The sequence below is a fragment of the Bacillus sp. FSL K6-6540 genome, from assembly GCF_038007545.1.
Map to the genome: position 1 here is coordinate 3,669,902 of NZ_JBBOXH010000001.1, position 57,671 is coordinate 3,727,572.

Annotated in this window: 42 protein-coding genes and 4 pseudogenes (2 of these 46 running past the window's edge); 6 read left to right on the forward strand and 40 right to left on the reverse strand. The window is 46.9% G+C overall.

Annotated elements, in window-relative coordinates; all coding sequences use genetic code 11:
* The 13 genes from MHH82_RS16140 to MHH82_RS16200 form a co-directional block, all read right to left on the reverse strand.
* Window positions 1-1,134 carry the 5' portion of a glucoamylase family protein gene (locus MHH82_RS16140; protein WP_015735401.1) on the reverse strand. The gene continues 129 nt to the left of window position 1, outside the view, so only the first 1,134 of its 1,263 coding nucleotides appear in the window; the start codon lies at window positions 1,132-1,134; its stop codon lies beyond the left edge, outside the window.
* 26 nt (window positions 1,135-1,160) lie between these two features.
* Window positions 1,161-2,099, reverse strand: a complete 939-nt coding sequence (locus MHH82_RS16145) for a carbohydrate ABC transporter permease (protein WP_015735402.1) — start codon at window positions 2,097-2,099, stop codon at window positions 1,161-1,163.
* Between the two features lie 13 nt (window positions 2,100-2,112).
* A complete protein-coding gene (locus MHH82_RS16150) occupies window positions 2,113-2,970 on the reverse strand; it encodes a carbohydrate ABC transporter permease (RefSeq protein ID WP_028406627.1) in 858 nt (285 codons plus the stop codon).
* Entirely contained in the window at window positions 2,967-5,171 is a 2,205-nt protein-coding gene (locus MHH82_RS16155; protein ID WP_340966770.1) for a DUF5696 domain-containing protein, read from the reverse strand. Before MHH82_RS16155 ends, MHH82_RS16150 begins: the two co-directional genes overlap by 4 nt.
* Window positions 5,164-7,194 (reverse strand): YIP1 family protein, encoded by a 2,031-nt coding sequence (locus MHH82_RS16160; RefSeq protein WP_036660450.1) that lies wholly within the window; start codon window positions 7,192-7,194, stop codon window positions 5,164-5,166. Before MHH82_RS16160 ends, MHH82_RS16155 begins: the two co-directional genes overlap by 8 nt.
* Before the next feature lie 11 nt (window positions 7,195-7,205).
* Window positions 7,206-8,078, reverse strand: coding sequence for a carbohydrate ABC transporter permease (locus MHH82_RS16165; RefSeq protein ID WP_340966772.1), 873 nt, complete (start codon window positions 8,076-8,078; stop codon window positions 7,206-7,208).
* A gap of 12 nt (window positions 8,079-8,090) precedes the next feature.
* Window positions 8,091-9,050 carry a carbohydrate ABC transporter permease gene (locus MHH82_RS16170; protein ID WP_015735407.1) on the reverse strand — a complete coding sequence of 320 codons (960 nt, stop codon included), beginning with the start codon at window positions 9,048-9,050 and terminating at the stop codon, window positions 8,091-8,093.
* On the reverse strand, window positions 9,040-11,997 hold the full coding sequence (locus MHH82_RS16175; RefSeq protein ID WP_340966775.1) for an extracellular solute-binding protein: 2,958 nt from the start codon (window positions 11,995-11,997) through the stop codon (window positions 9,040-9,042). Before MHH82_RS16175 ends, MHH82_RS16170 begins: the two co-directional genes overlap by 11 nt.
* Before the next feature lie 32 nt (window positions 11,998-12,029).
* Window positions 12,030-13,454, reverse strand: coding sequence for an extracellular solute-binding protein (locus tag MHH82_RS16180; protein ID WP_251495904.1), 1,425 nt, complete (start codon window positions 13,452-13,454; stop codon window positions 12,030-12,032).
* Between the two features lie 118 nt (window positions 13,455-13,572).
* Entirely contained in the window at window positions 13,573-14,565 is a 993-nt protein-coding gene (locus MHH82_RS16185; RefSeq protein WP_007132617.1) for a LacI family DNA-binding transcriptional regulator, read from the reverse strand.
* Between the two features lie 668 nt (window positions 14,566-15,233).
* Complete coding sequence (locus MHH82_RS16190; RefSeq protein WP_340966779.1) at window positions 15,234-15,665, reverse strand: universal stress protein; 432 nt, start codon at window positions 15,663-15,665, stop codon at window positions 15,234-15,236.
* 5 nt (window positions 15,666-15,670) lie between these two features.
* Entirely contained in the window at window positions 15,671-16,897 is a 1,227-nt protein-coding gene (locus MHH82_RS16195; RefSeq protein ID WP_036660486.1) for a CynX/NimT family MFS transporter, read from the reverse strand.
* A gap of 221 nt (window positions 16,898-17,118) precedes the next feature.
* Window positions 17,119-17,679: a helix-turn-helix domain-containing protein gene (locus MHH82_RS16200; RefSeq protein ID WP_015735413.1), complete on the reverse strand. Its 561-nt coding sequence runs from the start codon at window positions 17,677-17,679 to the stop codon at window positions 17,119-17,121.
* 157 nt (window positions 17,680-17,836) lie between these two features.
* Here MHH82_RS16200 and MHH82_RS41660 point away from each other — a divergent pair, with 157 nt between their 5' ends.
* A complete protein-coding gene (locus MHH82_RS41660; RefSeq protein ID WP_353057753.1) occupies window positions 17,837-18,037 on the forward strand; it encodes an S-Ena type endospore appendage in 201 nt (66 codons plus the stop codon).
* A gap of 113 nt (window positions 18,038-18,150) precedes the next feature.
* On the opposite strand, the gene MHH82_RS16205 is transcribed toward MHH82_RS41660, so the two are convergent.
* Window positions 18,151-18,813 carry a TetR/AcrR family transcriptional regulator gene (locus MHH82_RS16205; RefSeq protein ID WP_015735414.1) on the reverse strand — a complete coding sequence of 221 codons (663 nt, stop codon included), beginning with the start codon at window positions 18,811-18,813 and terminating at the stop codon, window positions 18,151-18,153.
* 121 nt (window positions 18,814-18,934) lie between these two features.
* Between MHH82_RS16205 and MHH82_RS16210 the strand changes: the two genes are divergently transcribed.
* The 3 genes from MHH82_RS16210 to MHH82_RS16220 are packed head-to-tail and all read left to right on the forward strand — an operon-like array spanning window position 18,935 to window position 22,227.
* A complete protein-coding gene (locus MHH82_RS16210; RefSeq protein WP_036660490.1) occupies window positions 18,935-20,497 on the forward strand; it encodes an FAD-dependent monooxygenase in 1,563 nt (520 codons plus the stop codon).
* A gap of 7 nt (window positions 20,498-20,504) precedes the next feature.
* Entirely contained in the window at window positions 20,505-21,542 is a 1,038-nt protein-coding gene (locus MHH82_RS16215; RefSeq protein ID WP_340966784.1) for an ABC transporter ATP-binding protein, read from the forward strand.
* Window positions 21,517-22,227, forward strand: a complete 711-nt coding sequence (locus MHH82_RS16220; RefSeq protein ID WP_015735417.1) for an ABC transporter permease — start codon at window positions 21,517-21,519, stop codon at window positions 22,225-22,227. The genes MHH82_RS16215 and MHH82_RS16220 overlap by 26 nt, the downstream gene beginning before the upstream one ends.
* 703 nt (window positions 22,228-22,930) lie before the next feature.
* Here MHH82_RS16220 and MHH82_RS16225 read toward each other — a convergent pair.
* The 7 genes and pseudogenes from MHH82_RS16225 to MHH82_RS16255 form a co-directional block, all read right to left on the reverse strand.
* On the reverse strand, window positions 22,931-24,157 hold the full coding sequence (locus tag MHH82_RS16225; RefSeq protein WP_015735418.1) for a copper amine oxidase N-terminal domain-containing protein: 1,227 nt from the start codon (window positions 24,155-24,157) through the stop codon (window positions 22,931-22,933).
* Between the two features lie 1,090 nt (window positions 24,158-25,247).
* Window positions 25,248-25,316: pseudogene (locus tag MHH82_RS16230) on the reverse strand (hypothetical protein); the annotation flags it as partial.
* Window positions 25,313-25,573: pseudogene (locus MHH82_RS16235) on the reverse strand (spore coat protein); the annotation flags it as partial. The pseudogenes MHH82_RS16230 and MHH82_RS16235, both read right to left, overlap by 4 nt.
* Before the next feature lie 138 nt (window positions 25,574-25,711).
* Window positions 25,712-26,098: pseudogene (locus MHH82_RS16240) on the reverse strand (AraC family ligand binding domain-containing protein); the annotation flags it as partial.
* 828 nt (window positions 26,099-26,926) lie between these two features.
* Complete coding sequence (locus MHH82_RS16245) at window positions 26,927-27,199, reverse strand: DUF2277 domain-containing protein (RefSeq protein ID WP_015735421.1); 273 nt, start codon at window positions 27,197-27,199, stop codon at window positions 26,927-26,929.
* A gap of 190 nt (window positions 27,200-27,389) precedes the next feature.
* Window positions 27,390-31,568, reverse strand: a complete 4,179-nt coding sequence (locus tag MHH82_RS16250; protein ID WP_340966789.1) for a DUF4855 domain-containing protein — start codon at window positions 31,566-31,568, stop codon at window positions 27,390-27,392.
* Window positions 31,569-31,597: 29 nt separating this feature from the next.
* Window positions 31,598-35,926 carry a discoidin domain-containing protein gene (locus MHH82_RS16255; protein ID WP_340966791.1) on the reverse strand — a complete coding sequence of 1,443 codons (4,329 nt, stop codon included), beginning with the start codon at window positions 35,924-35,926 and terminating at the stop codon, window positions 31,598-31,600.
* 1,063 nt (window positions 35,927-36,989) lie between these two features.
* Between MHH82_RS16255 and MHH82_RS16260 the strand changes: the two genes are divergently transcribed.
* On the forward strand, window positions 36,990-37,385 hold the full coding sequence (locus tag MHH82_RS16260; protein WP_081746258.1) for a YmaF family protein: 396 nt from the start codon (window positions 36,990-36,992) through the stop codon (window positions 37,383-37,385).
* Window positions 37,386-37,792: 407 nt separating this feature from the next.
* On the opposite strand, the gene MHH82_RS16265 is transcribed toward MHH82_RS16260, so the two are convergent.
* The 5 genes from MHH82_RS16265 to MHH82_RS16285 all read right to left on the reverse strand — a co-directional run bounded on the left by MHH82_RS16265 (window position 37,793) and on the right by MHH82_RS16285 (window position 41,266).
* Window positions 37,793-38,263 (reverse strand): serine hydrolase domain-containing protein, encoded by a 471-nt coding sequence (locus MHH82_RS16265; RefSeq protein ID WP_340966792.1) that lies wholly within the window; start codon window positions 38,261-38,263, stop codon window positions 37,793-37,795.
* 308 nt (window positions 38,264-38,571) lie between these two features.
* Complete coding sequence (locus MHH82_RS16270; RefSeq protein WP_340966793.1) at window positions 38,572-39,063, reverse strand: hypothetical protein; 492 nt, start codon at window positions 39,061-39,063, stop codon at window positions 38,572-38,574.
* A 555-nt stretch (window positions 39,064-39,618) separates the two neighbouring features.
* Window positions 39,619-40,446: a copper amine oxidase N-terminal domain-containing protein gene (locus tag MHH82_RS16275; RefSeq protein WP_340966794.1), complete on the reverse strand. Its 828-nt coding sequence runs from the start codon at window positions 40,444-40,446 to the stop codon at window positions 39,619-39,621.
* Window positions 40,447-40,502: 56 nt separating this feature from the next.
* Window positions 40,503-40,820: a DUF2264 domain-containing protein gene (locus tag MHH82_RS16280; protein WP_445661970.1), complete on the reverse strand. Its 318-nt coding sequence runs from the start codon at window positions 40,818-40,820 to the stop codon at window positions 40,503-40,505.
* A gap of 2 nt (window positions 40,821-40,822) precedes the next feature.
* The gene (locus MHH82_RS16285) at window positions 40,823-41,266 is read right to left on the reverse strand and encodes a MerR family transcriptional regulator (protein WP_015735427.1); all 444 of its coding nucleotides are present in this window, start codon (window positions 41,264-41,266) and stop codon (window positions 40,823-40,825) included.
* A gap of 172 nt (window positions 41,267-41,438) precedes the next feature.
* Between MHH82_RS16285 and MHH82_RS16290 the strand changes: the two genes are divergently transcribed.
* Window positions 41,439-42,290: an aldo/keto reductase gene (locus MHH82_RS16290; RefSeq protein WP_251495933.1), complete on the forward strand. Its 852-nt coding sequence runs from the start codon at window positions 41,439-41,441 to the stop codon at window positions 42,288-42,290.
* A gap of 499 nt (window positions 42,291-42,789) precedes the next feature.
* On the opposite strand, the gene MHH82_RS16295 is transcribed toward MHH82_RS16290, so the two are convergent.
* The 14 genes and pseudogenes from MHH82_RS16295 to MHH82_RS16355 all read right to left on the reverse strand — a co-directional run.
* Entirely contained in the window at window positions 42,790-43,326 is a 537-nt protein-coding gene (locus tag MHH82_RS16295; RefSeq protein WP_251495935.1) for an SMI1/KNR4 family protein, read from the reverse strand.
* 197 nt (window positions 43,327-43,523) lie between these two features.
* Complete coding sequence (locus MHH82_RS16300; RefSeq protein ID WP_015735432.1) at window positions 43,524-44,189, reverse strand: carboxylesterase family protein; 666 nt, start codon at window positions 44,187-44,189, stop codon at window positions 43,524-43,526.
* 261 nt (window positions 44,190-44,450) lie between these two features.
* The gene (locus tag MHH82_RS16305) at window positions 44,451-45,206 is read right to left on the reverse strand and encodes a hypothetical protein (RefSeq protein ID WP_145036524.1); all 756 of its coding nucleotides are present in this window, start codon (window positions 45,204-45,206) and stop codon (window positions 44,451-44,453) included.
* Window positions 45,207-45,959: 753 nt separating this feature from the next.
* Complete coding sequence (locus MHH82_RS16310; RefSeq protein WP_251495940.1) at window positions 45,960-46,976, reverse strand: phosphotransferase enzyme family protein; 1,017 nt, start codon at window positions 46,974-46,976, stop codon at window positions 45,960-45,962.
* Window positions 46,977-47,353: 377 nt separating this feature from the next.
* A complete protein-coding gene (locus tag MHH82_RS16315; RefSeq protein WP_145036526.1) occupies window positions 47,354-47,533 on the reverse strand; it encodes a hypothetical protein in 180 nt (59 codons plus the stop codon).
* Window positions 47,534-47,793: 260 nt separating this feature from the next.
* Window positions 47,794-48,210: a YjdF family protein gene (locus tag MHH82_RS16320; RefSeq protein WP_015735436.1), complete on the reverse strand. Its 417-nt coding sequence runs from the start codon at window positions 48,208-48,210 to the stop codon at window positions 47,794-47,796.
* A gap of 477 nt (window positions 48,211-48,687) precedes the next feature.
* On the reverse strand, window positions 48,688-49,614 hold the full coding sequence (locus MHH82_RS16325) for a copper amine oxidase N-terminal domain-containing protein (protein WP_340966798.1): 927 nt from the start codon (window positions 49,612-49,614) through the stop codon (window positions 48,688-48,690).
* Between the two features lie 531 nt (window positions 49,615-50,145).
* Complete coding sequence (locus tag MHH82_RS16330) at window positions 50,146-51,936, reverse strand: hybrid sensor histidine kinase/response regulator transcription factor (RefSeq protein ID WP_340970003.1); 1,791 nt, start codon at window positions 51,934-51,936, stop codon at window positions 50,146-50,148.
* A gap of 120 nt (window positions 51,937-52,056) precedes the next feature.
* Window positions 52,057-52,644: a sensor domain-containing protein gene (locus MHH82_RS16335; RefSeq protein ID WP_340966800.1), complete on the reverse strand. Its 588-nt coding sequence runs from the start codon at window positions 52,642-52,644 to the stop codon at window positions 52,057-52,059.
* 8 nt (window positions 52,645-52,652) lie between these two features.
* Window positions 52,653-52,907, reverse strand: a pseudogene (locus tag MHH82_RS41665) (hypothetical protein); the annotation flags it as partial.
* Window positions 52,908-53,068: 161 nt separating this feature from the next.
* The gene (locus MHH82_RS16340; RefSeq protein WP_340966802.1) at window positions 53,069-54,409 is read right to left on the reverse strand and encodes an erythromycin esterase family protein; all 1,341 of its coding nucleotides are present in this window, start codon (window positions 54,407-54,409) and stop codon (window positions 53,069-53,071) included.
* Between the two features lie 306 nt (window positions 54,410-54,715).
* Window positions 54,716-56,707, reverse strand: a complete 1,992-nt coding sequence (locus MHH82_RS16345; protein WP_340966804.1) for a DUF2207 domain-containing protein — start codon at window positions 56,705-56,707, stop codon at window positions 54,716-54,718.
* 88 nt (window positions 56,708-56,795) lie between these two features.
* Entirely contained in the window at window positions 56,796-57,200 is a 405-nt protein-coding gene (locus MHH82_RS16350; RefSeq protein ID WP_340966806.1) for a hypothetical protein, read from the reverse strand.
* A gap of 22 nt (window positions 57,201-57,222) precedes the next feature.
* Window positions 57,223-57,671 carry the 3' portion of a hypothetical protein gene (locus tag MHH82_RS16355; RefSeq protein ID WP_009593856.1) on the reverse strand. Its footprint extends 157 nt past the window's final position, so only the last 449 of its 606 coding nucleotides appear in the window; the start codon falls outside the window, past its right edge; it ends in the stop codon at window positions 57,223-57,225.

Sequence of the window (57,671 nt, forward strand, 5' to 3'; positions counted from 1 at the left end):
ATAATCGGGACCGACCCAGTCGGCATTCAGATTGAACGCATCCTTCAGCCCATATTCGCCGCTTAGATCCGGAACCGTTAGGTAATACTTCAATGCCTCTATGGATTCTTCCGGTGTAAACACAACCGAGCCCAGCGCCCCGGCCGGCGGAACGGTGCCGTCCGCTTGATGGGCCGCATTGTCATAGCCGGAAGGCGGCGAACCGAGCAATCCGTTATAGCCGGCGGGCGAATCGGATGCGGTAAAGCCCCACGACTGCTCGCCCACGCCTTTAAACTTCTCGCTTAGATCGATGGCGAACTGCCGGCTCGCCTGGGAGGCGACGACCGAGTTGTTGAACCAATCAACCCCGTCACGGTCTACCAAGCCGCGAAAGTCGACCCAGGCATGCGAGAACTGATGGGTGAACAGGGAACCGAACCAGGAATGGATGAACGGCTCGGAATTCTTATACGAAGCTTTGTGGCGTGTAAAGCCGTCGTAGACGTCAATCGGATGCGTCGGCGAACCGGCGGCCAGCACGTAAAGGGACAGCTGCTCGGCATAGAAGTCCCAATGGCCTTGAAACCCTTTCTCCGGGGAATATGCCATATAGAACTGATTTTTGCCTTTGTCTACGAACCAGGGCCACTCGACGCGCTCATATAACTGCTCGCTCTTCTTCTGAACATCGCCGCCGAAATATTGCCCCGCCGTCAAGACGCCGTTCATTAGGAGCCCGGTGTCGATGCTCGAAATTTCGCTGTTCCACTCCCGCTTGCCGGTATCGATGTTCACGAAGTGGTAAAAAAATCCGTGCTCATGCTCCATCCGCAGAAGCGTATCGAGCGTGCGGTCCGCTCTGTCATAGCCTTCCTCGCGGCTGATCCAGCCGTTCTCCACGCCGATCGGAATCGCCGTGAGCGCGAATCCGGTGGCTGCCGTGCTGGCGATCTTCGGATTGCCCGGGTATCGGTCCCTCGTCAAGCCGTAGCCTTCGGAGCCTTCCTCGCGGTTCGTCTGCTCCCATAGATAGTCGAACGACGCCTTGGCCTCAAGGTCCAATTCGTCCGGCTGCTTCTGCGAGCATCCTACCGCTGCTGTCAGCAGCATCATCGCACCGGCTAAACATGCGATCCATCTTCTGCGCCGCAAATCCGTGCCTCCCTTCTCAAGCGATCTTATTCGCCTGTGATGCCTGATCGTTCAATGCTCTCTACGAACCAGCGCTGCGTAAAGAAGTAAACGATCAGCAGCGGGATGATATTCAAAAACGTTCCGGCCATATTGATCGCTTCGTTCAAGCTGCGTCCGGTCTGCGCATTCGGATCGGCCGGGAATACCTTCTGGTACGTTACGGCGAAGTTTTGCAGCTCCAGCGGCAGCGTCGTCAGCTTATCGCCCAAGTACAGCGCCGCGAGCAGCGTTTCGTTCCAATACCAAACCATCGAGAACAAGAAGGAAATGATGAAGGCCGGCACGGCCATCGGCACGCAAATAACGGCAAATATTTTGTAAGCGCCGGCTCCGTCGATTTGTGCGGCCTCCTCGAGCGATTTCGGAATCGACCGAAAAAACTGATAGAAAATCAGAATGAACAGACCGCTTTTAATTCCCTGTCCGAACGCCGCCGGAATGATATAAGAAAATATGCTTCCGATTAATCCGAGATCTTTAAACATCAGGAACTGCGGAATCATCGTAATTTGCGGCGGTATGATGAACGTTGCCAGCACGAGCGCAAACAAGACGGATTTCCCCGGAATTCGGAAACGGGCAAAGCCGTATCCGATAACGGCTGCCGAAACGGTCTGGACGATGGCAGGAACGAAGGAAGCAAGAACGTTCTGCCACAAGGTATTAAGAAAGTCCATGACCTCGGCTGCCTTGACGAAATTGTCCATATAAAATCCCGACGGAATATAGGTGATCAACGGATTGATCAGGTCTTCCGTATTCATGAAGCTGTAGGTGATCATATAAAACAACGGGTACAAATAGACGAAGCCGATCAGAGACAGCAAGAAGTATACGGCTATTTTGTAGACAATGCCTTCTCCCGTAAACCCCCACAGGATCCGCTTCGTCTTGTCGATCGTTCTGCGGTCAATCCCTTTCATACCATCCCACCTCCTAACGGTTCGTTTCCCGCTGCCTTGTAACGAGCACCAGCACGCCTAGCAGTACCAGCATGACAAGGAAATAGATCCACGCCATTGCAGCGGAATATCCCATTCCGTATTTCGCATCATACATCGCGCTCTGGATCTGAGTAATGACCGGATTCAGCGAAAAGACGGACTGCATGATGACGGTATACACCATATTGACGATAATCATCGGGTTCAGCGCCGGCAGCGTCAGCTTCCAGAACGATTCCCACCTGGAGGCGCCGTCGATGCTCGCCGCTTCGTACATCGAGGAATCCAGCTTCTGCAGGCCTGCCAGGAAGATCAGCATCTGCACGCCGGAGAACCAAAGAATCGTAATAAACGACGTCAGTAGAAACACGATCAGATCGGCGAGCAGCTCCGGCATGCTTTCATGAAGCTTGCTCATTTCGATAATCGTCTGAATGCCCGGGAGCGTAGTGGCTCCTTGATCCATCAGCTGCTTGATGACAGGTCCGCTTGTAATAATGACCGGAAGAAAGTAAATCGTCCGGAAGATGCCTTTGCCGCGGATTTTCACGTTCAGCAGAAGGGAGACGATTAACGCGAACACGACGATGATCGGCACGATCACAAGCGTCTCAACAAAATAGGTAGCCAAGGTATCGCCGAACTCGACGTTCAGGAACAGCGCGTTCCGGTAATTTTCCCAGCCGATGAACGTTGTCTTGACTCCGTCTGCAGTAATCTTTACTTGGCTGAAGCTGAACAGCAAGGTGCGGATCAACGGATAGCAGGTGAAGACCAAAAAACCTACGATCCAAATCCAGATAAACGATAGGCCGATAAGCGCCTCTCTGAGCCGGTAACGAATTTTCATGAACGGCCTCCTTCCCGGACCAAGAACCCTTGCGCCGGAATCTTGTTCCCGTCCGCCGTAAATTCATTCATAGTGTAATTGACATAGATGACGGTACCGTTCGAGTAAGTGTTTCTAAATACGCCTTCCCGCACTTTTTCACGTTTGTCAAAGGTCGCATCCGCAACAGGCTTCAGGGCTTCCGCAACCGTCCGATATTCTTGAACGGCCTGATCCTTCCAAACCGAATACTGGGATGTGAAAAGCCACCATGACGCCTCCGTATTGGCCAGCTTGATCGGATCCTCGTCGGTCAGGATGAAGGACGGGTAGCTGCCGTAATCGATCATTTTCAGTTGCTCCTTCTGCGGGTTCGCGTTGAAATTGGAGGCCTGGGCGTAATAATCGACATGTCCTTTCAGCACAAGCTGCAGGAACGGCACCTCTTCGCTCTCCAGCAGGAAGCTTGAAGTGCTCATCGGCAGATCCATGATCCGGTCGGCAAACCTCCACAGGTAATAATTCGGCTTGTAAAATGCGTAGCTGTTGATGGAATCACGTGGCAGCATCGACGTATACGTCTCGATCGACCCGCTGCGCGTAGACGTGGACTTCCCATAAGCGGAAAAAAGATTGCTGCCTATCGAGTCCATCGCGATATGGTCGATGCCGTGCTTCTGGAATGATGAAATTTCATTCCCAAACAGCTTCGCGGACGCTGCCGGCTGCAGGTAGTACGACGTGTCATAGAACGAAAGCAGCTGCTTGGAAACGGACTGGGCGATGTCCCCCTTGCCGTATCCGTCCGCCGTCGCACCGGCCATCACGTAGTCGGTATAAAAGTACACGGGAATGCCTAACGCTTTATACTTTTCCACGAATGCGTTCCAATCGTCCCCGCTGCCTACCTTTTCTTCAAACGGAAAATGAGTAGGAGATGCTCCGGTAGCGCCGCCCTCCGTGTAGCCGCGGACAACAACCATCATGCGGTCCACTTCATTTGCCCGCAGATCGGTCAGTATATCGTCCATTTGGTCCACGTTGGTCATGGGGATTACTTCGCTCCCAATCAATTGCTTTTGGTTGTCCGCGGCGAAAAATTCGATGCGGAGCGGGAGCGGATCCGCGCCGTCCTTCTTGGCGGGCAGCTCCCCCCGCTGCACAAGCTCGCTCTGCACCCGGTTTGCCATTCCGGAATAATCGGCCTGCTTGCCGGAAAGAAGCATGACTTTCATGGAAGCGTCGAATTTGTTCTTCTCTTCCTGGTTTAAGGTGATGCCTTTGCCCTCTTTGTCCAAGGACTGGAAGTAGTTTTCTCTGTATATCCATTTGGCCGTGGTCCAATTGTAAGCCGTGGTCACATTGCCAGGATAAGAGCGAATTTCCGCGTAAGGGGCGCCGCCCGTGATCATGGAAACGAAAGCGTTGCCGCCTTCCTTATGGGCGATGCCGAACACCGGCAGATACACTTGCTCTATGGGAGTTGCCATTCCTTCTGATAGCTGCGTGCTGCCCTTCATCCCGAGATCGTCGCCGAACACTCTCCCGATATAGGGCTGCGTCGCCAGCGTCTGCTCGTTCAAGCTGATGAGCGCTCCCGAGCCGTCAGGAATGAGCATATATCCTTTATCCTGCTGAACTCCCTTGGTTGCCCCAAAGAACGGATACACGTAGAGCGACTGCAGCCGGTTGTCCTTATTCGTCTCCTGAATCGAATTCTCCGGAACCTTGAATTCGATCGCGTCTTCCGTCAACCTAACTTCCAGCTTCAGCGAGATTCCCAGCCTCTCGTAATTCACGTTCGCCGAGAAGCCGTCCTCCATGGGCTCAACCGCAATCTTTGCTTGCTCTCCGGTTACCGGCGCGGTGCTGATTTTGCGTTTGGCATCCATGTATTCCACGCTCAAGCCCGACTCGAAGAGCGATTGCCACGATTTGTTCAGCTTGTCATCCTTCTCATCCAGCGTGCCGTCCCACACATAACCGTTCTGTTTGTCTTGGACTTTGATGCCGAGCGTGTTCTTATTTACATAAAGCGCCAAGCGGGCGTTTTCCGCAGCTTTCTCGTATGATGCGAGTCGATCGCCCGATGCGTCCGCACCGGCGACTGGAGCTTCCGGTTGGTTCACTCCCTGCTGCGCGAGCGCCGCGATCGAGATCAAACCGGCCAACAGCAGGAACGTTAACGATAGAGCAGCTATTCGTTTCACTTTGTTAAGCACGGTTTCTCATCTCCTGAATGATCGTTTGAATGAATTCCACTTCTTGATTAAATAAGAGCACTAACAAGAAAATAACCAGGGCAGCCAATACGATGCCGAACACCGTTAGGAACAAATTCCGCACCGTCTGCCTGAACGTATAGTCATGCAGCTCCTTCACCATGATGCAAACGAGAAGCAGCGACCAGCCTTGGATCAACATCATCGAATAGTCGTAGACGAATTTTTCGTTATACGTCAGCACGTTGCTGATCAATGCGATCGGGAGCGCGAATATCAAATAAGGCGACAGCGCGTAAACCGTGCCGATATAAACCTCCGACAGCTTTCCCTCTCCGTCGCTGATCGTGCTGACCATGTAGTTCATAACGACCCAGAATAATAGCGGAACGGCCGACGTTAGCATGATCGGCAATAAGTCCATTTGGTCGGGATCTCCGCTTGCGAACAAATATCCTTTGGCATAGACCAGAATGACTTGAAGCAGCAGCATCCAGACATACAGAACCGTCGCCGAGCGGACGGTCGCCCTTTTGTGTTCCTTCAGCTCCTGGACCGCATCGATCGGATGCTTGAGGAAGTAGAACATGAACCCGATTTCTTTCACCAGCTTGATGTCCGCCACGCGGTTTCTCAATCGTACGAGCGGCTGCAGCACGCGATACCGCCGATGCAGAATTCGGATGACGTAACCCGCAACGATGATGGCAAATACGGTATATACGACGACATTAATGTTTTGTTGAAGCCAATCATTGCGGATTTTCCAGAATGCGTCGGAATAGCCCTCTTTGTCTTCCGCCATCCGGAAACTCTCCAGAGCCTTGCCATTCTGGTTTTGCTTGAAATACGATTCAGCCAACGATTTATATGACAAAATAAAATAGCTGTTCATCTTGAGGATCTCTTTCCAGATGTCCTCGCTCTGCACGTATAACCCTTGCTTGTACTGGTCGACGCCTTCATACACCTTCGTTCCGAACGGGGTGATCGAATAGCGGTTAATGACGTTCCGCTCTTTGTCGGCCACGTACAGCGTACGCCCGGAGTCGGTGACGTCAATGGCCGAGGCGCTTTTAAAGAGCCCCTGGCGCTCATACTTGTCGTCCCCTCCGCCAAACATGAACAGCAAATTGCCGAAGCTGTCGTAAACGCAGATGAGCCCATTGACGTCTACCGTATAGATATTTCCGCCCGCATCCACGTCGATATCGACCATCGAATCGCTGGTCCAAGAGCTCGAGGACAATATGTTATCACCTACAATATTCAGCTTCTTGATGCCGTCACCGCTAATTCCATTGGTTACTGTGTACAGCAGCCCTTGATAATCAAGCACAATGCTGGTCGGGGATGGCGGCGTCGATTTGAACAGCTGCGCCTTCTGTCCTTCGGTAAAAATGAAGCGTTGAATGAGCATTTTCATCGACAGGCTCGTTCGGTTCGCGCCGACGTAACCCAGGAAATGCCCCTCGTTGTTCAACTGAACGACACCGTTGATGGAGCCTTCGCTGATGACGTAGATGTTGCCGCGTTTATCCACCGCAACCTTCTTCGGCGCAAAATCATTCTTTTTGCCGTAAATCGGTTCCTCCGGACGGCCGAACTGTTTCACGAGCTTTCCCTGCTCGTCGAACACGACAATTTGCTTCAACCCGTAATCCGCGACGTAAACGAGTCGATCGGCGGCCACATATACGCCGGAAGGATTCGATAAGACGTCTTCTCCGATCGTTTGCGGTGCGTTGTTCTCTTCATAAACGACAATTCTTGCATTCCCGGGATCCGCGATATACAACTTTCCGGTCGGCTCATCATAGAACAGATCCGCCGGCTGGTTTATGTCGAGCCGAATCATTCCGTCCGGTTCATATGCGGTTTGCGTCCCGACGATCATGCCTCCCGGGCCTTCGGTCCCTGTTTGGTACGGCGCAGCGGCCATAGCCGGAGCCGGGATTTGAACGAGCAGAAAGCATGCAATTACGACGAGCAACACCCATCTGCCTACCGTCTTCTTTTTCATCTGCTTCACACCTATTTCAGACCGGAATGAGCCATCGTATTCATAACCCGGCTTTGCATAAAGATAAAAATCAGCAAATTCGGGATAAACATGATGAGCGCGGCGGCCGCGGATATCCCTTGACCGGCCACTTCATTGTTGGTCGCCGTAAAGGTCGACATATAATAAGCAAAGTTCTTCATTTCCTCGTCATTGACGTACAGCGTCGCCGGCTCTTTGCTGTTCCAGCTGAGCTGGAACGCCAGGATCGCAATCGTGGCGATCGCCGGCATCGTCATCGGAATGATGATTTTCCGGAAGATCGTAAAGTCGTTTGCTCCGTCAATCTGGGCAGCCTCTATCAGCTCATTCGGGATTTGGTCAATGAACTGTTTCAATAGAAACAAGCCGACAGGCATCGCCAAGAGCGGAAGAATATTAACCGAGAAGTCGTTTATCAATCCGAGCTTGACGACGAGGAAGTACCTCGGAATGGAGACGGCGACCGGAACAAACATAAGCGCGAGCGTATTGATCGAAAAGAGCGTGTTCTTCAGCTTGAAGTTTTTCTTCGAAAAGGCGTACCCGGCTGCTGCGCTGATATAAATGGTCGCGAACACCGTCACGACCGTAATCACGACGCTGTTGAATATATAGCGGCTGACCGGAATGCCGGAAACCGTAAACGTCGACAATAGGAACCGAAAGTTATCCATCGTCGGATTTTGAACGAAAAACCTTGGGGGAAAAGCAAACAGTTCGTCCATCGGTTTAAGCGAATGAGAAAATATAAAAATGATCGGCATCACCATGAAAACCGAGAGGGGAGCCAGAATCAGGTAGAACTTCAACTGACTGATATGAAATCGGCTCGGATTCATCTTTGTTCCTTGAAAAGAAGCCATACTTGTTCCCTCCTACTCTTTCTCGGCGAACATTTTCCATACGATCTTCGAGCAAAGCCAAATCACCAGGAGAAGAACGGTGGAAATGGCCGAAGCATAACCCATCTCGTAGCGGATAAAGCCATAATCCTCAATGTGATTGACGATCAACTGTCCGGCATACGACGGCGTCGGGTTCGTACCCGACAGCTGAACCCCGATGAGCCCTGCTTGAAATGTGTTAACGACCGCCATGACGGCACCGAACAGCATTTGCGGCTTCATGGACGGAATCGTAATATGAACGATTTCTTGAAAGCGGTTCGATATCCCGTCGATATATCCCGCCTCATACATCTCCGAATTGATGTTCAAGACGCCTGCGAGCATCGCCAAAAACCCGATGCCCATACTGCTCCAAATCGTGACGACCATCATGATCGGCAGTAAATATTCGGGCGATTGAAGCCATTGGATCGGCTGCGTGATGAAGCCGTTGCGGAGCAGCAAGCTGTTAATATAGCCCGTCGGGTCTCCGCTGAATATCGTCTTCCATACGACCGCCATCGCGACGCCCATCGTAAGGGACGGCGAATAGATGAGCAAGGCGAGCACCGTTCTCGGACCGCGCTGAATTTGCGCCAGCATCCAAGCAAGGAGGAACGATAAAATATACGAGATCGGGCCCACGATGAGCGAAAACTTCAATGTGTTCGGCAGTACGTACTGCATAAACACGCTATCTCTCATAAATAGATCGATATAATTTTTGAGACCCATAAATTTCGGCATTTGAATGGCGTTAAAGCTCGTGAAGGAGAGCCCGACCGCAAATATAACGGGAAGCACGATAAAGACAAAGAAAAGCAATAAATAGGGAGCGAGGAAAAGGTAGGCAGAGCCTTCCTTTTCTCTCCATTTCTTAAATTTGCTGCGGGTTTGTGGCATCCCGTCGATTCGGGGCAGCGCTGCTGTATCGGACTTAGTTTCCATCTCTTCCTCTCACCCAACTTTCTACATCCTCGATGGTTGCGATACGGTAAGGAGCGACAACCTTGCCCTGTTTCATATAACCGAACTCTTCCATCTTTCTTGCAGTTTCCTTGTCGATCTCGTTCACTGCGTCTTCCACGGCTGAACGGATATTTTCCCCGTCGAAAACAACCTTGGTCCAAATGTTGCTCAATTCGCGTTCGATTAAATAGGCGCTCGGCGACTTAGGCACTTCCTTGAGCCATTTCCATTGCTCAAGAACGACCTGTTTGTCTTCTTCCGGCCAATACAGTTGTGAGAAGGCTTCATTATTTGCGGTATTCCACAGATACTCTTTGCCGTACAACGTTTGCAGCTGGTTTGCAAAGTGCACCTGCGTCTCCGTTGAAATCCACCATTTTAAAAATTGCCAGGCTTCGTCAGGATACTTGGTGCTCTTGAAGATCATCGACACTTGCGCCGAACCCGGCTCCCATCGTTCCGTCACCCCGTTGCGCTTAATCCCTGGCGCGGGAGCGATTTTCCACGAGCCTTTCAGTTCAGGGGCCGCCACTTGCATTTGAATATACGTAGCGAAATTACTGACGCCCAGAGGCATTTTTCCGGAACGGAAGTGCTCATAAAATACGGGAACCTGCATCTGCAAACCATACAGCTTGAACAAATTCGTCATCAGCTCTATGCCTTTCAGCGACTCCTTGCTGTCGATTCCCGTCTCAAAGGCGTCCTTCCCGAATATATCCCCGCCCGCTTGATAAATGAAAGGCGCGGTAGCCATGAACGGTTTCATTCCCGTCGCGCCGGCGATCGGCGAATAGAAATTCATGCCATACCGCTGCAGCTCCGGCATGATTTCGATGACGTCGTCCCATGTATCCGGCACAGGAATGTTGAGCGAATCCAATATATCCTTCCGATAGAACAGTACGTAAAAATCTTGCGTTTCAGGAACACCGTATAATTCGTCATTGACGATGAGCGGCAGCAGCGCCCCGGGCGAGAACGGCTCGATCACTTGGCCGAAGTCGTCAAATTGCTTTAGATCGAGCGCTGCGCCCCGGAAGCCCAAATCGAATGGAATATTGTTACTGATTCCGAGAGCCAAGTCGGGGGCAATTCCGGATGAGGCGGCAAGCGTAAGCCGCTGCTCGTTAGGCAATGTCGAGAAATTCACCTTGATGCCCGTCTTCGGCGTAAACTGTTCATCCACCATTCGCTGCAGGAGCTCCATATAGTTTCTAGGCCGGTTCATCCAGACGTTCAACGTTACTCCATCGTCGTTGTCCTGCCGTTTCGGCGACCGGAACGTATGGAAGAACTGTTTTGTGCTTTCATATACGGAGCTAGCCCAAGAGGCTTTATGCTCCGGGTAAGAAGCGTCTTTGTTCGAAATGTACAATTGGTCTACCGTTAGGGGCTGCATTTCGAAATCGGTGATCGCATTCGACAAATTCTGCGTCACGGAACCGGCCCCGCCGTTCAGCTCATTCAGCTTACGCGGAATTTGGTTCGGCTCGGCCGCCAGCTTCTCCAGGCTGCCCACCGCCATCTTCATTGCAGTCAGGCCCTTGGAGCTGTCTACGCCGCCGTTCAGCATGACCACCTTCTCATACTCTTGACTAAGAGCTTTCGCTATATCTAGTAAATCTCCCTGAATAGTCGGGAAGTGCTCCGTAATCTCCCACTCCCGATTCTGATCCACGTCGTTGCCCACTAATTTGCGGATATCCAATGTCAGATCATTGGTCTGTTTAATGGAATGCTGCAGCAATTGCATCACATCGAAATAGGGGCTCGCATCCGCCATAATCCCGATTCGATGCTTTCCTTTGTTTAAGTAAAACAGATAAGGGCCTTCAGCTCCTTGCAGCACTTCGGTCTTCCATGAAGTCGAATACTCGAAAGGATACTGCTTCGCTTCCGCGAAGGGAATTTGCCCGTCGATCGTAAAGGTTCGGAACACTCGGGAATTCGGTTTGTCCTCTTGCTTATATTTAACACCGATTTGGTACAGGCCGTCGTGTTCCACATGGATGTCGTAATAAACCGTTTGGCCCGATATATCCCACGTTTTTCCGCCAAGCGTGTTGAGCAGCAGCAGGTTCGTCGCATAAGGGCTTACTCCCAAGTTTCTGCTTGGCAGCGGGTTGATCGTCGTATCGTTTTTGAAATCGGGTTTTTCCGCTTCCTTCACAATCATCGCCGACTTCGCTTCTGTCTTATCGATGTGCTGTGCGGCATATTGCGAATACGACGGCAATGCAGCCGGAACTGCAACGGTAATGCTGCCGTTTAACAATTCTCCGTTCATTAATGTAAATTTAATGATGTTTTTCCCTTTGTTCAGCTTGATCTTGATCGGCTCCGGATTCATCCGGTTCGGATCTGCGAATTCAATCGTCTGCCACTCGTCCGCCCGCACCTGCGTCGGCATCACTTCGTTGCCATAGCGGTCCTTCGGAAACGTGTCCGTGTTGCTTTTCCACAGCGGCGGGAGAACAAATCGATTGGCTTCCAGAGCAGGGGATTTTCCGTTTACTTGAATGCTGTATTCCGTAGATTGCAATCCTTCGGCAAGAATAAAATAATCGAATGACAGGGTATACTCGCCTTCCTTCGGAACTTCAATTTCGGCTGCGAAGGAGTCGCCCTTCTTCAGGTGAATCGCGCCGTCATCGTAACCGTAGGCAGCCTCTCTGGCAAGAATCGGTAAGTTGGAATCGGCTATAAAACGGGATGGGGCGATCCTGAAGGATCCCCCGTCGGCCGGAATCATTCCTTCTTTCTCCCTTTGATCCAGAGAGGCAGAACTGCGGTTATTGACCATATTGGAATTGGAATCGGCATCACCATTCCCTCTGCTAATGAAGCCGCTGATGCCTGAGATCATGATGATTCCAATCAAGATCAAGCTGAAGGTGATCTTGGCTCCTCTACGCCTTAACATGGATTCTACCTCCTCTGGCCACCGGTCGTAGGTTACTGCGTCAAAGCGGAGATTGCGTCGGCTGCTGCCTTGTATTCATCGTTCGCAAGCTTATTGATTTGCTCCGCGTAATCTTCGATCTTCGTACCTCCCTTAATGCTGTCAAGAATCAAATCGCCGAGGTTGGCGTTTTCCTTGTCGCCGACTTTGACGCCGGTTGGCGCTTCCCATCTAGATCTTACAACGCCCGGAATGAACTTGACGCCCTCCAAAATCGCGTTGTCGATGTTATCGTAAGCCTCCTTCAATCCCTCATAGCCGCCGTTAGCGAAATATTGATCAAGGATGCTTTGGTCCGTCGTCATCGGCAGAGATGTATAGGATCCGTCCGTGTTCAGCTCCATGCGCTTCAAAATGCCGTCTTTGCCGAACGTCATATATTTAGCGAATTCGTATGCTTCTTGTTGGTGCTCGGTGCTCTTCGAAATACCGATGAAATCGCCGATCAAAATAAATTTGCCGCCAGGGATGCCGATAAACTTGGATTTGAAATTCAGGTTGCTGAAATCCTTCGTTGCCCATGTGCCTTCCCACCGGACTGCGACCTTTCCTTGATTCCACACATCGCCGTGCCAGGTGGCATTGTACTTCGCTTTTTCGTCTTCGGTCAGGCTGTCGAACGTGTATTTGCCTTGCATAATTTCCTTCGCCTTGTTCACGCCTTCGATAAACACCGGGTCGTTCAAGTGATACTGCTGTCCGTCCCATGTGAACCAGCCGAGCTGCGAATTCACGGAGGCCGGGTACCAGTCCGGAATTTGAACCGCTTCGGACAATCCGAGAACGTCTTCCGAAGGATTGTTCAGCGTTTTTACCGCGTTCAGGAATTCATCCCAAGTCGGAGAATAGTTCAGCTCCGGCAGGTTTGCTTGCTCAAACAAGTCTTGATTGATGAAGTAACCCTGGAAGAACATTCCCGCAGGAACTGCGTAGATTCCGCTGCCGTAATGCGTGGCGTTCTCGAGCGCCTTCGGAATGTTTGCCCACTCCGGATCGGATGCAGCGATTGTCTCAAGGTTGAGCAGCCATTCGTTCGTCAGGCCGAACGGAATGTTCGGAAGCATCATGACGTCGGGCAATTTGCCCGCAGCTGCTGCAGCCGCCAGGGAATCGCCGTATTTCGAATAGTCGAACGATTCGTCCAGCTGGATATCGATGTTCGGATGAGCTTCTTCGAACGCCGCGATCATTTTTCTTTCAATGTTGTTTTCGGCTTCGGTGCCGAGGTTCCAGTTCACATAATTGATCACAATCTTCTCGCCCGAGCCGACATTTGCATCATCGCCAGGCTTATTCGTTTGTTCCTGGTTCTGCCCTTGGTTCGGCTCCGTTGCGTTGTCGGTCTTGCTCGACGAACAACCGCTTAACAGTGCGACCAGCAGCGTAAGAATAAGAGCGAATACAACGGTTTTCTTCATACTGATCCCTCTCTTTTGATTATTGTTGTTTATTTTCCATCGCCTTCCGTGAAAAGCGTACGGCGCTCAAACCGGGTCTTGGATAATGGCAACGCTTTCACTTTAACTTTGCGAAGGCCTAGTAGCGAAGCTTGCAGGATCTTCGCACGACCAGCTCCGTCGACAGTACATACTCATGCTCAAGCTCGAGGCCGTCCAATAGCTGCACAATCAGGTGGGCAGCTAGCGAGCCGATCTCGTACTTGGGCTGACGGATTGTCGTGAGCGGCGGGTTCATGTGCTCGGCGAGGAAAATATCGTCGAAGCCGACGATCGAAATATCGTCGGGAACCCGGATACCGGCCTCTTGGAAAGCTTTAATGCCGCCTGCCGCCATCTCGTCGTTCGCATAAAAAATCGCATCCGGGAGCTGGCGCTGGCCGATCAGCAATTTCGTTGCCATATAGCCGCCATCGATCGTAAATCTTCCGTTGATATTCAAGTTGGATGTGCATTCGAGATTGTAATCGCTTAAAGCTTGCAAATACCCTTTGTAACGCAGCTTGTGATCATAGGAATTGCTTGAACTGCTGATGTACGCGATTTGCTTGCAGCCGTTCTTGATCAGCAGCTCCGTCGCCATATAGCCGCCTTTCTCGTTATCGACAAGAACATTGTAGATATAATCGCCCTTGAGGTACCGGTCAAGCACGACGATCGGGAAGCCTTTGCGTGCGGATTGCAAAATCGCTTCGTCATGGAGATTGTGTTCCGAGATGATGACGCCGTCTACTCGCTTCTCTCTCAGAAATTTAATCGCGGTCGATTCGTTGCCGCCGAACGAACTGCAGGCAATAAGGTCGTAACCGTTCTCGAGCGCGACTTCCTGCACCCCTCGGATCAACTCCGAATAATACGGACCGGACATGTCGCTTAAAATCAGCGCAATCGTCTTCGTGCTGCTCCGCTTCAGGTCAGTCGCCAAACCGTTCTTTTGATAATTCAACTGTTTGGCCGCTTCTATGACCTTCGCTCTTGTCGCTTCGCTGATCTTGCTGCTGCCGTTGATTGCGTATGATGCGGTCGACAAGGATACCCCCGCCGCTTTGGCTACATCCTTCATAGTTGCCATTCACGTGACTCCTTCTTCTCTCATACTTATATAAATCAATTGAAACGTTTCACTTAACGCTATCATAATGGAGAAAAATGACATCGTCAAGATTTTTTTGTAACCGCTTTAATATATTTTTGAACATGCTCGTATTCTTGCATAAACGCTTGTATACCAAGGGTTATTCGAATTCAGCCAGACAATTCCTCGAATTTTTATTTTGGTGAACAAGAGGTGAAATTTAAGTGAAACGAATCGTATGTTAACCTATATCTCCGACAACCTGCCTCGGAGTTTTGGCGCAGTCATCGACCCCCAATACAAAAAAAGAGGAAACTGCCGTGACGACAGTTTCCCAAAGGTTAAGTTTTATGATTCGTTACACTTCAACTTTACGATCAAGCGTTGCGCATGCCAAGAACAAGGATGACGCAATGTTCCATACCGAGAGAACGGGAAGTAGTCAACTGTGGTATGCTTTAATGTTGCTAGCGAAGTTCTTGCAGGTCACCACGAGGAGCAGCACGCTTGCGGAGTCATAGGCGAGCAAACTCAGGATCATCCCAAAGGGGTGATTTAGTGTCATTAACTCCGACCAAAATGGTAAACTTTGTGTCATATTTATCCATATTATTAATAGCATTTCGCATTTCTTCGAGCGCGCATCTCAGCAGTTCCCAAAGGAGTTAATGTACAATGAGGACTGGGCAACTTGATAGCTGTGAAACCTTGTGGCTGACACTTCCAAGCATCATTTCTTTTACGCCCCTTAGCCCACGGCTTCCGATAATAATAAGTTGCTGCTCGGTATCCCTTGCATAATTCAATATTTCATGCCCAGGATCTCCCTTTAGATGAATTGTTTCCGGGTTAATCCCCGCAGACTTTAATTTAGATTTGGCTTGGTGCAACAGTTTCCAACTCGCTTTTTCCATTTCGTTCAGTATGTCTTCCAAAAAATTCTCTGGTACATATGTCATGCCATTTGCCACATAATCCTGGCTGACATGAACCAAGGTAACTTGAGTTTGTTTATTTTGGGCTATTTCAACGGTTGCATCAAGGAGTTTGTCCGTTATTTCAGATTTATCAATGGCCACCATAATTTTGTCAAACATAGTTATCATCCTTTCCGTGGCAGTTCGTAACCATCTCGACTACCTACAACACGATTACTCGCTGCTCCTATACCAACTAAAAAGAGTAAGACCGAAGCCCCAAGAAGAATGAAAAGTGGCAGGTTCCAACTATTTGTTGCATCGTGCAGATATCCTATAAGGGCTGGACCGATTGCGGCAAGAAGATATCCGACCGATTGGGCCATGCCAGACAGTTCCGCTGCTTGATGCGCATTTTCAGTGCGTAACCCGAAAAACATCATGGCCAAACTAAAAGCGAAGCCTCCACCAATTCCGAGTATGATGATCCACAACAGAATGACATTGGAGCTTCCGTAAAGAAGTCCGAGCGTCCCCGTCAAAAGCAAAACGGTTGTGATGACCACTAACAATCGTTGGCTAGACATACGCCCGGCAATAACAGGGACAATAAAGGTAAATGGAAGCATCGCTAACTGCATGATCGAGAGGAACCATCCAGATTGGTTGGAGTCAATTCCTTGCTGCTTTAAAATTTCAGGCAACCATGCGATCAATACATAGAAAACCATAGACTGTATACCCATAAACAAGGTTACTTGCCAAGCAAGCGGGGATCGCCAAACATTCACATCGTTGCTGACCATCTTTTGACTTGTCTTGGCTGTTTGATTCGCTTGATTTCTTAATTGGGGTAACCAACAGAGGATCGATACAAAGCTTAGAATCCCCCATATTCCCAATGCTCCCTGCCATTTTAGCCCTGCGTTCACGGCTAGCGGTACACTGATTCCCGATGCGATTGCTCCACATAAATTCATTGAAATGGAGTAAACTCCTGTCATGGAGCCAATTTTATTTGGGAAATCCCGTTTGATTATACTTGGCAATAATACATTACATATGGCAATGGCGAATCCAAGAACTGCTGTTCCAATAAACAGATTAACTGCGCCAGATAAAGATCGTATTACAATACCAACAGTCAGAAAGATTAGGGCAATCAAAATGATACGCTCAACCCCATATCTTCGTCCTAACTTAGGTACTAGAGGCGATAATAAAGCAAAGGCAAGCAAGGGTACCGTTGTGATCAGGCCTGCTAATGTATTTGAAATATGAACGTCATCCCTTATAAAACTCACTAAAGGACCGACTGAGGTTAAGGGAGTACGTAAATTAGCTGCGATAACAATAATGCCGAGAATAATCAGCCCTATAGAGGACGGTACGTTTTTTGGTTTGTTCGGCATTCTTCACTTCTCCTTCCTGAATTCTTACGTATTATTTGCTACCTGCTGATTGAAAAAATTTTGCTATAACATTCGCGCGAACAACAAAAGTATATTATAATATATTAAATTTAACAATAAATATTTTGAAATATACCAAATCTCATCTGACAATAAAAAAACAACTCTGAATTCCCGCCATGAATTCGGAGTTGTATTTAATAAGTAGAATTTATAGACTTTTAGAAACCATATTTTAAGGATATATGGAGCACTGTTTCGCTATTCGTATGATTGGTATAAGAATGAGGACAATCTGCACGAAAACTGATCGTATCATATTGATTCAATGTATAAATCTCTTCATTGACTTGAATTTCAATGGAGCCAGTCATTACTGTCGCGATTTCAGTTGTATTCACATGATGACCTTCAGGGTAATACGAGCTATTTGGCTGTAGGTATGCCCGACACATTTCCATATCGTTGCTTTTAAAGACTGGTTCAATGATCCAATTTTTTTCATCATTAGAAAACCGTAGTCCTTCGCCTGCTCGATACAAACTAACAGGGTTCTCTGATTTGAACAAAGCAAATAGCGGTAAAGATATGCCTTTTGAAATTTTCCAAATAATCGCTAAAGTTGGATTTGTTTCGCCACGTTCGATATTCCCCAGAGTAAGTTTGCTTACGCCCGTTATTTCCGCTAAATCGTCTAAGCTCATATTTTTTTCTTTTCTGTACTTTTTCAAGGCACCGCCCATTTGTAATACAATTTGTTTTGATTCATTGACTTCATCCATTTAATATTCACCTCAACAATAAACTGTTATAGCTAGTATATTGTTAATCTAGATTCTTTTCCATACGATACCACTTGTAAGTCCAGTGGATTTCCATACTTCCCTTACGTACTTAAATTGTTCACAAGTTCAATATAAAATAAAATCTCGATAAAAGTTGAAGGTTGACCCCGGTTCGAGCTTGAGCTTTACCAAAACTAACTTTAACTCCATACAAATTACAGCTGCAGGGGCCACAGCCGACACCGGCGACAGGCGAGATCTGTATCACCTCACGCTTTCGGACATAAAAAACAGAGCGATCCCTCCAAATGGGACTTCGCTCTGTTTTTATATTGGATCCGCCAACATTCTCTGAACATTAGCGGTCATTTACTTGGAAATCAGTTTTGAAATGCCCACACGTCCTTAATGTATATTTACGTTAAATTGGTGGCCCTACCAATCTTTTATCGTTTAGCAAAATTCCAATCAGTATGATGGTTGATTTTCGTTTTGAACGGTGCGTTTTCCATAAGCGCAAAGAAAGACGCGTACGCCTTCAGTGATGATACGTTTGGTTAGTTGTTCCTCCTCTAATGTCCCGGTTTTTCTCGGTTGATCAAATACCAATAAAAACGTTAAGGCAGCGAAGTGCTTTGTAGCCATTACAGGATCTGGCACATCGAGCAGTCCGGTTTGTCCAAACTCGGTAAACCTCCTGATAATCCCCTCTTCCGTTGCGCTATCCAGCTTTTCTAAAAACGAGGCTGGCAGGTTGGCGGCTTCCATTGTAACCAGACGGATCAAAGCACTGTAATCGGACGAACCGTTCGCCGAAGCTACGAATTGTTCGCAGAATAAGATGAGCGCCTCCTCCAGATCCTCGAATTCCCAGAGGTAGTCTGATATCCCTTGCTTGATCATGTCCAGAACCGCCCGACTGGTTTCTTCCACAACAGCAAGCAGCAAGTTCTGTTTGTCGCCATAATAATCATAAACGGTCCTCTTGGAAACCCCCGCTTTAGCTGCGACCGCATCGACGCTGGAGCGATCAAACCCATCTGAAAGAAACAGATCCCGTGCCGCTGCAATAATTTTAGCTCGTTTGTCTGAAGAGCCTTTGCGGATTTTTTTGTTTTCCGTATTATCCATGCTTACGTTTCCCCCCTACAGGTATACTATCAAAAATGAGTTCCACTTTACAAACTACACTGCACGGTGTAGTATAATCAATGCAACATATCACAATCAATGATCAAGGAGGATTTTATCCATGACAACCGTGCAGTCTTTTGTTGATGTTCTCATTGTCGGTGCCGGACCAACAGGGCTTACACTTGCCTGCGACCTTGCCCGTCGAAACGTCGACCATCGTATTATAGAACGAAGCGCCTTATATAACGCAGCGTCTCGCGCCAAAGCAATCCAGCCCCGCTCGCTTGAGGTCGTCGATGATTTGGAGGCCGTTCATTACATTATGGACACAGGTGTTGTGGATTTGCCTGTTCGTTACTATACCGCAGATGGCAGGAGTGTCGACAAGCCTGCTATTACCGTTGCAGCCAGCGCCGAACTGGAGACACCCTATCGTGATCCGGTCTGGATTGCTCAGTATGATGTGGAAAAAGCATTGCGCGGCCGCTATGCGGCGCTTGGCGGTCAAGTCGAGTTGGGCGTGGAAGCTGTAGGGCTTGAACAGGATTTGGATGGTGTGACGGTAACCATGAATACACCTCAAGGAGAAGAGCAAATTCGCGCTTGTTATGTCGTCGGCGCTGACGGGGGCAAAAGCAATATCCGCAAGTTTATTCACTTACCGCTGGTTGGGAAAACACACGATCAGGAGCGATGGTATCTTGGCGATGTACGATTGGAAGGGTTGGATCGCGATCATATTCATATCTGGACATCTTCGGAGGGGATGGTCGGGGTGACACCACTGCCGAAATCCGATATTTGGCAGCTGCAGGCTACAATTCCGGCAGATATCGAAGAACCTGAGCAGCCATCACTAGAGGCGTATCAAGCCATGTTTGACCGCCGGGCCGGGGCAGGACTTGTTCGGATCACGGATGCTTCCTGGCTTTCCATCTACCGGGTGAACGTCCGTATGGTTGAATGCTACCGCAACGGCCGGGTCTTCCTTGCCGGCGATGCTGCTCATGTTCATTCGCCGGCCGGCGGTCAAGGCATGAATACGGGGATGCAGGACGCGTACAACCTCGGCTGGAAGCTGGAGACTGTCATACACGGAGCGGACACCGCCTTGCTCGACACATACGATGAGGAGCGCCGCCCAGTGGCTCAAGCCGTGCTTGAGGACAGCACGAAGAAGATGCACGATGTAATAGGAAAGGCGACTGAACGCGGAGCGTTATCCCAATCCTTGAGCACCATATCCGACGATCTGACGAGCGGGCTTCTCATTTCCTATCGGTCAAGTTCGCTTACCCAACCGTCTGCTCGAACGAATGCTATCCGTTCATTGCCCGGGGATCGTGCTCCTAATGCCGAGGGTCTGCAAGGTACAGGGTTTGCAGGAAGTGTATTTGACCTGTTGCGCGGCCCACACTGGACGCTTTTGGCTTTTGTAAACCGCACAGATCATCTTTCTTTGGAGAACTTCACCTACGACGAACTCCATGTGCATTCCATCCTGCCATCGCATGTGGAGGGAGCGGAAGGCATAATCGACACAGCAGGGAATGCCTATCGAATTTACGATGTGGCAAGCGAAGAACTCGTATTGATTCGTCCCGACGGTTACATCGCACTGCGTACCTCCATTGATGATACCGCATCGATCTTGAATTACTTGAATTTCATTTATCGCTAAAACTGATTTGGACAAGGCCGGCGGAATTCTTTTACAACATCTCATATCGCTGCCAGTCTTATATTCGTTTAATTTAGGTTATGGAAGGACTGTTACTATGGAAGAAATTATTCGAACCGTTAACCTGACAAAGCAATACGGAAATAAAGTCATTGTAGATCGCGTTTCGATTTCTGTTAAAAAAGGAGAAATTTATGGATTCCTGGGGTTGAATGGCGCAGGAAAAACGACAACCATCCGAGCTCTTCTCGGAATGAGTAAGCCTTCTTCCGGAGAAGTGTATTTGTTTGGTCAGCGCTGGGCGAATGGGAATCCCGATTTGTCGAAACGAGTAGGTTACATGGTGGAAGTTCCTTATGCCTACCCTAACTTTACGGTTAGGGAAAACTTGAGTTTGATGGCCAGGTTGCGAGGATTACCGGTTCCGAGGGCAGTTGACGAAATTATGGAGCAATTGAATTTGACCCAATATGCGGATAGTAAGGCAAGAGATTTGTCACTCGGTAACGGGCAGAAACTTGGATTGGCCAAAGCGTTAATTCATAAGCCGGACGTTCTGATTCTTGATGAGCCAACTAATGCACTTGACCCAGCCGGAATTGTCGAGATAAGGGAGATGCTGAAAGCTCTAGCTTCTCAACAAGGGGTTACCGTGTTTATATCGAGCCATATCCTTGAGGAAATGTCCAAAATGGCTTCTCGAATCGGCATTATTCACAAAGGCGTATTGCTTGAAGAACTGACAACAAAAGACTTTGAAACCATCCGCCGAAAGCAGTTGATGATCGATACGAAGGATGCTCGGAAGGCTCAAGCTATTCTTTCAGACTCCGGGTATGCGGTACATTCGACTTCAAATAACTGCCTTGCACTACCGGATGATCATGCCGTGAAGCATCCCGAACATATTGCGAAATTGCTTGCTCAGCATGAAGTGCCGCTCACGATGCTTAACATTGAAGAAGAGAATTTGGAACATTATTTTCTCAAAGTGATCGGAGCCCAGGAGGGAAAACGGAATGAGACCATTGCTGACAGCCTGTAGCGTTGAAGTTTACAAATTGCGTCGATCCTTTGTTTTATGGGGCACGCTTCTGTTTATATTGTTTGTCATCACGTTGTTCTTGGGACAGCCCGATTGGCCTTCTTTTTTTGAACGAACTGCGTTTTTGTATGCATCCGTGTTTGGGCTGCTGGGGTTTGGATTGGTGACAAGCTGGACATTTGGCCGCGAGTATTCTGATCGGACGCTCAAGGATTTGCTCGTTTTGCCTATATCGCGCGGTAAAATAGCGATTGCCAAATATGTCGCAATTATATTCTGGTGTTTGGTAATGATGTTGATCAGCTTTGCTTATGCCTTAATACTTGGTTTTGCTATTGGACTTCCCGGCTTTTCGTTTGCGATTGTACAACATTATTTGTTTCTGATACTTATCATTGGTGCTCTCCACCTATTATTAAGTGCGCCTCTTGCCCTACTGGCCTGTATATCGCGCGGTTATCTGGTGCCGATCGGCTTTGCTTTTACAACTTTAATGCTGGCATTGGTATTCGGTCCCACTGCCATTGGCAAGTATCTCCCCTGGTCTGTACCTGCTTTGCATTTGCAGGAAAACGGCATCGCATCATTTCCCTTGGCAGAAACCAGTTATTTTCTAGTATTTTTAATAGGACTGGCAGGCTTCATTGGGACGTTTAAATGGTTGCAAAACAGGGAGCAACGATGATTAACTAGAAAATACTTCTGAATAGAAATACATTTGGAAGGAGACTATTGTAGGAAAATCGGAAGCCGAGACAAGGTAGCTTGCAAGCAGGGCACGTCACCGGGTTCGAGGGGTGAAAGCAAAGGAAGTCTTAAATTTACGAGTAGTCACGTGAGGATTGCCGAAGTCGACCTGATCTCCGATCCTGCTTGAACTGGCGGTGTTGAGTAATTGAGCCTTAAACTCAGCGTCTTCGACGGTGTTAAAGACATAATCCCCCGGATAAAATATAACAGTTATTAAAACCATAACACGCTCAAGCGGCACCCAAAGGGTGCCATTTTCTTTTTAATGTCCTTTTGTATCGCCTATTACATAATTACGTACGTATTTCTCGTAAAGACCTTACCTTGGAAATGGACTGCATCTCTTATCCTTTGTACAGTGAAATATGACAGGAGATGGTAGTTCGTCTATGGGGAAAAATCTAATTTCATCAACTTCTCCTTCTTCATTTAAAATTGTAAAACTTATACCGATAATACAAAAAAGCCGCTATTATAGCGACTTTCTATGGGATCCTGTTCTTGTCCCTCGACACCGTTAGCTTAATTATTTGGGAGTGCTCTGAGCTATGGCATATGCGGTAAAGTTCTCCCCGATCTGCAAGCCGTATTGATGCCCTTCAACTTAAACGTCTGACAATTAGATAAACACCAGCTGCTTATTTCATGTCCTGCCAGCTTTTAAAATCGTGAACGGCAAAGCCGGCATAGCTTGCGTAGCGAGCCAATTGATTATGGGCAGTTTGAAGCTCCTTTTCCATCACTTCATTGCTCATGGAATAGAATGAGACCCGCGGACCCTCTGTGCTTTTGACCGTTTCTACAGCAACAACAACTTTCTTCTTCAGAGTGGATGCTTCTCTCAGCATGGCCTGCGCATTTCCCACAATTCCATTGCTGCCTAATGCATGATTCCGATAATTCATTATGACGAGGCAATCGAACTTCTCGAGCATCCATGCGCTCATACTGTAATCCTTCCCCGGAACATTAATCGTATTCAGCCAATACGGAACATCGATAGCAATTTTCAAGCCGCTCCCTCTGGTTTCTTTCTCGATCAGTCTCAAATTGTCCATCCAGCTTTCAATAATCGCCTTGTTGTCCTTTGTCCATTCGCTTAGCGCATAAGGTTCAATATCGAAATGCAGTCCTGTAAAACTTGCTTCCGGGCCAACAAAGGAATTATAGGTTTTAACCCACGTGATGAATTTTCGAATATCCTCCTGCTTAGACTTATAGACCCATTCGGGACGCCCCTCAAGTGCTTCCACTTGAATTCCTTCGCTTTTGGCTTTTCGTATAAAACCTTCATATATCGCTGGATCGATATCTCTATTCACCTGAAGGTAAATAGATGTCACACCCTTCATTTTTGCGAAGCTTATAATTTTCTCTTGATCCTGTTTGATGATGTGACTGTCCCATATCCATGTTCCTTTCGGAACATTGGCCACGGAGGTCATAATGCTCACCAGATTGCGCGTGGGCTGCCACTCCACATTAGCATGCAGGGCTTCACTTATAAAACGCAACGGAACCATCGTGCGGCCGTTTTTGAGCACTGCCGACCCTTCAAAGTCTACTCTTTTACCGTTCACCAGTGCATGATGATCGCCAATCACCAAAATAACAGTGTCACGGTTAAGCGAGATCGTGATTTGTTTTAATTTTGAGTCCCATTTCGTAGCAGCTCCAAGCTTGTCGGATAAAAAAGCAAGTGGAACCATCGTAAGGTTGGATCTCTGATCGACATATGGGTGCTCATCCGGGAATTGTACATCACGCCCATCCACGGATACTTGGACTTCAGAAGCGTAAATAGCGGGGGTAAACGCAGCTAAACTTAGCATGATAGCTAACGTGCATACTAGCAATTTTCTCATGGGTGATTTCCTATCTTTTTGAATTTGTTCTTTTTCTTACTGTGCACGCATTGTCACATAATGAGATTATAAGGTATGTAATAATTGGTAACAAGATCAACAGGCTCGATCGATTTGCAGAATTTGAAATAAAGGATGGCTTATACATAAATCTCGCTTATCGTAATTGATAAATTTTCCCAGGCCCAAAGGCGTAAGCCCGCCCCATTACCAACGAAATACTAAGGGCTACAACTGGGAAAGAGAATAACTTTTATTATTCACTACTATTACCTCAAAGAGTAGTGTGAATGCCAATATAAATGATACTTTAAAATCACCGTGATCCCAAAGCTTCATGCTCGGAAAGGTACCTGAGGGCCGCACTCCCGGATGGTCCGTCTTACGAACGTTCGCAGCTTCAAGCAGACTCCTACCTTCGGCAAGCGCTCCATAAACACGCTGTCCCCATTCCCCACGGTAAATGTGATTGGCGACACGGTTACTGGGTAGACGGATCAGCTTGGGACACATCGGCACATGTTCTTGTCCTTTTCTTTTTTATCCATGAAAAAATCCCCTTCATTCGTTAGGCAAGATTAAGTCCATCTTAACAGATGTCTTTTTTCTCTTGTCTACTGAAAGGGGATTTTTCCCAAAAAAGTGATCAATGTCTGGCAAATTGTATAAATTGAGCTCCACTGCTTAATCATATCCGGTTTCGATAAAGTTTTTTGAAAATGTCTGAGACAGCTCAAAAAACAAAAAGCTTCGTCAAAAGCCGAAGCCTTTTGACGGAAACTCACCGTGTCTAAGGCAAATACGTTCCTCTGAGCATCTACGCAGGTCATTTGCCCATGCGGAAAGTATCGGCGTAAGTTCGGAAAATCTCATCGGGATATACTGGATATAGACAGACGACCATACCTCGACATTAGTAAGCCTGACTCTACTGTATCCGAAAAAGAAGACTCTATGCCAAGCCTATCTGTGCCAAAACCGTTTTATCGTTGGTCAGGCAGACGTAATGCATTTGCTGAAGTTTGCGCTTGATCTAAAAATTCCTCTGCTTGGGTCAATTGCTGCCGGGCCCTCTCCAAAGCTTGTGAATTTCAATCTTCGGATCCGGCACCTCTTTGACCACGACATTTTTAATCCCTTGATAGGTTACCGCCTTCATGCTTTATGTCCTCCAATATGTTCATCTGGGGTCCGATCAAACATCCCTTTACGCGACGTATCATCCGGGAACAAATTCATCTGTCCGATCATCACTGTATTTTTCGCTGAAAGCTGGTCGAGTTGGTACTGTTCGTTCAGTTCGTAAGGATGGAACCATTTTTTGCGAATCATGAGCTCCGTGATTTCTTGGTGCATTGCAATCCCCTGCTTAAGATGATTGTGCAGCAGGGCTCTTACATCCGGTGAAGCCGCCTTATAGATTCGTGCTATGGAGACAAGCAATTGGATAAACAATCCTTGTACCATCGGTTTACTTAAAAAGATTTTCATGCGCAGTTCTTCAAAAATGTTATCGAATATGCTTTTTATGAGACCATTTTCGTCCTTCTCCACCCGATTAAAACCGATTTTGTAATATTCCACTTCCAAGCTTCTCATCTGCTCGAGATTAAAGCCAAGGTAATACAACCTAAACGGCAAGCCTCCAGCGGCAGCTCCCTGATGACTTTCGCCTGGTTTCGTTATAAAAAGATCTCCCTGACTAACCGTGTAGTAAGATCCGTCTATCGTAAACCACCCTTGCCCACTTTCCACATAACACAGTTCAAAATGTTCATGATGGTGACCGGGCACATGCCATGTTTCGTATAAAACGACTCCGATATAAGATAAATTTTCAAATTCGGTCTCGTAAGGAAGCTCAAAACGAATTTCTTTGTCTGATTCAAGCAAACGTGAATCCTTTGGTGTGTTATATTTGGTGGAACGTTTCTTCTCCATCTGGCCACCTCCTTTCTTCAAGAATATACTTAAGATTCAAGTACAACAAGGATTTTCAAGACTCCAAAGCGAATGGTCGTTACACCTTGAGCCCGGTCAATACTACCCCATCGATAAGAGTCATAGGCGAGTAACGCAGGCCGATTCCATCCATCAGACTTCTTATTTGTCCGGTCTTCTCTCCACACCCTTGGCATATTAATCATACTCACCAGTTTCTGCGCGGCAGCCACTTTTCAGGACCATTCCAACTGGTCGTCCGTAGGCTTCCGGGCGATGGGATCACTGAGAGAATCGCCGCTGATCCTAAACATTTCATGCACTTCCTCCAACTTATTTGGGGTGGCTTAAACTGATTGTTCCCAGCAGCTCTGTGATAATGTGCGACAACGATATCAAAAAACACGTATAATACAAAATCATGTTTAGAATAACAAGCTGATTAGATAGTCATCATATCGGTAATCGGACCAATTTCATGTCCATTACGGTAATAGGTACAAGTTCTTGTCCTCGACTCGGGACAAGAACTTGTACCTATAAAACAAAGGAAGTCGCTAAATAAGCGACTTCCTTTGGGACCTTGATCTTGTCTCTCGACAGAACTTGATAACATTCTCCCACCCATACAATACTTGAGAGAGATCTCGAATGGTAACAATTAACCCCCGTCTGGCATTTCATGTTAAACGTCCTCTTTTGTCGGTGGAAACAATGAAGATTTAGGCGGAGTTTCAATACTTCCGACAGCGTTTTACGTTCAGGAGTCAAAACGATCGAGTTTCCAAAAAAGCTAGGTACCTTTAATGCAATTCCGTCTATACCCGATTATGATTCCCCGAATCGCTTAGCGGCTCGTTCCCGGGCCCGAGCGATCTCGACCTCTCGATTGCGGGGTTCGGCTTGAGTCACCAGAGAATCCAGCAGTTGCCGTGCAACGACGGTAAACTCTTGCACCGCTTGGTTAAACGCCGCTTCGTTCGCTTTGGAAGGACGGTTAAACCCCGAGAGCTTCCTTGCGAATTGCAGCGCTGCAGCCTGAATTTCTTCATCCGTCGCAGGCGGGTCGAAATTGAATAAGGTCTTGATATTTCGGCACATGGCATTTTAAACCCCTTTCTTGAAATGAACGCACTTAGTTGTATCCAGCATAACATAGTTTGTTCATTCAAGTAGTTCTTCAACCTCTCATCCCTCCGTTTACGAAGTTTTATTCTGTATCGTCGAAGAAGCACACCCCGGGCGCGTTGCTGCGCTAATCGGAATGTGCTTAAATCAATTGTTCCCGCTTCTACTGTTGCTGCCCCTCGATTAATTGAAGAACGCGATACAAGAACGTCGCCGCTTCAGCCCTGCTGGTCGTACTCTTTGGCTTCATGTAGCCGTTAGAGCCCGTAACCAGCCCATACTCGAACATCGTTGCCACGCTGTCCGCAGCATATGGCGCAATCTGGCTCGCATCACGGAAGCCCTCAAGCGCCCCACCGGATGCGGACGGCTTTATTGCCCCCGTCGTTTGCAGCGCTCGGGTCAGCATAACCATAGCATCCTGGCGGCTGATTGAATCACGAGGAGCGAAGTTAACTTCGTTCACTCCCGAAGCGATTCCCAATTGCTTGGCGATGGACACCGCATCGTAGTAATAATCATTCGGCTTCACATCGGCGAACGTCGAGGCGATTTCGGCACGGAGGTCAAGCATGTTCACCAGCATCAAGATAAAATCAGCTCGCGTTACCTGATTTGCGGGGCTGAACGTACCTTTTTCGATCGAGGTGCCTTTGACGATGCCTCTTTCCGCCAGCTTCTCGATCGCCTCGCGCGCCCATTCATGCTTGCCAAGGTCGGTAAATGCAGCCGGTTTCTTGCCGCCGATAGCATAGACGCCGACATGGTCGATGGAGAATCGCAGCATATCCTTGTCTTTGTCATAAGACGCGCCATTAATTGCCGCCGCGCTGTCGCCCATCAACTCGAAAGCTTGCAGATCAGCAGCTTGCTCTCCCGCTTGAAGCGAATACGGAATGGCAATCGAAATCGGTGCCTTCGCATTTTTCCAAGACAGAGCTTCACCGTCCAGTTGCAATGCAACTTCTAGGATTGGCCTGTTGCCGATCCGCCCGGCCGCTTCGTTACTGCGATACTCGCCCGCATAATCGTTTACGATTACGAGCAGCTTTCCAGCATTCTCCTTGACTCCTGCCAGCATGTCACCAGTCAAAACAAGCTGAGCGTACGGCGTGGAGATATGCAGAATCAGATTAGACTGGTTTGTCAGATTAGCCGCCGGAAGCTCCAAAGCATAGCTCCCAGCCGCGTTCGACGACTTCAATTCAACATGAACATGTTTATTACCTTTGCTGTCGGCCACTGCCCTCTGAATGGCGGCATTCAGATCCGACGCCCCGACCGCAGCGGCAGCCTGCTGGCCGTTCATCGTCGGGACAAGCACGGCTTTAACTGAACCGTCCGCTTGTAAGGTATACGGATCTTGCGCCTGACCGCCTCCGCCGCTGCCTCCACTGCTGCCACCACCGCTGCCACCACCACTGCCTCCACCGCCGCCTCCATTGCCTCCACCACTCGTAGGCGCCTTGCGGTATTCGAAGGTTACCAGCTCGGGAATCGTCATGTCATCCGATTCAAGCTCGACCGTATACTTCCCTTGCTCTTCTCCGGTCAACGTAAAGGCGATGCGGAAGCTTCCGTCATCCTCAGTGCCCGTCTGACCGGTATATTGAATGTTGCCTTTTGGGTCAAGCACTTTCACATACAAATGTTCTTTCTTGCCGTTCATGACCAGACCGTCAATCGTGACTTTCTTCGTGGAAGCGTCAACAGCGGCTTGTATGCCGTCCAACGTCTTTAGTTCTTGCTGCGGAGCAAGATCGTACACGCCGAATTCATAGAAGGAATAACCGTAAAACGTTGCCCGATTCAATCCCTCGAACTTGATGTATCTTGCCGTCGTTACCGGGAATACCAGGGTGTTCTTGCCGTCGGCAGCTTTAACCACGCCATTGTTGCCGACTTTCAAGGGCTCCCACGTTTGCTTATCATTAGAGACGCTCAGGCGGTATTGGTCCGCGCGCGCATATTCCCAATCGATGCGGATCGTATCGAATGTTTGCTGGCTGTCCAGATCAACCTGGAACCAAGCCGTATCGCGCACTTCGCTTGCCCAACGCGTGGCCGGGGCGCCGTCCAACGCCTTCGCAGGCTCCAGACCTGCGGTTTCCGTCGAGGATGCCTCTGCTTCTTTATCTTGTGCGATGCTGCCAGCCTCGTAATACACGCCTTCCTTCAGCGCCGTATAAGCGCCTTCCGTTACAAACTCAAGGCCTTTAGCTTCTTCCAGCTTCGCATTGAATGCCAGCAAATAGTCCCTGGCTTGTTCAGGGTCGCTCTCTTGCGTACGCTCCATCATGATCAAGGCGTTGCGCATAGCGCGTACCGTATCGGCATTGCTAAGCTGCTTGTTGTCCGCGTACTTATCAACAAGCGCCAATAGGCCTTCAGCGCCTAAACGAGCTTCTATTACGAATTTAACCGTCTTGGATTTGGCAGCCGCCACGGTCAGCTCCAGCACATGTTTGCCCGGCTTACCCGTCAGATCTACAACAGTTCCTTCCGTATAAGGCTTGCCGTCATACTTGGCCGTAACTTTAACGATCCCGCTCCCGTCATCTCCCGGAATGGTCCAGGTGAATGCGGCCTGTGTCGTATCAGGCACGATCGTATGCTCCGAGATCGGCTGCCCGTTCATGAGCGCTACAACATCAGGCGGAGCAGCGTCTTGCTTCTGATAAGTGCCTTTAGCGAATTGGTATAGCCAATCGTAAAGCACGCGGGTAGCAGGGTCTGTGCTTTTCGCCGCGTTGTATACAGCGTTGTTGCCTTGATAGTAAGCTTTATATCCATGCTGCATCAGACCGGTATCCACGCCGCTGTTCAAGTACTCGATGAACCGCTCGCGGAAGACGGCGTCGTTGATCATCCGGTCGTCGAATTCCAGCTCCAGCGACATGCCGTACCGCTTCGCCATATCCGCTGTATCCTCCAGACGCGAAGGGTCCAAGCTCTCGAAGAAATAGTTCGGCTGCAGAGATACGGCATCAATGCCGACATCCTTCCACATGAATGCCTTATAGGCCATAAAATGAGGAATCCAGAACAGCTTCAGGCCTGCGTTATGAACGATGTCGCTCGCTCTCTTGACCATCTCCGGCCCGGTCGTATGCGTGCTGATTTGTTCCTCCAGCCAATACATGCCGACGAGCTCCAGGTTCGAGTAGCCCGCAGCCGTCCATCTGGCTTGCACTTCATCGACCCACCACTGAATCGCTTTGGCCCTGTTATCCAGCGATGCGGCATCGCCGACCGCACCTACATCGAAGTTCAGATCCTCGCCGTCAATGCTGCCGAAGTCGGACTGATACTCGCCCGGTTCTGGAATCATCAGAACAACTTTCGTCTTATGGTTGGGCTCGCCAAGCTTCACGCCTGCCTCGACCGTCGCCTCGTTCAACGCGCTCATATCGCCGCCAGCGTTAAACGTTTTATCCAAATACCATTCCCATTCCTGTTTTCTGGCTTTGCCGGCCGCTTCTGCCGCTCCGAAGCCTCTGCCGTTATCCGATGTCAAGCCCAGATACAGCACGCCGTCGAACAGCCAATCGACAGGCTCTCCCTGCTCGTTCACATAACTGATATTAGGGATAGCCCGTTCCTTCGTCCAATTTCCTGTGCCGTCCGCGTAGTGTCCGTTATACAGCAAGCCCAGGTTTTGAATCCCGCCAGTAGCATCTCCAGGCTGCAGGAGGGCGTAAGGCTCAGGCTGTACCGGCTGCGCTCCGGCGATCAAGCCATCCGCACCGGTAATCGTCACCTCGTCGATCATGCTCCATGCCCTCGGATGCATGGAGAACACTACTTTCACATACCGAGCGTATACGAGTCCTTCGGTATAATCGCCACGCTTGACCACTCCAGTTTCAGGGCTGCCGTCCCATGCAAATGTCTCGATGTTGGTCTGGTCTCCCCATAACAACTGAGTTGCATTATGAGACAATACGCCCCAGCTCACCCCATCGTCCGACGCGTAGAACGAAACGGTGAGCGGCACAAGCGTTTCGTTGTTCGGCCAATCGTGCAGGAAACGCGCGCTCACCTCCTGAACCGTCTTTTGCTCGCCTAGATCAAACACAACCGAACGGGATTTCTTGTTGCGGTGGCCTACCCAGTTGCCGCTGTCACGCGAGGGGTCGGCGGCATTGCCGTCCGTCAGCTTCGTCCCGTCATCCGGAAAAGCGCCTTCCGGCTGTTCCGACCATGTGTACGTTTTCCCTTGGGACAGATTATAAAAGCCGGCGCTTTCTCCGCCCGCCTCCTCCGCATACACGGAGGAGATTAACGATAACAGCATGACCGGAACAAGCAGCATAGCAGTCAAACTTCGTCTAGTTTTCACCTAATCTCACGCTCTCTTTCTATGCATAATTAGTTCTGCTCCTGTTCCTTCAACTCCCCAAGTGCATCAAGCATATTCAGAATAACGGTCACGGCTTCAGCTCTCGTCGCCGAGGCGGCCGGTGCGAAACGGTTGACCCCGCGACCGTTCATCACTCTCGCCTCCTGGGCTGCTGCCACGTACGGCTTCGCCCAAGCCGGGATTTGATCCGCGTCCGCGTAAGAGAGCTCATGCCCTTCCGCAGTCTTCAGACCCAAGCCGCGAACAATCATTGCTGCCAGTTCTGCTCGACTAATCGAAACCTTCGGTCGGAATGTCCCGTCCGCATAACCGCTGATCAGGCCGGATGCCAAGGCCTGCGCAATATAAGGCTTCGCCCAGGTTTGAATCGAACCTGCGTCCGCGAAGTCCAGCGAACTGTTCGCACCCTGCAGCTTCAACGCTTTGACCAGCATGACGACGAATTCGTCTCTGCTGACCGTCTTATTCGGCTTGAACGTCTTGTCGGTGTAGCCCGTTACGAATCCAAGCTCAACCGCCCGTTTGATGGACGCTTCTGCCCAATGGCTCGCAATATCGTTCAGCCGAACCGTTGTCGATCCGCCGGACTCCCCGCCGTTGCCGTTGCCGTTCTCGTTCCCGCTGCCGTTCTCATTGCCATTGCCTGGATCTTCACCTCCCGGATTCGAACCGCCGTTTTGGCCTTCTTCCGGATCAGGAGTTACTGGAGTCGGAACCCATCCTCCGCCGCCGGAGCCAGGCAGCGCTTTGATTTTGATCTTGAACGTTTTCTCCGCGGATGCAGCTCCCTTGCTGATCGTCGCGGTCAGCACGACCTCCATGTCGCCTGACCCGCTTGACGGACGTTTCAACAACTGTCCATTCGCATTCAGGTAGTCGGGTTTTGAGCTGCTCCAGACGATTCGCGTACCGAGCTGCCCTTTCTGGGGGAGGTAAAGGTTGGATGCGATACTTCCGTTTACATTAAGCACGATCAGATCCATTACGTCTTCGATGGTTAGACGATCACGCGCAACGCTCAGCCCTGCATACGCCTGTTCGGCCTCAGGACGAGACAGCTGGGCGGTTTGAATAGCCGCAGTCGCTTGCCCAATCGCTTGCTGAAGCTGTGCCCAGCCCTCAGGAGAGTAATGGTCCTCCACAAGCTTGTCGGCCTCGATAGCCGTCAACAGGTCGATGATCGGCCGTAGATTGCCGAGTTTATATTCCTCGCCGTACACTTCAAATTCCTCAAAGGAATAGCCGAACATAGTAGCTCTGGACACGCCTTCGAACTTCACGTATCTGGCTGGCGTGCTCTGGAAGGTAGTCACGACTCGTCCCGGCTTTCCGTTAATCTCCCCGTTGTTGTCTTCCACAACGTTCGTCCAGTTCTCCTTGTCCTCGGACACGAGAATGCGGTACTTCGAACCATATGCCGTTTGCCACAAAATAGATACAGCATCAATGTTCTTCACTTCACCTAGATCCACCATGAACCAGGTATCGTCCACCCAATCGCTGGACCATCTGGTATCCCCTCTGCCGTCCACCGCTTTATCCGCCGTGTAGGACGAGGATTCCGGCTGCGATGATTCAGCTTGCTTATGCAAAGCCAGATTTCCATGCAGGTCCAAGTAGGTGTTCCTTACGATGAGTTCGTCAATCAAGCCTTTAAAGGCATTCGTCTCGCTGCCGATTTTGGCTACCGGCAGAACGAATGTTTCCAACTTGGAGCCGTCTTTGAGAGTAGCCGTATATTCACTGCCGTTAATGAAGATGGAGGTCCCCGTGTCGTCGCCGATCATACTGACATGGGTCCAGCGATCGGTCGGCAGCTTATAATTGAATTCGCTGACGTAATTTTCTTTTGTGATGGCGATTTTGCCGCTGCCCCCAATGTTGTATTTCAGCTGTCCGTCCGGAGATTCCAGCAGCACAACTCCTTGCGGGTTGTCAGCGTCCGGTTTGATCCACATGGACATCGTCCAGCCGAAACCAAGCGTGCGAAGCGGCGTTTCCACGTAGCTGGCCCCGCCGTTTAGCCTCACGGCTTGCCCGAAGATTCCCTTCTCTGTGCCTGCATTCACCGCGTTGCCGTCAAAGCCGTTCCCCGAACGGTCCGTGAAGCCTTCGTCGAAGGTATAATCCAGCACGAGTTGCTGCTCATTGTCGATTTGAAGCTTGTGTGACTGATGAACACCCGGCGGGTCCACGTACCTTGCGGCATCCGCCTGGAAGCTTGCGAAGTTCCGATCGATGCGGTTGCCTCTCCACAGCTTTTCCGCCAGCACTTGCATGGAAGGCAAGATCCGCTGATGAGAGTCCGCCATGGATACGCCCTTCTCTACGGACACATCGTTCCAGAGCGCGAACATGCCGCCTTTGACCTGCGGATGCGCATAAGGAAGCTTCGTCTCCAGCCAATCGTTGGGCTCCCACTCGTTGTAAATAAAATCGTAATTCAAATAGCTGCGGTACAGCTGCGGAACGATGTAGAGCAAATTCGTATTGGTATTGATAATATCGTAGCCGAGCTCCACGGCCTGCTGAGCGCTTCCGTACGGCTCATACCAGATGTCCATCGTCGCATTGTTGCTGACCGGCGTCGTGCCGTCGTATGCTGACAGACTGCCCCATAGACGGGCGCGTTTGCCTTTGCTGTTAATGTGGTTAAGGAGCATATCCGCGTACCTGCGGAACGCCTCCTTGTCGTCGCCGAAATATTCATCCGTGCCGACGTGCACATCCGGGCCGACAAAGGTCGGATTGCTGCCATCGAGATACTCGTCAAACAGTGCTTTAATGAAGTCGAGCGTCTCTGGACGATGGATATCCAGTTGATTGTTGCTGCCCAATCGAGAATCGTAGGCGATGAACGCGCCGGAGTGGCCCGGCGTATCAATTTCCGGCACGACGTTTACGCCGTATTCCATCCCAAGCAGCTGCAGGTCTCTGAATTGCTGCTTCGTATAATAGCCGTCCTTGCTCGTCACTCCCGGAAATTTCTCGCTCTCCAGACGGAAGTAACCGACATCGCCGACATCATCGTTCAGGTGAATCTGGAACCGGTTCATTTTATAGTAGGACATCAGCTTGACATAGTCCTGCAAAAACTCGATCGTATAAAACTTGCGGCCCACATCGAGCATAAAGCCTCGATCTGGGTATTTCGGATAATCGCGCGATTGCCCCTTAGGCATCGCCTTATGATCGGCAGCGTGGCCGAGCAGCTGCAAGATCGTTCTCGTGCCGAACATGACACCCGTCTGCTCGGACGCAGCAACAGAAGCATACTCGCCGATATTCAGCTCATATCCCTCTTTCCCCAATCCCATATGCGCGGCATCCAGCATCAAATAGATATCTCCCTCTTGAGGAGAACCAACCTCAACGGTCAGTGACAACTTCGTTAAATCCAATAAGTCCTGCTGCAAAATGTCAGCCGTCCCCCGCAGAGCCGCTTCATCATCTGCGCGGATGACGATTTTGGATTTGTCCGACAAGCGGAACTCGCCGGTTGCGCCCAGCCACTCACGCAAAGAAGGAATGACGCGCGGCTCCGGGTTCCGATCGCTCGTCTGCTCGTAGAGACCGGGTACGGTGACTAGCGCATTATCCGTTAAGAGATATGTCGGATCGCTGTCGCTCTGGATTTGCAGCAGCAGCTGAACCTGAGTATCGACAAGCGGCGCATGAATATTGCCCTGCACGTCGATCACCGGCAAGCTGTCCGTGTTCACCAGCGTCAGCGTATAACCTTCCGGTACAGCGGGCAGATTCAGCAGGGTATCCCCTTCGGAGACGACGATGCTGTTTTTCACCGCGTCCATGATTGGCTGCAGTTGCGGTCTGCCTTTGTATACCTCGAATTCCCAGAAGGAGTATCCGTAATAAACGCCCTCAATAGGACGTCGCGTCTCCCCTTGAAACTTGACGTATTGCGCCACTGTCGGCTCGAAATCGATCGTATCTTCACCCGGCCCGGACGCGACGAGCACGCGGTTGTCCGCGAATACGTTCCGCCAGGATACCGCATCGTCGGATACGAGAATTTGATATTGCTCCGCCGGAGTCTGCCAGTTGATGATTACTCTTCCGATTTCTACAGGCTCACCCAGATCAACGTAAAACCACTGATCGTCCGTTCTGTCCGAAGACCAGCGGCTTGCATGTTCGGTGCCCCCATCGACCGCTTTCTCAGGTCCGAAAAAATCCACTTCGTTCGACGACGAATAAGCCGTCTTCCCTAGAGCCATATTCCCTGTTGCGGCATTGGACCTCTCCGAAGGGGTGGTCACCATTATGAAAGCGGTAACAAATATGACTAAAAAAATAACCCTCTGCCGTAAACCCACGAATATCCCTCCCTTTGTCATTTGCACGAATTACCACAAGCAACTCGCATGACCTTCCATGCTATTTGCTGCGGCAACTTCATTATAAGTAGAGGGCAATGAAGCATCGATATACATGTGTTTACCTTCCATATACAAATATGGACATTTGGCCTTCTACGATGAATCATGGCTATGGATGCCAGCATTTCGATCATATCTGGTGCCACTATCAAGGCGCTTTCCACTAATTTCGGACACAGTATTATTCGAATCTCGTTAAATAGAAGTGAATTTTCTTCATGTTATCGAATATCGAATCCTTCTATAGGTTCGGTCAGTTTGAAATATTCTTTTATATAATTCGGGTTATCAGAAGCATTTTGATGGTTGGGACTAAGTTCGTCCCCAGTAGTTATCCAGCAGCCCGTCGGACGACATAATAAGTCGGATTAGAATTGTGTCTCATCGCATATAGACAGCTTGATATGCACTTCAAATAGCTTTTTCTCCAAAATCAATTAACGGATTGTAAAGTCAGATGCGACAACTCCTCTGAAAGGGATTCGTGTTCCCAACTTTTACGATCCTCCTATAATGTCTTGCTGCGACCAAAATGGTTTCATCCGAAACATTTTCTTTATGCATCGCTACGCCTGCGAAATAGCGCGGTCTGCTTAACGCAACATAAGCCAGTTTTAATGTATCTTTCACAAGCGATTCTTCAATCAATTCAGACTGGTGAGTAATCCTGCCCGTTACCTTAATGAAATTGCACGGAAACATAGTTAGATGCTTATCTAATCGGTAATCGGCTCATGTTCTTGTCCTTTTCGGCAATCGGTACAAGTTCTTGTCCTCGACTCGGGACAAGAACTTGTACCGTAAAACAAAAAAAGCCGCTATAATAGCGACTCTCAATGGGACTATGTTCTTGTCCCCCGACAGTCTTATCAGACCATAGCAACCACCTTAGTTAAACGGATATTCAGCGCTTAATGTCACCCATCTTGGTAATCGCCGTTCCCCCACATATGACTTCTTCATAAATTATGATTAATTTTATTTCTGAGGAGATGTGAAGATGAAAAAAGGAAAGCAATCACTCAAGAAAGCACACCTTTCACAAACCACCGATCGTTTTCAGCATCGGATGTCTGGCAACACTTCCATTAATGAGGGACATCGACATCGCTTTCGCAATTTAACAGATCGCTTTATTCCTGGTATTGGCACACATCGACATTCGTTTAATGGGATTACTCAAATAGCTGACGGACATCGACATCGCTATTCGGGTATAACTGGAGCAGCAATCAATGGTCAAGGACCTCGTCACTTCCATCGGTTCCGTCAAATGACTCAATTCGCGGATGGTCATAGACATCTTATTTCTGGCAGAACGACTGTGCCGATTCGAGTAAGCGGTTCTACACTTCATCGTCACGGGATTATTATTGAAAACATTAAGCGCGTGTAATACGAATAAAGGTTCTATCTATGGATTATTTCCATGGGTTGAACCTTTATCTTTCTATTCTTGTTACGCTTCTAACGTCTCGATTCACAACCGCACCAACACAGCCACACATTTTTATACTCTTCGTTATCGCTATTCTCACTCTATACTTATTCGGGCTACAATGATAGTTCTTCACATAAGGGATGCATGGGTGATCTACGAAAAGGCCACCCTTTTCCATCCCCTTTTCTTTAATTAAATACTCCATAATTTCATAGACTGAAGAATTCTTAAGGCTTCGTACTCTACGCTCTTTTCGGCACCGAAAGTCATGATGTAGCTCTTTATTCTTAAAATACTCCTCAATGACTTGTCCGTATTACACTTTGAACTCTTTATAAGGGTGCCGCCAGCAAAACGCAAATTTACAACAAAATCAGCCTCTGCATCTCCTCGGCGAGCGAGCTGCCGGTGACCTTCTCGATCAGCAGCCTGGCCAGTACGTAGTTGGTGTTGGAATAGCTCCAGTCCGTTCCCGGCTCGAATCGCACCGGCTTTGACAATGCCAGCCGTACCAGCTCCTCCGGCAGGTAGGTTTTGAACCGATTGTCTACCCACTCCTGACCCTGCCAGGGGATCCCCGGCATGACCGTCCCGTCTTCGTAGTACTCGCCGGTGAAGTTAAACACCCCGCTGGTGTGTTGCAGCAGCATCCGCACCGTGATCCGCCGGTCCAGCCCGAACTCGGGCAGGTAGTCTACCGCCGGTTCGTCCAGCCCGATCCTGCCCTCGGCAACCAATTGCAGCATCACGGTCGACGTGAAGGTCTTGATGTTGCTGCCGATCCGGAAGTGCCCGTTTGTAGGCGGCTTCGCCTCCTCGCCCAACCTGCTCACCCCGGCGCTGCCGACCCACTCGCTGAACTAATATTTTTAAGCAAAAGGTTCCATCTGAAACGGTAGGACCTTTATCTAAAGTGCCTAAGTGCCAGACATACCACGTTCACGCGTTGAACCACCTGCAATTAATTAGTTTGTTCACCATGAACATTCAATATCATGATATACACTCAAAGATATTTCAATCTAAATTACGAGACAAAACAAAATTCAAACCATAAAAAATCCGCGTAAAACGCGGACTTAAATGGATATGTATGTTCTTTCCTCTAACATGAATACTATGCAAGTGGCAATAAACTTTCCTATCTATTATTGAGCCCGCTATCGTCCTTAGTCGTGCGATTGTAGACGACGGTTTCTTTGGTGCCGTCCGCGTATTCCAGGTCAACTTCGTCGATACGGATTGAATCCAAAGCACCTTGATACGTGAAGAGCTCAAACACACCGAGTTCTAACCCCGGTATGACCGGACCGACATATTGAAGATTGAAAGAGTTCTTTCCGGAGTGCTCGTCATACGAAGGGTCTCCTACGGGATTAAATGTGCTGACCTTCACGGTATAGTAGTTGATCGTTTTGCCGGTCAAATTATCGACGAGCCACGTCAGCGTGATACCGTTCGCTGAATTTACACTATATCTGAACTCTCTTGGGTCGCTAAAACGATTCTCCGCTGTCACTCGGGTAGCTTCGGGTTCGTCGTAGGCCGTTTCGTTACCTCCTTGATTCTGATCCGTGGAAATCGTTGCGCCTTTTTCGCCATCTCCGTTGGAATGTTCGTTTTCGGCATCCACTGTTTGCCCAGCTTTAACTATAGTTGGTTCACTCCGACTATAACCCAAGTCTTCCGAGAAATACACACCGCAGCTGAATGCGATGATAATAGATATTAGAAAAGATAAAAAGATATTCAATTTTTTAGCCATGCTGATGTCCTCGCCTTTTCCGTTATTTGTTTTATAATAACAGATCTAGGTCCAATAGGACAGACAGAAAGTAGTAATATCGAACTATGTTTATATAGTAAGACCTAACTCGCAACTTGATAACATAAATAGAAAAAGCTGCATATTCAGCGGCTGCTAATGTTACTATGTTTTTGTCACCCGACATTAGCCAAGATCTTCCTCCAGGAACATCGCAACAGCCTAGCGCTTGATTTCGATGTCATATGTTTTTCGTATTTCGCCCATGAAAAAAGTCCCCTCCAAGAAGACTTTAATGCGCTTTTACACACTGTCTACTTAAAGGGGATCATATCAAAATTGCGGCTTCTTTAGTTTACATGGATAATGACTAAGCCAGATCCTCTCTATCCATTGAGCTGGGCATGATTTGGTTAGATATCACTACTGAAGATCGGGTTCCAGGCTCATATTAGGGATCTGTCTCAAATGATCGCTTACCTTGTCCACCTTCCATGCTCCATTAGCATAAATAATGTGCGCTTCCCGATCAAAAACATAATGCAGCTCGCCCGTTAATATATTTCCTGGAATGTAGGATTGAATAAGGATCGCGCTAGTATTGCTTGCATAGTTTACCGTTGCCGTATTCATATCAAAATTCATTTCTTTAAAGTGAAGTCCTTCCTGCTCTATGATTTGCTGAATTAGACGATCCGTAAAATAAGGTTTGAAGTAAGTGCGAACCTGTTTCACTTTCGATAGATCAGATGCCTCGTTCAATTTCTCCGATAATTGCGCAATACGAGTGTCACTTAGTCTTTGTTTGGTAGGTACTTGATACTTCGGCTTCATCAACTTAACGACGACTTGCTTGCCATCCAGGATAACGGTGGCTTCTTTGGTTTTCTGATCCCACTTCACATCTGCTCCCATGGTTTGGCTAACGAACCTTAAAGGTACATAAGTTGTGTTTTGGATGAGCTCAACCGGAGCATCAAAATCAACGCGGTCCTGGTTTACTAAGGCCCTTTTGAATTGAACCGCAAGTGTGATTACAGTTTCGCCTTTGGTCAATTGAGCTGTTTTTTGAAATTGGTTCCATTTCACATCGATACCCATGTTCTGAGATACTGCCCGTATAGGGATCAACACTCGATTGTTCTTTAGAATACCATGCTCGATTACTTCATTGCCTGATGCTTGTGTTGGAATGACGTTCGCAAGAAAAAAAATCATGACCGTCGATATGCTAATCAATAACTTTTTCAAATGCCCTCCCCCTCAAATCAGCCCTAGTTTGTTCCAGTCCTATTTATTTAGACGTCCTATTCCATGAAAAAGTTGCCCAAAATGAACGGAATACCTATTTTCGCCTCTCCGCCGTTGAATGCAGCCACATGGCCCGTCTCCTTGTCTCGGCAAACCACTAAATGTGGCTCGGGCTGTACCGAGATGGCGGGGCCTGCCTGAAGCTCCTCCTCCACCGCGGTCCAGAACGGGGAATCTTCAGCAAGTGCCAGCACAAGAAAGGTTTTAAGCGCCCAATACGGCGAACCCGGCGCATTATAATTTTCCGCCATCACCAGATTCGGATAGGCATAACCGAGGGTAAGCACGCCGGTCCTGTCAAAAAGGTATCTCACGCCTAACGAGCAGAGCTCGAGTAAAACACGTCCCCGTGCATATGCTGAATTCTGCCCCAGTGGGCGGGATTCATCGTGTCTGGTGAGCGGTTCTCCAGAATGGCCTGGTACAGTGCCGTCTTCTCTTCCAAATGGGCAACGTGCTGTTTGGCTTCTTCCAGCTTAGCGAGCGCAGCTTCTTTATGCTCCATCATGAGTCTGTAGCGTTGTGGAATGGTAGAATCCCCCTCGAGACATAAATCGATATACATTTTTATGACATCGATCGGCATCCCGGATTGCTTGAGGCATTTGATGCCATGCAGCCAGTTGATCGATTCTTCGTCGAATAATCGAATATTATTCTCATTGCGCTGTACGCTTGGCACTAGAGCTTTATCCGTGTAAAAGCGCACGGCGTGCTCAGTGAGCCCCGTGATTTGAGCGGCTTCTTTGACCGTATACATGTGGAATCCCCCTTGGATAAAAAAGAATAAGAGCCTCTTGCCTTCGTGTAACACGAAGGTACTATGCTTATTGTAATGCAACTGTGTCGTAATCGGAATTCCCGCTGCAGTCCCCGATGTTGGGGTTACGCGCCGGTTGCTGTTATACATTTGAACAATAGGAGGAATCGCAATGCAAACTGTAACTTTGAACAACGGTGTGAAAATGCCGATCCTAGGCTTCGGTGTCTACCAGATTCCCGATACTGATGAGTGCGAGAACGCGGTGTACGAAGCGCTGTCGGTCGGTTACCGCTTGATCGACACCGCCGCCGGTTACCTTAACGAGGAAGCGGTCGGACGCGCGATCAAGCGCAGCGGTGTTCCGCGTGAGGAGCTGTTCATTACGACAAAGATTTGGGTTCAGGATGCCGGCTACGAGAGTGCCAAGCTTGCATTTGCAAAATCCCTGAAGAAGCTGCAGCTTGATTATCTCGATCTGTACCTGATTCACCAGCCATTCGGTGATTACTACGGCACTTGGCGTGCGATGGAAGAACTGTACCATGACGGCAAAATCAAGGCCATCGGGGTCAGCAACTTCATGCCCGATCGTCTGATGGACCTCATTGTGCATAACGAAATTGTGCCCGCCGTCAACCAGATTGAAACGCACCCGTTCTACCAGCAGATAGAGAGCGCTGCTTTCGTAAAAGATCAGGGCGTGCAACACCAGTCGTGGGCGCCGTTCGCTGAAGGACGAAACAATATGTTCGGCAACGAAGTGCTGACCTCGATCGCGGGAAAACACAACAAATCCGTCGCCCAGATCGTATTGCGATGGCTTGTTCAACGAGAAGTTGTTGTCATTCCAAAGTCAGTACGAAAAGAGCGAATCGTCGAAAATTTCAACATTTTTGATTTTGAGTTGGGCGCGGACGATATGGAACACATTTCCACCCTTGATACTCGGGAGAGTTTATTCTTATCGTACCGCGATCCGGGAGTCGCCAAGATGATGGGCAACTGGAGAGTCGAACTGTAAACCTTGGTCCGGTTTCTCCATTTAGAAAGGACAGGGCCGGAACTCCTGTCCTTTCGTGTAGTATCATACTTATGGGCGAAATGGGGCAAACCACTCTGTTAACCCATTTACCATTTCATTCGGTCAGTATATCTGTTTAAACTCGACAATAAGATATCTGGTTAGGGTTTGGAGAACATGCGCGAGATGTAAACTCGCTTGCCCTTTAAACTCATTCACTTATTGTCCTCGACTCGGGACAAGAACTTGTACCGATAAAACAAAAAAGCTGCTAAATTAGCAACTTTCAATGGGACCATGTTTCTCCCCCGACAGGTAATAATTGAGTCGCATATGCGGCTCTTTTATTCTGTCTATAAGCCATGCACTGCTAAGGGTTCGCTCTTGATCTATCGGTTTCCGAATAACGATATATCCACGAACTTCGTTCACACCTTTTCTTAGAGACGCACTCAATTTCCAACGTTTCCTGATTGAAAAATCTCGCTGTAACTAGTATTTATCCCAACCCTAGTTCCGTAGAAATCACATTATCGTCATATAAGGTTCTAATTACTTCCTCTCTATTGTCTATCAAAACCTTTAACCACTCATTGAAATTATCCAAGATTCCATACAATTTTGGGTTGTGACTATCGAAATAAGCAACTTTGTATTCTTCATTCTTCATCTGGTTCGCAATGAAACACCATGCATTCCCATTATGATCTAGAGAAAACGGGATTAAATGGCCTATTTCCACTGATCCACCCTCTCTAATATTAATCATTTTATGAGTCTCAACGCTCGTCATTCTTTGTAAAGAAAGTCTCTGAATCGATAAGATTTGTTTGTTTCCATCTCCTACTGCACTTACTTCTTGAATCATGTACAGAAATGCACCATTGCTAAACTGTGATACAAAATCACAATAGGATTTTGGTAGTTTGTAATTCAAATCATTTTCTGTTTTTTCTATATCTTCTTTCGATGCTACTTCATATGTTTCATGGATCTCTTTTTCTTTAACAAGGGATTTTAATGAGGTATTGTCCATACATTCTAGAACTCTCCTTTTTGCATTTTTGACTTCGCACTATCATTCTATCTACCTTCGTAAATCATTCCATATGTAGAGTATTCACGAAATTATTGAACTACCCTGCCCGTTAGCTTAAAAAAAGGAACAGCTGCCTACAGGCGAACTGCTCCATGCTATTTTAAATTATCGTGTCCCGTTAGTGTAAAACAACTTCATTTCCTTACCATTAAAGAATGACCTAGAAACCAGCTGTATAATTCCGGATTATCGTATGTTTCTGTCCAAGAGTTGTGATTCGACTCAGGATAAATTGTGAAAGAGACATTTCCACCGTTTTCGCGAAGTGCGTCTACCATTTTTTTAGATTCAGCAATGGGCACTATATCATCCTTCGCGCCATGGAATGCCCAGGTGGGTGTTCCTATTAGTTCATGTACCCGGTTGGGGTTACCTCCACCACATATTGGAGCGATAGCTGCGAACCTTCCTGGATATTCTGCTGCTAAGTGCCACGTCCCATAACCACCCATGCTTAGCCCCGTCAAGTATATCCGATCTGGATCTACGTTATAGTTTGCAATGATCTCATCTACTAATGCCATCAATCCGTCTTGTTCAGCATTCCAAAAAGAATCCTCCGGGCATTGAGGGGAGATCGTAATGAATGGAAAAGAAGGATCGCGTTCTGCTATCATAGGAATTCCATGTGCTTTAACCAACTCCAGATCATCTCCACGTTCACCTGCCCCGTGAAGAAATAAGATTAAAGGCCACTTAATTGAGGATTCTTTTTCATGTTGATCTGGCAAATGTAAGAGGTATTTCATCCGCACTCTTTTAGTTATTTCTTTTTCAAATTTATTTGCGGTTTGACTCATCGTATCTCCCTCACTTTACTGATATCTCCCATAGGGGGTAAAAATAGAATTCCCCATATTTCCCAGAATTCCTTCAGTTGCATTAAACTGCCCGTTAGTTGAACAAAAGAGCCGATCTCATTAACGGCTGCCTTCTCGTCTTCTATTGCACTAACGTTTCCCGTTAGTGCAATGGAGTGTCACCTAAATATAATTGTGAATTGTATAGATTGTTTTCTAACGAAAAAAAGGAGCAGCTGTCAACCGGCAACTGTTCGATGTTTAAATGAATAGACGAGAAACTAGTGAGTCAGCCTCGTGGTTATACCCTAATAAACGAAGATCATTGGCAATTCGGTCAATTAAAGTTTTATCACCAGAGCAAGTATGTTGAAGATGGCGAACGAGAGCTAACATTTCTATAGTTTCATTAGACACTGCTGGCATAAATTGTTTGGTGCCTATTGAATCTAGAGTATTTACAGTTACTTGGAATGATCTTTCTATACGAAGATTGTTTATATAGGAAAATGGCTGTTCAATAGGCAAAATGTTGAACCGATTCTTTACTTCATTTAACACCTTTCCTTTTTCGAACTTCCACCGATCATGATCAAACCATTCTGAATTACTTTCCCTACTTTGTTCTTCTTGGAGATGACTTAAATATCGATCTTCATTTTGGAATTCGTTCCATGCTAACGATTCATTGTAAAAGTGAAGTGAAAAAAAATCATTTATATTCTTCGCAACTATACGAACACGTTCATGATCCATAGGAGACACTCTAATAACTAAAGCTTCTTCTAAATCTTTAACTATTCCAAAATCTGTTAGGAGTGCAAAGTGTACACCGTCTCCACCAGTGCTGGCAAATGGAATGCTGTCTACGGGAGTACAGAAGTAACCATCTTGACTATAATCTAATCCGAGGAAAAGTCCTGATGGTTTTTCTAGATATGCAACCTCATGTGCAAAAGAACCTTCCCATTCCACAAGTTGTTGCAGCAATTTAGGTGCCTTGCAATTGGAGTTCATATTACACCTCACTATGTAATTGATAATTAACTATTTACCAGTAAAATCTTTGTAGTACTAATATTTAGGAGATATATTTTATACATTCGCCAATTGGCCTATAATTTCCCTTTTACCAGACAGCAAAATTATTGTTTTTAAACTAACCTGCCCGTTAGCTTAAAAAATTCCATGGAAACATAGTTAGAGACTTATCTAGCCGGTAATCGGACTATGTTCTTGTCCCTCGACAGATGAACACATTAGCTTTCCATTTATATTCACAAGGTGTGTATCTTTTAAAGTTGAAAATTGATGTGCACAGATCCCCCGTCCTGTTTTGGATGGGGGTAAAATAAAGTTTAATTCAACAATCTGAACAGTTATCCCAGCTTGAGGATTTCCAAGAGTCGCAAGTACTGGAGCCTTTTATGCCGTGGTCGTCATCGCCGCCAACCTGCATGTCGCATAACATAACCCTTACTATCTACTGTATACCTGCGCCCATTTGATTACTAGCTGGGCTATTTGACGCTCACGTTGAAACCTATTGCTTATCTTTTTTCGGAAAACCTTAAGTAATCTTTTTGAAAATCCGGTTTCCGAGTGTTTTGATAACAACTTGATAACATAAATATATAAAGCCGCATAATCAGAATCAGCGGCTTCTAATGTTACTATGTTTTTGTCACCCGACAACACGGCCGGCCCCTATGAGCCGGATGTGTTGAGTCAGCCCTTCCCCCTATTTTAGTAAAATACGATGCTCCCAGGTTAATGAATACTATTATAAATGCTTTTAAATTCATGAACAAAGTCAATCGGCAGCATAGGCTCATCAGAAGCGGCTATTTGTTGAATCTCTTTTAACCTGTTCATTGATTCTTCATCCAAATTTGACACATCGTTTGCTTGATGAAAATAAATATACTGCAATACATAACGAAGTTTAATAGACTCTTGTAAATATTCTATTTCTTCTTCTTGGATTGTATTTTCCTTTAGATATCCTTTTATAAAATGGCGGAAAAACAATCTATAATATTCCGTTTTATTTTCAAATTCCTTATACGGAAAAAAAAGTGCATAACACAATGTAATCCCAATATCGTTTACGAAATACGTATAACTGCAATCATCGAAATCGAACAAATAAATGTCGCCGTTATGCAGATAAAAATTACTTTGACTAAAGTCACTATGAATCAAACCGTATGTATCTTTGGACTTGGGCAGAGAAGTAAGTTTTGTTAATCTTTGTTTTAGAATTGAAATCATTACATCATCAGGTCGCAGGTACTTCTCCGCCTTTAATTGAACTTCTTGGTCCCAGGCTTGTCGTTTAAACGCCGGATTACGCCATTCATAACCCTTTGTGGCATGATGGATTTTCCCCATAAATTCGCCCCATTTTTCGTAAAGCGATTCATTCCAATCTTCATCCGACACTTCTTTTCCAAGAGCCATTTCGTATGAAATGGCTAGGAACGAACCATTTTCTGCAGCAATTTCTTCAACCATATTACCTCTGGTTGATGGAACAGCATTTGAAACTGCCAGTCCTTTATTCGACAAATAATTTAAAAATTCAATTTCACCCCGTATATTATTTCTCGATCTTCTAATTGTATGTGAGATTTTTAATATGAAAAATCCGTTGTTTTTCTGGTATTCATAAACAAAGCTTTCATAACCGCCCAATGAACGAACAGTGTCTTTATTAATGTCATATCGCTTTATTGCTTCGGTAAGGATCTCTTCAGTGAATTGCTCTTCAATTTCTCGTATCATTTTCTATACCTTCTTTCATTCAACACATTTTCGCTTCTTTCTCACTCTTCCCTCTGTAACCGTTCATCCCGTCTAATTTGATACTGGTGTCTTCGCTAAAATGAAAAAGCACGCAAATCTTCCTTTAATCGATTACCTTTATATTCCATACGAACATTGAATTATCCTGTCCGTTAACAAGAACTAGTACCGATAAAACAAAAAAGTCGCTAAAATAGCGACTTTCTATGGGATCATGTCTTGTCCCTAGACATCTTGGGATCTTTTCTACATAAAAAAGCTTAAGGACAGTTTATATTTCCTTTTCTTCGAACTTACGAACTCCTTTATTTTTAGACGTCACTGGTTTCAGACAACCGTAGCTTTTTTTTACCTATTTAGACACTTACTGATATAATTGACCCAACCCTCTGAAGGATCAACAATCCATTATCAATACTCTCAATGAAGTACTTCTTATCATCTAAAACAACAACATCACTTTCCTTCAATTTGACTTCGCTTTTAAAATAAATGAAGTTATCTGATCCAGGTACTGCTCCTTTATAGTAAATCATGCTGTTCTCAACTCCTTATAAAACTTATTTCACTTAAACCAAAAAAAACCGACTTTCCGCCTGTACCTTTGGTTCATGACTTCTTTCACTGGAATGCCATCCAATATTCTGGTTAACTAACTCTTGTTGCCAACGCAAAAACACCTCCCGAAATTGTCACCATATCTTATGACATGGTTTTCTCTTGAAGGTGTTTTTAATTTATCTTACGCTATGGAGCCAGTCCCACCTGCTTCATCTGAAACGCTACTTGGTTTTGACTATTTGCCCCTGTGCTTCTTCTTCGCCTTTTGAACTCTAAGTTGATATTTTCTTTCATTTTCCACAAGATTTTGTTGACGATTATGCACTTTTCGTTGCAGTTTCCTGGATTCGAGGTCCAGCTTTATTGCCTCCTGAGCATGGCTAGATAAACCTCGTTGGGCAATCTCTCTAGACGCCTGCCGAGCTAGTCTTTTCGGATTTATTCGAGTGTTTTTACTTCGTTTCGTATCCGTTCCTACCTTCGTAAGGTTCATCAATTCCATCATTTTCTCGCTAACGAACTCTAATATCTCCGGATCCTTTGGCTCGTTACCAAAAATATGACGACAAGCTTTTAGACGTCCTTGCTCTTCCTGCTCAATCACACCAATCCAGTACTTACAACTTTCATCAAACAATACGGTAAGCTTCACACTTACTCCCCCTCTGTTTTTACTGGAGTGATGGACATCCCGAGGGGGGAAGGTCACTGACACTGGAACTGACCCTGTGCGACCGGACTACCAACCGATCTGTGTTTTTACACTCCTTTAAGGTTATATCACATTTTTCAAAATTCTTAAACCGTTCCACTATCCTGCCCGTTAGCTTAATGAAATTGCACCTTGAAACAGGCAGGGAATGCAGATGTTATCCGCGTATTGCGGATTATCAGTTGAATGAACTTCACCCGACTATTGTCATCGTATTGAAATGTTCGCGTATAAACAGCATTTCTATATAGCTAGGATTACCGGGTATACGATGATTAGCTCTCCAATGACCCAAAGCTTGGAAAGTCCGCTCCACCTCTTCCCTGCGCATCCCTAGCCGAAAAGGACCGATACCGACATGCGGCGTTACGATAATAATTGCGTCAACTGCAAACTCCTCTTTATGACAACTTCTAATTATTTTTCTTCTGGAATGTCAACAATAATATAGTTTTCTTTTAGATTAACTTGAGGCAGTTCGGATTGTTTAAAAACAACGTCATTCCAATTCTCCTTAGTGATTAAACCATATCCAGTAGAAGTAATATGAGGCATCCAGCGAAAGTTGGCGAATGTCGTATCTTTAAAATTCGGTAGGGAACCGTTCTCTTTTATAAAGGCGCGGTTTATGAAATAAAGGTTATCTTGCGTAGTGGTCTTTTCGCTAATGAAAGCTTGCCACTTAAGGTAAGCTGTGTTCTTCGTAATTTGATAATAGCGGATTACATTATTATTGAGCTCGATGAATCGGTCATGGGTGTTTTCCGGAAAATAATATTGAAGACTGGATGCTTCCATAAATGGTTCAAAGTCCTCCGTGAGCTGTGAAACTCTAGGAAGATTGATTGCAGCATTTCTGGCCGTGCTTAATGCACTACTCTTAACGTCGGTCAGCAGTTTCGTGCTTGGTTTTGAAACAAACGCCGTTTGGGTCTTTTGATTCCAAGTTACTGAACCGTCCAACGCTTCTGCAACAAAACGTAAGGGAATCATTGTTTTACCGTTTTGAATAAATGGAGCAGCGCTTAATGAAACTGAAGTTCCATTTTTTTGTGCTACTTTATTATTCATAGTCAACTGCAAGTTAATGTCGCCTCCCTTCACTGTCACTTGCTTAGTAGTATTATTCCAGGCAAACGTTAAGCCATCTAAACCTTTGAGTGAAGTCAGACTAAAAAATACCTGATTGTTCATTATGAGAATATCTTTTGAATCTAAGTCATGATTATTCACAACAACTTGTGTTCCTTTTGGACTTTTTACTGCTGCGGCTGCCCCATTGGTTGGAAGTAACAAAAGCGAAGAACATAGAACAGCAAAAGAAAATAATACCAATTTCTTCATCACTAAAACCTCTTCTCTTCTTTATTTCAACTATCCTCTCCCGTTTGCTTAATTAATCATCTCTTTTAAAAATAGAATAAGAAAAATAGATCACTCCACCAACACCTAAAATCATTGATATCCCAAACAATATCCACACTATTTTCACATCAGTATCGCTAAGACCGTTACCTACTGGACCAACTTTTGGTTCGAAAAAATGATTTAGTTTCCATATACCATAGAGAATGAGAAATATTGATGCGAACAATCCAACAAAATTTTTCTGTTTAATGTTTCACGCCCCCATCCGTACTGATATAAAAGTAACGCGGTCATTAAGTTAATAAATAGATAATACCACATATTGGAACTATCCTGCCCGTTAGCTTAATGAAATTGTATGGAAAGCAGTTAGATATTTAGCTAATCGCTTATCGGCTCATATTAAAGTAAAAAATGGCCATTAAAAATTGAAATGACGGGTGACGATCATAAGGCATAAATCACTCCCTATGATCGCCACCCGCCACCAGGTTACATAACTTGGGGTTATTCCAGAAGCCCAGCCTCCCTGGCTTTTTGCACCGCTTCCTCCCGGTTGCGAACCCCCAGCTTCATATAAACCGATGACGCATAGTTTCGAACCGTACCGTCGGATAAATACAATTTGGAAGCAATGCTTTTATATCGCAGCCCTTCGGACACGAACTGTAAAATTTCAAGCTCCCTCGGCGTTAAATCATAGGCCGATGACGCTTTGATTGACGAAGGATCATCACGGCTATTGTCCGCTTCCAGTTGGGCAAATAATTTGTGCGACATGCCCTGATCGATCAGCGTGCCCCCGCGGTGGACGGTGCGAATCGTTTCAGCCAGCTCTAACGGCTGCATGGACTTCAATAGGTATCCATCCACTCCGCTTCGCATTGCCTCCAGAGCCTGTTTGGTATCCTCGAACGTGGTGAGAATCAGAATCCGGATGTGGGGCCACGATTCTTTAATCGTACGGGATGCGGAGATTCCATCCACATTCGGCATTTCAACATCCATAAGCACCAGCTGGGGCCTAACTTGCCTGCACAGCTCGATCGCTTGCTCGCCATCCTCTGCCGTCCCGACAACCTGAAAATCCTGCTGCTCTTCCAGCAAAGTCCGCAAGCTTTCACGAATAACGGGGTGGTCATCGACGACCAACAGGCGGATGACTTCATCCTTAAGCTCCGTTTGTCTGGGTAGCGTGCAGGTAACGAGAGTGCCTTCTCCCCGCTCCGTATAGACGGCCACATGGCCTTGCAAAATCATCGCCCGTTCCTTCATGGCGCTGAGGCCAAAGCCCTCCCTTCCATGCTCCATCCCGCGGCCGTTATCTTGAATTTCCAGTCTCGTTTGCTGGGGCTCGAAATGCACGGAAACCTTAATCTCTGTCGAGTGTCCATGGCGCACGGCATTCGTCAACGACTCTTGCAGGCAGCGGTAGAGCGCTGTCTTCGCTTGCTTCATTACAGGGTATTCCTCCCCGTAGGCATGGAAAGTAACCGGCACCTTGGCATGTTCCTGAAACTCCTCCGCCAGCTTCCTCAAAGACTGAAGCAGCGGGAGAGTCTCATGCGGCGATTCGATTTGATGCACGTAACCTCTGACCTCCTCCATATTTTGGCGGGCCAGGTTCAATAGGGAATCGAGACTTTCGGTTCCCGTATCCGTTGCCATCTGAGGACGCAACGTTTCCAATCCCATAATGAGCGAAGTGTAGGCATGACCGACGGTATCATGAAGCTCTTTGGACAGCCGGCTCCGTTCTTCGGCAAGCGTGATACGCTCGATTTGGGACAGGTACTGCTCCAACACCGCATTTTGCTCGCGAATCGTTTCGCCTTGACGATGATTGAGCACGAGTAAATGGAAGGAGAATCCGAAGATATACGCCAGCCCGATGTGAACGGCCATGACCCAGTATTCACTCTGCTCTGCAAGCTGCTTGATTATGGCGGGCAGGAGCAAGATGGTTACAGGCCCTGACCAGAGATAGGTTCTATGGGCGCTGTGAGCAGCAATGAAAAAAGCATACAGCAGGAATGCTAAGTAGGCTTGGGGAAAAAATGAAGCCAAATACAAACACAGCCCACCCGAGATCACAATTTCGGTAAACAAGTAGTATTTATAATCGAGCTGCAAGCAAAGCCATGGAACGGAAAAAGCAATCAGCTGCCATAGGACAAGGACTACAATCGGCAGCGTGAAATATTGTTGCAGACTTATTGTCGTAAACACGAGAGAAATGCTGGATATCAGGCGGATTATAAACATGAGCCAGTCGTACCAGTACCATTGCTTGACCATATCGAACAAAACCATCATCCCCTAAAGACTTTCAGTATGACATTACGTAACTATTATAAAGTAAACTGCTATAGAGTAAACTATCCTCCGACGACCTACGAGGAGAAGCGGGGCATTCGTCTACCGGTTCACATGCTTGATCATTAGACGCGTGTAGCCGCCTATCCAGCGCGCCATGCGGTCCGCAAGCCAGCAGCTCACCATCATCAGTACGACCCCTGTGGCCGATACCATCATAGCTTTGGCAAACGTGTCTACCGTCGCACCCATAATGGAAAGGGTGATAAACGGATAGAGGAACGGGACCGCAATCAATACAGGCGGCGCCACATAGAGTATGGCCGCACTGACCAGACTTAAAATCCCTACCGGAAACTTCAACATCAGCCAGCCAATAGCGATCCAGTTGCGTCGGTTCAGCAACTCCTTTTTCGCTTGGAGCCAGTTGGACACTTTCGGGGTGACAGCTTTAACACAAGGCTCGGTGGTGATATCCATATAGATCTTGGTTTGTACACGTTCGAATTGCAGGAAGACAGTTGTCGTTCGCAAAACGTTAGCCAGGAGAGGAACGCCCACGACAGTAAACGAAAGACTCAAACCCAGAATAATGGCAACCAGATAAAAGCAGAAGTAAAACAATCCGGTGACGAAAGTAAACAGCAGGAAATAGCCGTTTTGAACAAAACTGGCGACGGTTCTTGCCATCAAAGAGCTCACATCCTTTGCAAGTAGTAAACGTATCCTACTTCTCTTGATGTCAAATCTGCCAGTGTCAAAATGTCATATGACATAAAATGAACGGAGCGTGAGCTACGGTCATGACCAACTGCACAGTAGAATTGTTCAAACTCAGAATGGTCCCTGCGTACCAGTAATACAGGTACAAACCGCAACTCATTATGTCTTTTCTTATACGATGCTATTACGCTACGCTTACCAGCACCATACGCTTCAGATACAGCTACATTAACAACGTCTCCCTTCGTCTATTAGGTTGTAGAATTTACTTACTCTACAACTAGCCCTACATTTAGACCAGATGGATCCCTGACGCCCATTTTGACAAACATATATCGTTATAACAAAAAAGCCGCAACTAAGCGACTTTTAAGCATACATAATTAAGATTTTATTGATTCAGTTGAGATGGCTTCACTTTCTGAATGTGAACGAGGATGTCAAATGTTTTACCTAATGATACTTCAACAGTTGTTGGGATATCTGGACCTACCGTTGTTACTCCGGCAAAAATGGGATGTTGCTCGTTTAGCCAAGTTTTAGTCACTCCGCTTGCCTTACGTAAATCAACAAAAAACTGGTCGTATTTTACTTGTCCAAAGGTATAGTTGTAACTATTCGGGTCATCTAATTTTAATGTTCCATAGGGACCGAATTCCAAGTTACTGTTATAAACATTGTAACGTCCCTCATAGACAGATGTTCCAATGGATACATACCGTTTTCCATAATGTTCTGCTAAATGCTGCCCAGCTACTTTAGGGTATACGAAAGGGATCAGGTTTGTTTTCGAAACGTGCCCATTATGGCCCCACACGATTGTTTTTCCTATATGTTCTTCTGTCCATTTCGCATTCTCATACATGGCAATATCGTGCTTCAAATAAAAGTCTTCCAGGTTATCAGGATATGCGGCTGTCATTGTCGTAAATTGCTCGATAATACGGGCATTTTGTTTGATCCATGCGAACTCTGGGGATTTTCCATTCAGTTTATTTTTATTTTGCTCTAATAAAGCGCTGATTTGTTTCGCATCTGAAACATACCGTGCTTTCGTTTCTTTCTTAAGACCGCCAAAGGTATCTAAATCCTTGGTTACAGGAATAAGGCCTTTCATCTTTTGTTCGAAGCGAGTGACAAGTTTCGGATCGTATTTCTTTACATACGCTAGGATATTGTTATAAACACTCTCGTTCACGGTCTGGATATCCATCCCGATGATCCGTATTTTGGATTTATGCTTTGGATCAGCATTATATTGGCGTATCCATTGAAGCAGATCTATGATTTCTTTAGTGTTAAATACAGGACTTAGATATTGGCTTGGGTCCCCTTTACCCGTAAGAACATAGCGATCGAGTCCCAATGCTCTGTCCCATCCCTCTTCTAACACTAAGGCCTTAAAGCCCATATCAGCTGTCAAATAATTAACAATGCGATGCTTCATGGTAAAAACTTCGTGAGCTCCATGCGTCGCTTCGCCTAAACCAACAATTGTAGCTGATCCGATCATATCCTTAAGCGGTCTTAAATCCTGAAGAGATGCTGTTGGATCCGTTGACTTTAATGGCATGGCATGCTTTTCTAACCATTTTATCTGCTCGGCTTTTTGATTTGAGTTGTAGGGAGCTATAAGAGAAGCACCTACTTTCGAAGCTGCATGAATATTTCCTGTAAAACCAGCCAGTGTGAACATCGAAGCAGCAATTGCGATACCCATTTTCTTTTTCATAAAATCTTCTCCTTAAATACTTTGTGATTTGGTTTGATGAGATATATTCTAGTTCCCAGAACTCTCTTCTGTATCCTACTGCACTCGTTGTTATGTACAACAGTGTCAAAATGTCATATGACACGCCCTTCCCCCTTAACTTAATAAAAAGACGTATGCTGCCTCGATGAAATCAAATCGGGAATGTAACAATGTTCTTTTCATTGCATTTTGACAAGAACTTGATAACCTAAATATAAAAAGCCGCATAATCAGCGGCTTCTAATGCTACTATGTTTTTGTCACCGACAATTTTTACTAACTTAGTCAATCTCCTCCCCCTCCGCCATCTCCCGAACCTCCATCATTGCCACTGTCACTACTGTAGTCGTATGAGCTCCCACCGTCTGCTCCACTGTCACTATTACTGCTCCAAGTTCTCCCGGAAGTTGTCCCCCCAGGTATTCCCTTCCAAGAACGATTAAAGACATAATCGATAGCGGTATCCACATCGTTATTAAACAGAGAAGAAGCCTCTGAGAAAGTAAAATCCGGGTTTTCTTTGCTTACATTTCTCATAAAACGTTCTCCTACACCAAGTAATAGCGCATCTTCCCTCATCTTTTCCAGCCATTTGAGGTCTTTACCAGCCCTTCCTACGTCATGTCCGCCTCTAGCCAGCTTTCGTCGATACCGCTTTATAGCGCTTCGGAAAGCTGCCGAACGCCGATCTAATGCTCCTCGGGGTAAAAACCCAACAAGTAAAAACGAAAGAATTACGAAGTTCAAGTATTCGTCTACCAGGGGATCATACAAAATTGGAGCTGCCACGAAAAAGCAAACGACCAAAAAGACGATGATGTATCTTTTGAGGCGCCAGCGATAAGAAGCCAATATGAGTCCGCCGCCCAAAATAATGGCCAATATTCCTACCCAACCCCAAGCTGTTACGTCTGCAATGTACAGATAGATGAGCAAAGCCAAATGTATGAGAGCTAGAGCAGGTATGATGACTTTTCTCGCCGCGTATTCCTTGTACATGATCCCTTTGCTATTCTCAGTCTCCACAAGTTCCTGCCAGCGGCTTAGTCCCTTTTTAAGACTTCTCATGCGCTTTATGTATTTACCTTTAGTCGCTTTATTCCTGCGCTCTGTTTTCGTAGGGCCAGAAAATTTATCCAGGTTCAGGACAGTCGTACCGTGAGACAGCCAACCAAGCAAGTAACGGTCTGGTTTTTTCAGGGCTGTACGATTACCCTTGAATGTAAACTCGGGAAGCCTCTTCGGCGCTCTCGAATCTTCCTGGAATCGCATAGCTGATGGCACTAAGGAAACACTCACCATGCCTTTACGGCGCAGCGAAAATACACCGGCCAGCCCATCTGCAAGCCGGAGCTTTCCCTTCCGGAAAAGGTAAATCATATCGATTGGATCCATCGCTGCGATATCTTCGAAGCTGATCCGCCTACCCCTCCACCAGGATGAAATCCTACGCAGTGAAAGGGAATAATAAACGATACCTGCTATGGCTGCATAGGTCAGCCAGCGGCTGATATGTTGACCCGCTTTCAGTAAATGTTCACGCTTTTCGAATCTTTGCTGAAGCTTCTGTTCAGCTAACAGTCGTTCCGAGAGTGAGGCTGAGGTCTCTTCTGTTTCCCTCTCCGTCAGCATCTCTGGGGGGAAATACAACTTCAGCCTCGCACTATCCCCTTCAGGTAATAGCGTGTTTTCGTACCTGATCCAACGATTGTTTACTTCTGTCAAGCTGCCTCTTGAGCGATCGTAGGCAAATCCAGATAAATTTTCTTTTGCAGGCTGTTCTGTATATACCCTAACGGTTACGTTGTGATGATCAAACCTGTTATCTTTGAGTACGGTCCAATCCAGCTCTCCACGATCGTCATATTTCACAGCTTCTCGATCAAGCCTATAGCGATAATAAATCTGCCTCGTTTCATCTTTAGCTTGTAATTCGATGTAATAAGAACCCGATTTAGTTCTTAAATAGACCGGATAACGCTCCAAATTAACATATCCAAGATTACCGAGCTCTCGGTCATTCGGTGGTACATAAGCTTCAAAAAATTCAATATTCGCTCCCCCGAAATTATCCATATATCTAGGAATTCTTTCATACTCTCCTTGTACTGTGTAAGTGAATAGCTCTTCCACATATAAGTCCCCGTCCGCCATTACCTTGGCCATAACGTCCACTTGATCAATCGTTAACTCATTGTCGTTGCCACACCCGACTAAGATAACAACCCAAACAATACTAACTGCCAAAAGCATCACATGTTTAATCCTTATTTTCACAGTAAACCTCCCGTTAATATACCAGGGTCTCACTGTCCATTTGTTGAACAAGAAGGCAGCAGATCACGTTGATATAAGCATCGTGCTACTATTGATAATAGATGTCTTTCTGCTTCCAGAGGACATTGTCACACTCTATGATGGATCTTAACTCTACGTTTACATAATCTCCCCAATATCCCAGTGTAATAGAGTTTTCATGTAATGAAATCCACTGCAATGACACGATAAAATGCTCTATTTTAAAATTACTGTTTTCATAGACCTCTTTACAATAAAGCTGCACTCCATTATCAAATACATCCATTTTAGATAGAAAGTGTTCAAACATTTGATGAGAGATATTTTGGATACCGTCTACTTCTATTGACCAATCCGAATGGGCGGATTCTAATAGTATTACATCTTTTGATTTATCCGCGTTTTCCCATGCTGTCAAAACTTCATTTGCTGAGAATCTGTTGAATTTAAATAACAGTTGTTGTTTTATCATTAGTGTCACTTCCTTTCAAACTTCAATTACCTCTGCTCCAAAAATCATCAAGCGTCTTCTTGCTTTCTCCTAATGAGCGAAGCTGAACAATATCCCCTCTTTCATTTAAAGTAAAATGTCCTTTGAAAGCATCTGGCATGGCATTATATTGTTTTTCTTCCTGCTCATATGCCTGGACAAAACAAGCATATCCATATTGATTTACTAGATACGGCAGCCCAAAAGCAGAACGAAGCAGTTCATATTCTTGATAGTTATAAGGCGTGCTTTCAGGACGCTTCATCAGAATTTCTATGAATTTAGTCATCAGTTTCTCTACTTCTTTCTCAGTTGCATACTTTGCATAGCCTCGAATTGCAGTCAATCTCATATCTAGGTAGCGCTCTTTTTTAAACGCTTTTAAGAAGAATTCCTTTAAATCAATATCTTCACAGAACACAAGTGCTTTCAATATTGTGTTGCGAATGTACA

Excerpts from the sequence above, each read along its gene's own strand:
- MHH82_RS16340 (WP_340966802.1), bottom strand. The coding sequence starts at position 54,409 with ATGAAAAAGAAAATGGGTATCGCAATTGCTGCTTCGATGTTCACACTG.
- MHH82_RS16325 (WP_340966798.1), bottom strand. The coding sequence starts at position 49,614 with ATGAAGAAATTGGTATTATTTTCTTTTGCTGTTCTATGTTCTTCGCTT.
- MHH82_RS16310 (WP_251495940.1), bottom strand. The coding sequence starts at position 46,976 with ATGATACGAGAAATTGAAGAGCAATTCACTGAAGAGATCCTTACCGAA.
- MHH82_RS16305 (WP_145036524.1), bottom strand. The coding sequence starts at position 45,206 with ATGAACTCCAATTGCAAGGCACCTAAATTGCTGCAACAACTTGTGGAA.
- MHH82_RS16315 (WP_145036526.1), bottom strand. The coding sequence starts at position 47,533 with ATGATTTACTATAAAGGAGCAGTACCTGGATCAGATAACTTCATTTAT.
- MHH82_RS16200 (WP_015735413.1), bottom strand. The coding sequence starts at position 17,679 with ATGGATGAAGTCAATGAATCAAAACAAATTGTATTACAAATGGGCGGT.
- MHH82_RS16335 (WP_340966800.1), bottom strand. The coding sequence starts at position 52,644 with ATGGCAAGAACCGTCGCCAGTTTTGTTCAAAACGGCTATTTCCTGCTG.
- MHH82_RS16330 (WP_340970003.1), bottom strand. The coding sequence starts at position 51,936 with ATGGTCAAGCAATGGTACTGGTACGACTGGCTCATGTTTATAATCCGC.
- MHH82_RS16150 (WP_028406627.1), bottom strand. The coding sequence starts at position 2,970 with ATGAAAATTCGTTACCGGCTCAGAGAGGCGCTTATCGGCCTATCGTTT.
- MHH82_RS16205 (WP_015735414.1), bottom strand. The coding sequence starts at position 18,813 with ATGGATAATACGGAAAACAAAAAAATCCGCAAAGGCTCTTCAGACAAA.
- MHH82_RS16210 (WP_036660490.1), top strand. The coding sequence starts at position 18,935 with ATGACAACCGTGCAGTCTTTTGTTGATGTTCTCATTGTCGGTGCCGGA.
- MHH82_RS16195 (WP_036660486.1), bottom strand. The coding sequence starts at position 16,897 with ATGCCGAACAAACCAAAAAACGTACCGTCCTCTATAGGGCTGATTATT.
- MHH82_RS16295 (WP_251495935.1), bottom strand. The coding sequence starts at position 43,326 with ATGGACAATACCTCATTAAAATCCCTTGTTAAAGAAAAAGAGATCCAT.
- MHH82_RS16285 (WP_015735427.1), bottom strand. The coding sequence starts at position 41,266 with ATGTATACGGTCAAAGAAGCCGCTCAAATCACGGGGCTCACTGAGCAC.
- MHH82_RS16350 (WP_340966806.1), bottom strand. The coding sequence starts at position 57,200 with ATGATAAAACAACAACTGTTATTTAAATTCAACAGATTCTCAGCAAAT.
- MHH82_RS16165 (WP_340966772.1), bottom strand. The coding sequence starts at position 8,078 with ATGGCTTCTTTTCAAGGAACAAAGATGAATCCGAGCCGATTTCATATC.
- MHH82_RS16170 (WP_015735407.1), bottom strand. The coding sequence starts at position 9,050 with ATGGAAACTAAGTCCGATACAGCAGCGCTGCCCCGAATCGACGGGATG.
- MHH82_RS16300 (WP_015735432.1), bottom strand. The coding sequence starts at position 44,189 with ATGAGTCAAACCGCAAATAAATTTGAAAAAGAAATAACTAAAAGAGTG.
- MHH82_RS16180 (WP_251495904.1), bottom strand. The coding sequence starts at position 13,454 with ATGAAGAAAACCGTTGTATTCGCTCTTATTCTTACGCTGCTGGTCGCA.
- MHH82_RS16220 (WP_015735417.1), top strand. The coding sequence starts at position 21,517 with ATGAGACCATTGCTGACAGCCTGTAGCGTTGAAGTTTACAAATTGCGT.
- MHH82_RS16175 (WP_340966775.1), bottom strand. The coding sequence starts at position 11,997 with ATGTTAAGGCGTAGAGGAGCCAAGATCACCTTCAGCTTGATCTTGATT.
- MHH82_RS16160 (WP_036660450.1), bottom strand. The coding sequence starts at position 7,194 with ATGAAAAAGAAGACGGTAGGCAGATGGGTGTTGCTCGTCGTAATTGCA.
- MHH82_RS16225 (WP_015735418.1), bottom strand. The coding sequence starts at position 24,157 with ATGAGAAAATTGCTAGTATGCACGTTAGCTATCATGCTAAGTTTAGCT.
- MHH82_RS16260 (WP_081746258.1), top strand. The coding sequence starts at position 36,990 with ATGAAAAAAGGAAAGCAATCACTCAAGAAAGCACACCTTTCACAAACC.
- MHH82_RS16185 (WP_007132617.1), bottom strand. The coding sequence starts at position 14,565 with ATGGCAACTATGAAGGATGTAGCCAAAGCGGCGGGGGTATCCTTGTCG.
- MHH82_RS16190 (WP_340966779.1), bottom strand. The coding sequence starts at position 15,665 with ATGTTTGACAAAATTATGGTGGCCATTGATAAATCTGAAATAACGGAC.
- MHH82_RS16290 (WP_251495933.1), top strand. The coding sequence starts at position 41,439 with ATGCAAACTGTAACTTTGAACAACGGTGTGAAAATGCCGATCCTAGGC.
- MHH82_RS16245 (WP_015735421.1), bottom strand. The coding sequence starts at position 27,199 with ATGTGCCGAAATATCAAGACCTTATTCAATTTCGACCCGCCTGCGACG.
- MHH82_RS16145 (WP_015735402.1), bottom strand. The coding sequence starts at position 2,099 with ATGAAAGGGATTGACCGCAGAACGATCGACAAGACGAAGCGGATCCTG.